Annotated in this window: 51 protein-coding genes, 1 tRNA gene and 1 other RNA gene (1 of these 53 cut by a window edge); 29 read left to right on the top strand and 24 right to left on the bottom strand. The window is 44.9% G+C overall.

The genetic code is table 11. From position 1 onward, the window contains the following. Window positions 1-3: 3 nt before the first annotated feature. The 3 genes from VIA_RS11585 (at window position 4) to fldA (ending at window position 1,659) form a co-directional block, all read left to right on the top strand. The gene (locus VIA_RS11585) at window positions 4-768 is read left to right on the top strand and encodes an alpha/beta fold hydrolase (protein WP_004413181.1); all 765 of its coding nucleotides are present in this window, start codon (window positions 4-6) and stop codon (window positions 766-768) included. 93 nt (window positions 769-861) lie between these two features. Beyond that, on the top strand, window positions 862-1,083 hold the full coding sequence (locus tag VIA_RS11580; RefSeq protein ID WP_004413180.1) for a DUF2788 domain-containing protein: 222 nt from the start codon (window positions 862-864) through the stop codon (window positions 1,081-1,083). A 42-nt stretch (window positions 1,084-1,125) separates the two neighbouring features. After that, on the top strand, window positions 1,126-1,659 hold the full coding sequence (gene fldA / locus VIA_RS11575; RefSeq protein ID WP_004413179.1) for a flavodoxin FldA: 534 nt from the start codon (window positions 1,126-1,128) through the stop codon (window positions 1,657-1,659). Between the two features lie 62 nt (window positions 1,660-1,721). Here the strand turns inward: fldA and VIA_RS11570 are convergent, their stop codons facing one another. Continuing rightward, window positions 1,722-2,222, bottom strand: coding sequence for a DUF4442 domain-containing protein (locus tag VIA_RS11570; RefSeq protein ID WP_004413178.1), 501 nt, complete (start codon window positions 2,220-2,222; stop codon window positions 1,722-1,724). A gap of 202 nt (window positions 2,223-2,424) precedes the next feature. On the opposite strand from VIA_RS11570, the gene fcrX reads away from it, so the two are divergent. Next, on the top strand, window positions 2,425-2,874 hold the full coding sequence (gene fcrX / locus VIA_RS11565) for a ferric iron uptake transcriptional regulator FcrX (RefSeq protein WP_004413177.1): 450 nt from the start codon (window positions 2,425-2,427) through the stop codon (window positions 2,872-2,874). A gap of 102 nt (window positions 2,875-2,976) precedes the next feature. Here fcrX and glnS read toward each other — a convergent pair whose 3' ends face one another. Further along, window positions 2,977-4,647, bottom strand: a complete 1,671-nt coding sequence (gene glnS, locus VIA_RS11560; protein WP_004413176.1) for a glutamine--tRNA ligase — start codon at window positions 4,645-4,647, stop codon at window positions 2,977-2,979. A gap of 247 nt (window positions 4,648-4,894) precedes the next feature. Further along, entirely contained in the window at window positions 4,895-6,466 is a 1,572-nt protein-coding gene (gene nagE / locus VIA_RS11555; RefSeq protein WP_004418620.1) for an N-acetylglucosamine-specific PTS transporter subunit IIBC, read from the bottom strand. A 482-nt stretch (window positions 6,467-6,948) separates the two neighbouring features. On the opposite strand from nagE, the gene nagA reads away from it, so the two are divergent. The 5 genes from nagA (at window position 6,949) to VIA_RS11530 (ending at window position 14,551) form a co-directional block, all read left to right on the top strand. Next, the gene (gene nagA, locus VIA_RS11550; protein WP_004413174.1) at window positions 6,949-8,085 is read left to right on the top strand and encodes an N-acetylglucosamine-6-phosphate deacetylase; all 1,137 of its coding nucleotides are present in this window, start codon (window positions 6,949-6,951) and stop codon (window positions 8,083-8,085) included. Between the two features lie 2 nt (window positions 8,086-8,087). Further along, entirely contained in the window at window positions 8,088-9,302 is a 1,215-nt protein-coding gene (nagC, locus tag VIA_RS11545; protein WP_004413173.1) for a DNA-binding transcriptional regulator NagC, read from the top strand. An 85-nt stretch (window positions 9,303-9,387) separates the two neighbouring features. Beyond that, window positions 9,388-10,977 carry a cation:proton antiporter family protein gene (locus tag VIA_RS11540; protein WP_004418622.1) on the top strand — a complete coding sequence of 530 codons (1,590 nt, stop codon included), beginning with the start codon at window positions 9,388-9,390 and terminating at the stop codon, window positions 10,975-10,977. Between the two features lie 222 nt (window positions 10,978-11,199). After that, window positions 11,200-12,864: an asparagine synthase B gene (asnB, locus tag VIA_RS11535; protein WP_004413171.1), complete on the top strand. Its 1,665-nt coding sequence runs from the start codon at window positions 11,200-11,202 to the stop codon at window positions 12,862-12,864. A gap of 295 nt (window positions 12,865-13,159) precedes the next feature. After that, entirely contained in the window at window positions 13,160-14,551 is a 1,392-nt protein-coding gene (locus tag VIA_RS11530; RefSeq protein ID WP_004413170.1) for a peptide MFS transporter, read from the top strand. A gap of 96 nt (window positions 14,552-14,647) precedes the next feature. Here VIA_RS11530 and VIA_RS11525 read toward each other — a convergent pair whose 3' ends face one another. Next, window positions 14,648-17,299 (bottom strand): beta-N-acetylhexosaminidase, encoded by a 2,652-nt coding sequence (locus tag VIA_RS11525; protein ID WP_004413169.1) that lies wholly within the window; start codon window positions 17,297-17,299, stop codon window positions 14,648-14,650. A gap of 406 nt (window positions 17,300-17,705) precedes the next feature. Between VIA_RS11525 and VIA_RS11520 the strand changes: the two genes are divergently transcribed. Next, window positions 17,706-18,575, top strand: a complete 870-nt coding sequence (locus tag VIA_RS11520) for a TraB/GumN family protein (protein WP_004413168.1) — start codon at window positions 17,706-17,708, stop codon at window positions 18,573-18,575. Window positions 18,576-18,687: 112 nt separating this feature from the next. Next, window positions 18,688-19,110 carry a hypothetical protein gene (locus VIA_RS11515; RefSeq protein WP_004418626.1) on the top strand — a complete coding sequence of 141 codons (423 nt, stop codon included), beginning with the start codon at window positions 18,688-18,690 and terminating at the stop codon, window positions 19,108-19,110. 387 nt (window positions 19,111-19,497) lie between these two features. Here VIA_RS11515 and VIA_RS11510 read toward each other — a convergent pair. Next, window positions 19,498-19,574 (bottom strand) — tRNA-Pro (locus VIA_RS11510). A 359-nt stretch (window positions 19,575-19,933) separates the two neighbouring features. Between VIA_RS11510 and VIA_RS21700 the strand changes: the two genes are divergently transcribed. The 3 genes from VIA_RS21700 (at window position 19,934) to rluF (ending at window position 21,944) form a co-directional block, all read left to right on the top strand. After that, window positions 19,934-20,074 (top strand): DUF3149 domain-containing protein, encoded by a 141-nt coding sequence (locus VIA_RS21700; protein ID WP_004413167.1) that lies wholly within the window; start codon window positions 19,934-19,936, stop codon window positions 20,072-20,074. 144 nt (window positions 20,075-20,218) lie between these two features. Then, entirely contained in the window at window positions 20,219-20,800 is a 582-nt protein-coding gene (smrA, locus tag VIA_RS11500) for a DNA endonuclease SmrA (protein ID WP_004413166.1), read from the top strand. Window positions 20,801-20,909: 109 nt separating this feature from the next. Then, window positions 20,910-21,944 carry a 23S rRNA pseudouridine(2604) synthase RluF gene (rluF, locus tag VIA_RS11495; protein WP_004413165.1) on the top strand — a complete coding sequence of 345 codons (1,035 nt, stop codon included), beginning with the start codon at window positions 20,910-20,912 and terminating at the stop codon, window positions 21,942-21,944. Window positions 21,945-22,170: 226 nt separating this feature from the next. Here the strand turns inward: rluF and upp are convergent, their stop codons facing one another. Next, complete coding sequence (gene upp / locus VIA_RS11490) at window positions 22,171-22,797, bottom strand: uracil phosphoribosyltransferase (protein ID WP_004418628.1); 627 nt, start codon at window positions 22,795-22,797, stop codon at window positions 22,171-22,173. A gap of 177 nt (window positions 22,798-22,974) precedes the next feature. Between upp and purM the strand changes: the two genes are divergently transcribed. The 5 genes from purM to VIA_RS11465 all read left to right on the top strand — a co-directional run bounded on the left by purM (window position 22,975) and on the right by VIA_RS11465 (window position 25,950). Continuing rightward, a complete protein-coding gene (gene purM / locus VIA_RS11485) occupies window positions 22,975-24,015 on the top strand; it encodes a phosphoribosylformylglycinamidine cyclo-ligase (RefSeq protein WP_004413163.1) in 1,041 nt (346 codons plus the stop codon). 2 nt (window positions 24,016-24,017) lie between these two features. Further along, complete coding sequence (gene purN, locus VIA_RS11480) at window positions 24,018-24,659, top strand: phosphoribosylglycinamide formyltransferase (RefSeq protein WP_004413162.1); 642 nt, start codon at window positions 24,018-24,020, stop codon at window positions 24,657-24,659. A 120-nt stretch (window positions 24,660-24,779) separates the two neighbouring features. Continuing rightward, window positions 24,780-25,430 carry a tellurite resistance TerB family protein gene (locus tag VIA_RS11475; protein ID WP_004413161.1) on the top strand — a complete coding sequence of 217 codons (651 nt, stop codon included), beginning with the start codon at window positions 24,780-24,782 and terminating at the stop codon, window positions 25,428-25,430. A gap of 122 nt (window positions 25,431-25,552) precedes the next feature. Then, window positions 25,553-25,759, top strand: coding sequence for a YaeP family protein (locus tag VIA_RS11470; protein ID WP_004413160.1), 207 nt, complete (start codon window positions 25,553-25,555; stop codon window positions 25,757-25,759). After that, entirely contained in the window at window positions 25,759-25,950 is a 192-nt protein-coding gene (locus VIA_RS11465) for a DUF4250 domain-containing protein (RefSeq protein ID WP_004413159.1), read from the top strand. Before VIA_RS11470 ends, VIA_RS11465 begins: the two co-directional genes overlap by 1 nt. Window positions 25,951-26,022: 72 nt before the next feature. Here VIA_RS11465 and VIA_RS11460 read toward each other — a convergent pair whose 3' ends face one another. Then, window positions 26,023-26,373 carry a DUF3622 domain-containing protein gene (locus VIA_RS11460; protein ID WP_004413158.1) on the bottom strand — a complete coding sequence of 117 codons (351 nt, stop codon included), beginning with the start codon at window positions 26,371-26,373 and terminating at the stop codon, window positions 26,023-26,025. Between the two features lie 341 nt (window positions 26,374-26,714). After that, window positions 26,715-30,644, bottom strand: coding sequence for a phosphoribosylformylglycinamidine synthase (purL, locus tag VIA_RS11455; protein ID WP_004413157.1), 3,930 nt, complete (start codon window positions 30,642-30,644; stop codon window positions 26,715-26,717). 317 nt (window positions 30,645-30,961) lie between these two features. Here purL and mltF point away from each other — a divergent pair, with 317 nt between their 5' ends. Both mltF and VIA_RS22365 read left to right on the top strand, forming a co-directional pair. Continuing rightward, a complete protein-coding gene (gene mltF / locus VIA_RS11450) occupies window positions 30,962-32,485 on the top strand; it encodes a membrane-bound lytic murein transglycosylase MltF (protein ID WP_004418630.1) in 1,524 nt (507 codons plus the stop codon). A gap of 213 nt (window positions 32,486-32,698) precedes the next feature. Continuing rightward, a complete protein-coding gene (locus VIA_RS22365) occupies window positions 32,699-32,836 on the top strand; it encodes a hypothetical protein (RefSeq protein WP_004413154.1) in 138 nt (45 codons plus the stop codon). Between the two features lie 43 nt (window positions 32,837-32,879). Here the strand turns inward: VIA_RS22365 and tadA are convergent, their stop codons facing one another. The 6 genes from tadA to VIA_RS11420 form a co-directional block, all read right to left on the bottom strand. Then, window positions 32,880-33,416: a tRNA adenosine(34) deaminase TadA gene (gene tadA, locus VIA_RS11445; protein ID WP_004413153.1), complete on the bottom strand. Its 537-nt coding sequence runs from the start codon at window positions 33,414-33,416 to the stop codon at window positions 32,880-32,882. A 223-nt stretch (window positions 33,417-33,639) separates the two neighbouring features. Next, entirely contained in the window at window positions 33,640-35,199 is a 1,560-nt protein-coding gene (locus VIA_RS11440) for an AbgT family transporter (RefSeq protein WP_004413152.1), read from the bottom strand. A gap of 274 nt (window positions 35,200-35,473) precedes the next feature. Next, window positions 35,474-35,896, bottom strand: a complete 423-nt coding sequence (locus VIA_RS11435) for a type IV pilus modification PilV family protein (protein WP_004418633.1) — start codon at window positions 35,894-35,896, stop codon at window positions 35,474-35,476. Further along, complete coding sequence (locus VIA_RS11430) at window positions 35,886-37,130, bottom strand: hypothetical protein (RefSeq protein WP_004413150.1); 1,245 nt, start codon at window positions 37,128-37,130, stop codon at window positions 35,886-35,888. The genes VIA_RS11435 and VIA_RS11430 overlap by 11 nt, the downstream gene beginning before the upstream one ends. Continuing rightward, a complete protein-coding gene (locus VIA_RS11425) occupies window positions 37,127-37,777 on the bottom strand; it encodes a hypothetical protein (RefSeq protein ID WP_004413149.1) in 651 nt (216 codons plus the stop codon). The genes VIA_RS11430 and VIA_RS11425 overlap by 4 nt, the downstream gene beginning before the upstream one ends. Beyond that, window positions 37,758-38,264 (bottom strand): GspH/FimT family pseudopilin, encoded by a 507-nt coding sequence (locus tag VIA_RS11420; protein WP_004413148.1) that lies wholly within the window; start codon window positions 38,262-38,264, stop codon window positions 37,758-37,760. The genes VIA_RS11425 and VIA_RS11420 overlap by 20 nt, the downstream gene beginning before the upstream one ends. A 101-nt stretch (window positions 38,265-38,365) precedes the next feature. Here VIA_RS11420 and VIA_RS22580 point away from each other — a divergent pair, with 101 nt between their 5' ends. Continuing rightward, entirely contained in the window at window positions 38,366-38,797 is a 432-nt protein-coding gene (locus VIA_RS22580; protein ID WP_004418635.1) for a type IV pilin protein, read from the top strand. A gap of 46 nt (window positions 38,798-38,843) precedes the next feature. Here the strand turns inward: VIA_RS22580 and dnaJ are convergent, their stop codons facing one another. The 4 genes from dnaJ to grpE all read right to left on the bottom strand — a co-directional run bounded on the left by dnaJ (window position 38,844) and on the right by grpE (window position 45,011). After that, window positions 38,844-39,989 (bottom strand): molecular chaperone DnaJ, encoded by a 1,146-nt coding sequence (gene dnaJ / locus VIA_RS11410; RefSeq protein WP_004413147.1) that lies wholly within the window; start codon window positions 39,987-39,989, stop codon window positions 38,844-38,846. Window positions 39,990-40,175: 186 nt separating this feature from the next. Beyond that, window positions 40,176-42,089: a molecular chaperone DnaK gene (gene dnaK, locus VIA_RS11405; RefSeq protein ID WP_004413146.1), complete on the bottom strand. Its 1,914-nt coding sequence runs from the start codon at window positions 42,087-42,089 to the stop codon at window positions 40,176-40,178. 769 nt (window positions 42,090-42,858) lie between these two features. Next, window positions 42,859-44,130, bottom strand: a complete 1,272-nt coding sequence (locus tag VIA_RS11400; protein ID WP_040896875.1) for a dicarboxylate/amino acid:cation symporter — start codon at window positions 44,128-44,130, stop codon at window positions 42,859-42,861. Between the two features lie 284 nt (window positions 44,131-44,414). Then, window positions 44,415-45,011 carry a nucleotide exchange factor GrpE gene (gene grpE / locus VIA_RS11395; RefSeq protein WP_004413144.1) on the bottom strand — a complete coding sequence of 199 codons (597 nt, stop codon included), beginning with the start codon at window positions 45,009-45,011 and terminating at the stop codon, window positions 44,415-44,417. A 144-nt stretch (window positions 45,012-45,155) separates the two neighbouring features. Here grpE and nadK point away from each other — a divergent pair, with 144 nt between their 5' ends. Next, window positions 45,156-46,040, top strand: a complete 885-nt coding sequence (gene nadK, locus VIA_RS11390; protein WP_004413143.1) for an NAD(+) kinase — start codon at window positions 45,156-45,158, stop codon at window positions 46,038-46,040. A gap of 79 nt (window positions 46,041-46,119) precedes the next feature. Here the strand turns inward: nadK and VIA_RS11385 are convergent, their stop codons facing one another. Then, the gene (locus tag VIA_RS11385; protein WP_004418637.1) at window positions 46,120-46,410 is read right to left on the bottom strand and encodes a GIY-YIG nuclease family protein; all 291 of its coding nucleotides are present in this window, start codon (window positions 46,408-46,410) and stop codon (window positions 46,120-46,122) included. Between the two features lie 1,233 nt (window positions 46,411-47,643). On the opposite strand from VIA_RS11385, the gene recN reads away from it, so the two are divergent. Beyond that, window positions 47,644-49,308, top strand: coding sequence for a DNA repair protein RecN (gene recN / locus VIA_RS11380; protein WP_004413142.1), 1,665 nt, complete (start codon window positions 47,644-47,646; stop codon window positions 49,306-49,308). A 175-nt stretch (window positions 49,309-49,483) separates the two neighbouring features. Then, window positions 49,484-49,843 carry an outer membrane protein assembly factor BamE gene (gene bamE / locus VIA_RS11375; RefSeq protein ID WP_004413141.1) on the top strand — a complete coding sequence of 120 codons (360 nt, stop codon included), beginning with the start codon at window positions 49,484-49,486 and terminating at the stop codon, window positions 49,841-49,843. 283 nt (window positions 49,844-50,126) lie between these two features. Here the strand turns inward: bamE and VIA_RS11370 are convergent, their stop codons facing one another. Together VIA_RS11370 and VIA_RS11365 are read right to left on the bottom strand one after the other, a co-directional pair. Beyond that, a complete protein-coding gene (locus VIA_RS11370) occupies window positions 50,127-50,480 on the bottom strand; it encodes an RnfH family protein (protein WP_004413140.1) in 354 nt (117 codons plus the stop codon). Next, window positions 50,470-50,913, bottom strand: coding sequence for an SRPBCC family protein (locus VIA_RS11365; RefSeq protein ID WP_004413139.1), 444 nt, complete (start codon window positions 50,911-50,913; stop codon window positions 50,470-50,472). Before VIA_RS11365 ends, VIA_RS11370 begins: the two co-directional genes overlap by 11 nt. Before the next feature lie 118 nt (window positions 50,914-51,031). Here VIA_RS11365 and smpB point away from each other — a divergent pair, with 118 nt between their 5' ends. Beyond that, window positions 51,032-51,517 (top strand): SsrA-binding protein SmpB, encoded by a 486-nt coding sequence (smpB, locus tag VIA_RS11360; RefSeq protein ID WP_004413138.1) that lies wholly within the window; start codon window positions 51,032-51,034, stop codon window positions 51,515-51,517. A 66-nt stretch (window positions 51,518-51,583) separates the two neighbouring features. After that, window positions 51,584-51,950, top strand: a transfer-messenger RNA (tmRNA) gene (ssrA, locus tag VIA_RS21695). A 106-nt stretch (window positions 51,951-52,056) separates the two neighbouring features. On the opposite strand, the gene VIA_RS11355 is transcribed toward ssrA, so the two are convergent. Further along, entirely contained in the window at window positions 52,057-53,259 is a 1,203-nt protein-coding gene (locus VIA_RS11355; RefSeq protein WP_004413137.1) for a type II restriction endonuclease, read from the bottom strand. Between the two features lie 177 nt (window positions 53,260-53,436). Here VIA_RS11355 and dcm point away from each other — a divergent pair, with 177 nt between their 5' ends. Then, complete coding sequence (gene dcm / locus VIA_RS11350; RefSeq protein ID WP_004413136.1) at window positions 53,437-55,191, top strand: DNA (cytosine-5-)-methyltransferase; 1,755 nt, start codon at window positions 53,437-53,439, stop codon at window positions 55,189-55,191. A 165-nt stretch (window positions 55,192-55,356) separates the two neighbouring features. On the opposite strand, the gene VIA_RS11345 is transcribed toward dcm, so the two are convergent. Further along, window positions 55,357-56,166, bottom strand: coding sequence for a M15 family metallopeptidase (locus VIA_RS11345; protein WP_004413135.1), 810 nt, complete (start codon window positions 56,164-56,166; stop codon window positions 55,357-55,359). Window positions 56,167-56,235: 69 nt separating this feature from the next. Between VIA_RS11345 and VIA_RS11340 the strand changes: the two genes are divergently transcribed. Further along, window positions 56,236-56,652 (top strand): VOC family protein, encoded by a 417-nt coding sequence (locus tag VIA_RS11340; protein WP_004413134.1) that lies wholly within the window; start codon window positions 56,236-56,238, stop codon window positions 56,650-56,652. Here VIA_RS11340 and lhgO read toward each other — a convergent pair. Continuing rightward, a protein-coding gene (gene lhgO, locus VIA_RS11335) for an L-2-hydroxyglutarate oxidase (protein ID WP_004413133.1) crosses the window boundary here: on the bottom strand, window positions 56,647-57,671 show its 3' portion. It continues 193 nt past the right edge of the window; the window shows 1,025 of its 1,218 coding nt (coding positions 194-1,218); the start codon falls outside the window, past its right edge; it ends in the stop codon at window positions 56,647-56,649. The genes VIA_RS11340 and lhgO overlap by 6 nt on opposite strands.

The raw sequence follows: 57,671 nt of genomic DNA, 5'->3' as shown, positions 1-57,671 counted from the left end.
AAAATGTCACATCTGCTCAACTACAAAGTCGAAGGTGAGGGTCACACCATTGTTCTGATCCACGGATTGTTTGGAAACTTAGATAACCTAGGTCTACTTGCACGTGATCTAAGAAATGATCATCAGGTGGTTAGCATCGACCTGCGCAACCATGGCTTATCTCTACATACTGAAGAGCACAATTACGCGCTAATGGCTCAAGATGTGCTTGATGTTGTGAAGCACTTGGAGCTGTCCAACTACATTGTCGTTGGTCACTCAATGGGTGGTAAAGTGGCAATGAAACTCGCCGACATTGATAGAGGTAATATTGCCAAACTACTGGTGCTTGATATGGCGCCGGTAAAATATAGCCAAAGTCGCCATGACAATGTTTTTGATGGCCTAAAAGCGGTTGAAGCTCAACAGCCAGCAAACAGAAAGCAAGCACTCGACATCCTTGCCCAGCATATTGAGCTCGAAGGAGTACGGCAGTTCCTAGGTAAATCATTGTTTAACAATGGCGAACACCTAGCTTGGCGCTTTAACGTCACTAGCCTTTGGAATAACTACTGGGATATTTTAGGCTGGGAGCCTATCAGCTCGATTGACACTCCAACGTTGTTTCTAAAAGGTGGTGATTCTGATTATCTAACCGCAGAACACCAAGCCGCCGTTCAAAGTCAATTTAAGAATGCGAAAGCCCATGTTATTGCCAATACTGGGCACTGGTTACATGCAGAAAAGCCTGCAGAAGTGCTACGCGCGATTCGTAAATTCATTGCCTAAAACAGAATGAGAGCTCTGTTACGCTCTGGCCGTTAACTTTATCTGTTAACAGTGGTATAGTTCCGCGCAAGTAATTTGGCATAAAGGGAACCCATGCTTTACGACTACATGAACATGCTCGAGTCAATTGGTCTCGATCTACTTTTTGCGTCTATCTTTTTCTTAATTGGTATGGCGATAAAAGATGTCTTAAAAGCGGGTAATGTCCCCCCTTTCGGTCGTCGCATTGTATGGTTAGTCCTATTCCTTGGCTGTGCTGGCTTTATTGCTAAAGGCATTATTCAGCTCAGCTGGGAAGGTGGTGGTATCGGCTAATTGGTCGGCACTACAACAGAAAATAGTAAAGGTAACGAATCTATGGCAAGTGTAGGCATCTTCTTTGGTAGCGACACAGGTAACACTGAAGCTGTTGCAAAGATGATTCAAAAGCAACTAGGTAAACAACTAGTTCACGTTCAAGACATCGCAAAAAGCAGCAAAGAAGACATCGACAACTTCGATCTTCTGCTTCTAGGTATCCCAACGTGGTACTACGGCGAAGCACAATGTGACTGGGATGATTTCTTCCCAGAACTTGAGCAGATCGATTTCTCAACTAAGCTAGTCGCTATCTTTGGTTGTGGTGACCAAGAAGATTACGCAGAATACTTCTGTGATGCGATGGGCACAGTTCGTGACATCGTTGAAGCGAAAGGTGGTACTATCCTTGGTCACACTTCAACTGACGGCTACGAATTTGAAGCTTCAAAAGGTCTTGTTGAAGGCGACGATAGCCTGTTTGTTGGTCTGTGTATTGATGAAGATCGTCAACCAGAACTAACAGAAGAGCGCGTTAACAACTGGTGTAAGCAGATCCACGAAGAGATGTGCTTAGCTGAGCTAGAAGACTAATACCTTCTACCTCGCCAATTTAAAAACCTCCCAATGGGAGGTTTTTTTGTATCTATTTATGACTAAGCAAGTTGCTCTTCACTCTCTTCGCGGTATTTAGGCTTTTTACGTACATAAAGCTTTCGCTGAACCTCTGATACCACAGCTCCGTTTTTATCCTTTACGTATGTAATGAACTCCGGGAAGCACTTATCCCCGTTCGACGTCTGGTTGAGGATTTCTTGCAACTGATCCTGACTGACACAAAAATCGGCATAAAGGTCGCTCTGGCCAGGTTTGATAAAGTTGATACTCGCCTCTTTATCCCACACATAATATTCCTCACCTAGAATCCCCATCAACATCAATGAATAAACAGGATCAGTGAGAGAAAAGATACTGCCACCATACTGAGTGCGATTGGCATTTTTGTTCCACCAACGAAGCTTTAACCTCATCTTCACCTCGCGGAAATCGTCACTGATCGATAATATTTTAATTCCGGCTCCCCAAAAAGGCGGCCAACTATTAAGTGCAAACTTCACCACATTAGGCTTATATATTTTGGCTAATGATTTATTCATTCTCAGTCCCTAAGTACAAGCTCCTTTATTTTGTTAACTAATTGTAACTGGTCGGATGTCACATATCAGTGACATCACACCACTTTATAAAAAAATAGTAGTAACCCCTTGAAGTTCGTGGTTTATTGTTATTGTGTAGTACCCTATAATGATAGGAATATTGGATTCTGTTAATTACTGCAGCTCATCAACAGGAAAGTATATGTCAGACAATAACCAAGCGCTAAAGGATGCTGGTCTTAAAGTTACCCTTCCAAGACTGAAGATTTTAGAAGTACTACAGCAACCTGACTGCCAACATATCAGTGCTGAAGAACTGTATAAGAAACTGATCGATTTAGGTGAAGAAATCGGCCTAGCGACAGTGTATCGTGTATTAAACCAATTTGATGATGCAGGTATCGTGACCCGCCACCACTTTGAAGGTGGAAAGTCAGTGTTTGAATTATCGACTCAGCACCACCACGACCATCTTGTTTGTTTGGATTGTGGAGAAGTTATTGAGTTCTCTGATGATGTCATTGAAGAACGTCAAAAAGAAATCGCTGAAAAATATAACGTAACGCTAACTAACCACAGCCTTTACCTCTACGGTAAGTGTGGTGACGGTAGCTGTAAAGATAACCCTGACGCTCACAAGCCGAAGAAGTAATCTTAGAAAGCGCTCAAGCTCAATGAGCGCTTTTATTTTATCTACCCTATAGATACAAAAATGCCAGTCATGTGACTGGCATTTTCTATTTAGAGAGGTCGCTTACTTAGCTTCTATTTTAGCCCAAGTATCACGTAACCCTACAGTGCGGTTAAAGACTAAAGCATCCGCTTTCGACTCTTTCGCATCCGCGCAGAAGTAACCCATACGCTCAAACTGGAAACCAGCTTCCGCTTCTGCACTTGCTAGGCTTGGTTCAACAAAACCATTAAGCTTCACAAGAGAGTCTGGGTTAATTGTCTCAGCAAAGTTGTCTGCTGCAGCTGGGTTAGGCACTGTAAATAGACGGTCGTACAGGCGAATTTCAGCTGGTAGACCTTTATCCGCCGACACCCAGTGAATCACGCCTTTCACTTTACGGCCATCTTCTGGGTTCTTACCTAGCGTATCCGCATCGTAGCTACAGAAGATCGTCGTGATATTGCCTTCTGCATCTTTCTCAATGCGTTCAGCTTTGATCACGTAAGCACCGCGTAGACGAACTTCTTTACCTAGAACTAGACGCTTGTACTTTTTATTCGCTTCTTCGCGGAAGTCTTCACGCTCAATCCACACTTCACGAGTAAATGGAACTTCACGCTCACCCATTTCAGGTTTGTTCGGGTGGTTTGCCACAGTTAATGACTCAACCTTCCCTTCCTCGAAGTTCTCAATGACGATCTTAACTGGGTCAAGTACCGCCATTGCACGTGGAGCGTTCTCATTCAAGTCATCACGAATACAAGACTCTAGCGAGCCCATTTCAATCATGTTGTCTTGCTTAGTCACACCAATACGCTTACAGAATTCACGAATAGACGCAGAGGTAAAGCCACGACGACGTAGGCCAGAGATAGTCGGCATACGAGGGTCATCCCAACCATCAACCAATTTCTCAGTGACGAGTTGGTTTAGCTTACGCTTAGACATTACCGTGTACTCAAGGTTCAGACGGCTGAACTCGTACTGACGAGGCTGACAATCAATCGTGATGTTGTCTAGAACCCAGTCGTATAGACGGCGGTTGTCTTGGAACTCAAGCGTACAAATTGAGTGCGTAATGCCTTCTAGAGCATCGGAAATACAGTGCGTGAAATCGTACATTGGGTAAATGCACCACTTATCACCAGTTTGGTGATGCTCTGCAAAACGGACGCGGTATAGAACTGGATCGCGCAGCACGATGAAAGAAGACGCAAGGTCAATCTTCGCACGTAGGCACGCTTTGCCTTCTTCGAAGCCACCGTCACGCATTTTTTCAAATAGCGCTAGGTTCTCTTCTGGCGTACGATCACGGTATGGGCTTGGCTTACCTGGTTGGGTAAGTGTGCCACGGTACTCGCGGATCTGCTCAGGACTTAGCTCTTCAACGTACGCTAAGCCTTTGTTAATTAATTCCACTGCGTAGCCATATAGCTTGTCGAAGTAGTTTGATGAGTAACATACATCACCGCTCCACTCGAAGCCTAACCAGCTCACATCATTCTTAATCGACTCAACGTATTCAACGTCTTCTTTTTCTGGGTTAGTGTCATCAAAACGAAGGTTACACTGACCCTGGTAGTCCTGAGCAATACCGAAGTTCAAGCAAATTGACTTAGCGTGACCGATATGCAGATAACCGTTAGGCTCTGGCGGGAAACGAGTATGCACGCTTGTGTGTGTACCATCCGCTAAATCTTTATCAATGATTTGGCGAATGAAATTCGATGGACGAGCCTCAGCTTCACTCATCTATAGCACCTCAATTGTTGTAGTATTGTTCAGATAATTCTTTACTTTGACGGTATCAGTAGCCGTCAAGTACATAACGTCTAATGATCCACAATTATGATGGATTACACAACAATATCTCGACTGAAAACACTTTTTTTTTCATTGTCTGGTTAAGAAGCTAGCATTGTTCATCAAACCTGAAGCAATAAACGTAAAAAAGCCTCCCGAAGGAGGCTTTCATCACTTACTTATTAACTTGTCGTTACTAAGGAAGTTTTACATCAGATAGGTCTTCGTTAGCACCGATTGCTTTCATTTCGCCAGCAACGATTTCAGCTAGAGGACCAAGGATAACTTGAAGGTTGTTCTCACCTAGTTTAACTACACCCTTCGCACCAAGCTTCTTAAGTACTACTTCGTCAGCTACAGAGCGGTCTTTTAGAGTAAGACGTAGACGAGTGATACAAGCATCGATTGACGTTAGGTTGTCGTGACCACCTAGAGCTTTTAGGTATTGACGAGCAAGGTCACCTTTTGGAGCATCGCCCGCTGGCGCTGCTGCAGCTTCATCATCATCTTCACGACCTGGCGACTTCAAGTTGAATGCGCGGATTGCGAAGCTGAAAGTGAAGAAGTATAGAGCACCGAAAGCTAGACCGATTAGCAGTAGAGTTACCGGCTTAGTTGCTAGACCCCAGTTTAGGATGAAGTCGATTAGACCTGCAGAGAAGCCGAAGCCGTGCAGAGTACCAAACATGTTAGCAACTACTAGAGATAGACCAGTGAATACCGCGTGCATTGCGTATAGCGCTGGCGCTAGGAATACGAACATGAATTCTAGTGGCTCTGTGATACCTGTTAGGAATGAACAGAAGCCTACTGAGAATAGTGCACCACCAACTTGGCTGCGTTTTTCAGCTGGAGCTGCTAGGTACATTGCTAGAGCTGCACCAGGTAGACCGAACATCATTACAGGGAAGAAGCCGTTCATGAATACGCCAGCAGACTTGTCGCCGCCGAAGTAACGGTGTAAGTCACCAGATTTAACTGTTTCAGTTACTTCTTTAACAGTTGCTGTGATTTCTGGAGTTACAGAGTTAGCGAATTCGAATGTGTGTGATTGACCAGCAACAAGAGTCTTAGCTAGAGCTGGGTCTACACAAAGCTGTTGTAGAGCAGGAAGAGCTTGACCAGCAGCTTGAGCACCAGTAACTAGAACTTCTTGACACGTACCCATACCGAACCAGAAGTACGAGTTAAGAACGTGGTGAAGACCTACAGGGATTAGTGCACGGTTAAGAGTACCGTAAACAAACTGACCAACAGCGCCAGAAGTCGATACAGCGTGTGCTAGTGCGTCAAGACCACCTTGAATGCTTGGCCATACAACACCAGAAACAGCACCTGCCACTAGCGCGAATAGACCAGCCATGATTGGTACTAGACGTTTGCCAGAGAAGAATGCCAACCACTCAGGAAGACGTGTAGCATGGAAAGCGTTGTAAGAGTGACCAGCAATGATACCAGCGATGATACCACCAAAGAATGACATGTTAACGTCAGCGTTGATTGTTGTTGCTGTTGCTGTTAGTACGAAGTACGCTACCGCACCCGCTAGGCCAGCAGCACCTTGACCGTCTTTAGAAAGACCAATCGCGATACCTAGACCGAATAGAAGAGGCAGTTGACCGAAGATAGCACCACCAGCTTGCGCCATGAATGGGATATCAAGAAGGTCACCTTGACCTAAACGTAGTAAGAGCGCCGCAACTGGAAGCGTTGCGATAGGAAGCATAAGAGCTTTACCTAACTTTTGCGCATATCCAAGAATATTCACCTTAAGTTCCCCCTATAGGATTTTGTATTTTGGTCGAGCTACTTTTTTTAGTCGCTCAATTTAGTCCTGTTCAGTTTATGATATTAATTTTGCTCCGCAAATTAAAACCTCATCATTTGTGATCCTAATCACCAGAAACTGGCAATATCCAAGGTTTTTGCTAGCGAGATCATAAAACTTATTTTACAATCCAAAAAAATAGCATTCATTAGAGTGAAATCGAGTTACTCTTATCCAATAGAAATAGGCTGCGAGACTTGCTATCTCTAGCATCTTGCGAGGTTTTCGCTAAGGCATTGTTCTCAAGCAAGCTCAGTAACGGCCAAGGCTAACATCGATTTTAGACGACTCATTTTTTCGTTTGCTAAAGATATTTTGCGACCTAATTGAAGGCTACAAATAAAGTAATTGTTTTCACGGAGCTTACTTCATTTAGGCGCCTAAAAAGTATTAAGAATCTAACCTATAAGGATTAGCTAACCATGTATGCGCTAACTAACTGTAAAATCTTTACCGGCAGCGACGTCCTCGTTGAACATGCTGTTATCATTAACAACAACCTTATTGATGCTGTATGTCCAATTTCGGAGCTTCCTGAAGGCATTGAGACTCGTGACCTAAATGGCGCTAACCTTAGCCCTGGCTTCATCGACTTACAGTTAAATGGTTGTGGTGGCGTAATGCTGAACGATGAAATCACAGCAGAAACCATGCAGATCATGCACGAAGCTAACCTAAAATCGGGCTGTACAAGCTTCCTACCAACGCTGATCACCTCATCTGATCAAGATATGCGTCAAGCAGTTGCTGCTGCACGTGACTACCACGCGAAGTACCAAAACCAGTCGTTAGGTCTGCACCTTGAAGGTCCATACCTTAACGTTGCAAAAAAAGGCATTCACAGTGTTGATTTCATCCGTCCTTCGGATGACAGCATGATCGACTTCATGTGCGAAAACGCTGACGTGATTGCAAAAGTAACACTAGCACCTGAGCACAACGAAGCTGCACACATTGAACGCCTCAAGCAAGCTGGTATCGTTGCGTCTATTGGTCATACCAACGCAACTTACGCGGAAGCGCGTCGCGGCTTTGATGCTGGTATCACTTTCGCCACTCATCTATTCAATGCAATGACCCCTATGGTTGGTCGTGAGCCAGGTGTTGTTGGCGCGATCTACGATACGCCAGACGTATACGCCGGCATCATTGCTGACGGTTTCCACGTTGACTACGCAAACATTCGTATCGCTCACAAAATTAAGGGCGAAAAATTAGTATTAGTGACCGATGCCACAGCTCCTGCAGGCGCTGACATGGATTACTTTATTTTTGTTGGTAAGAAAGTATATTACCGAGATGGTAAGTGTGTTGATGAAAATGGCACACTAGGCGGCTCAGCACTTACAATGATCGAAGCAGTTCAAAATACTGTTGAGCACGTCGGAATCGCTCTGGACGAAGCACTACGCATGGCTACTTTGTACCCAGCAAAAGCAATCGGTGTTGAAGAGCAGCTAGGCCGAGTGAAGAAAGGCATGGTTGCAAACCTCACTGTATTTGATCGTGACTTCAATGTTCAGGCGACGGTTGTTAACGGACAATACGAGCAAAATTAAGAATGAATGGCGGACAAATAGGTAACGTAGATTTAGTAAAACAACTAAATAGTGCAGCAGTTTACAGACTCATCGACCAACAAGGCCCTATTTCTAGGATCCAAGTTGCCGACGTCAGTCAACTGGCACCCGCAAGTGTTACAAAAATCACCCGCCAACTTTTAGAGCGCGGCCTAATTAAAGAGGTCGCGCAGCAAGCATCTACTGGTGGTCGTCGCGCAATATCTCTCACAACAGAGGTTGAACCGTTCCACTCTGTAGCCATTCGTCTTGGCCGCGACTACATTCAGTTCAGTCTTTACGACTTAGGTGGCAAAGAGCTCGCTTCAGCTTACTGCGAGTTCTTCTACACCACTCAAGAAGAGCTAACTGAAGGCTTGCTAACGCAGCTTAAGCAATTTATTCAAACTCACCAAAACTCTATCAATCAGCTTATTGCCATTGGTGTAACGCTTCCTGGCCTGGTTAACCCAGAGACGGGAGTGGTTGAGTACATGCCAAACATACCCATCGACAACCTCGCAATATCAGAAATCATCCATAATTCATTCCATGTGCAATGTTTTGTGGGTAACGATGTGCGTGGCATGGCGTTGGCAGAGCACTACTTTGGCGCAAGCCAAGATTGCCAAGATTCTATCTTAGTCAGCGTCCACCGCGGCACGGGTGCAGGTATTATCGTCAATGGTCAGGTTTTCTTAGGCTACAACCGTAACGTTGGTGAGATCGGTCATATTCAAATTGATCCACTAGGTGAGCAGTGCCAATGTGGTAACTTCGGTTGTTTGGAAACGGTAGCAGCAAACCCTGCGATCGTTGAGCGCGTTAATAAACTTATCAAGCAAGGCTATGAATCTAGCCTAACAACGCTTGATACAATTAACATTTCTGATGTCTGCGAGCATGCAAACCTTGGCGATGAACTTGCAAAACAGAGCTTAGTCCGTGTTGGTAACAAGCTAGGTAAAGCAATCGCGATTACCATTAACCTGTTTAACCCGCAAAAAGTCATCATCGCTGGCGATATTACCCAATGTGAAGAGATAGTCTTCCCTGCCATTCGTCGTAATGTCGAAAATCAATCCTTAACAACTTTCCATAATGACTTGCCAATTGTCGCGTCAAAGATTGATAAGCAGCCTACCCTGGGTGCCTTTGCGATGATTAAGCGTGCAATGCTTAATGGCGTCTTGTTACAAAAATTGTTAGAAGATTAATCTTCTCCCCCTGTAAGCAACTAATTGAGTTAGAATAACGGGCTACGACATGTAGCCCGTTTTTTTAGGAAGAAATAACACAAATATGGAACTCATCTTAATTTCAGCGGCTTTTTTAGCTGGTTTTATTGCACTCAAATGCAACCTTCCCCCGTTAGTCGGATTCTTGCTTGCCGGTTTTGGTTTACACGCAATGGGCTATCAGAGTGACGATACTATCGTGACTTTAGCCGACCTTGGTGTCACATTACTTCTGTTCACTATCGGTCTGAAATTAGACATCAAGACCCTGCTTTCAAAAGAGATCTGGGCTGGTGCAACGATTCATAACTTGTTATCGACGGCTATTTTTAGCCTCGCCCTATTCTGTTTTAAATTCTTAGGTGTCAGCTCTTTAGCAGCGATGTCTATTGAACAAATCGTTCTGCTTGGCTTTGCTCTCTCTTTCTCTAGTACCGTTTTCGCGGTGAAGTCATTGCAAGAAAAAGGTGAGATGAACGCCACTTACGGTACCATTGCCATTGGTATCTTGGTTATGCAGGATATCTTTGCTGTTGTTTTCTTAACTGCGTCAACGGGTAAAATCCCAGAGTGGTATGCCATTGGTCTCTTTGCCCTTCCGCTACTAAGACCACTCTTTTTCAAAATGCTTGATTGGGTTGGCCATGGTGAGATGCTAGTACTACTGGGGGTTTTCTTTGCCCTAGTCGCTGGCGCTGGCTTATTTGAACTTGTTGGCATGAAACCGGACTTAGGTGCACTTATTCTCGGTATGATGCTCGCCGCGCATAAAAAAGCCTCCGAGCTCTCTAAATCGCTATTCAATTTGAAGGAACTTTTCCTCGTTTGCTTCTTTCTTAACATTGGTCTTTCAGCCAGCCCAACGTTATCGGGGTTTGCTTTAGCAATTTTGTTCCTATTGCTACTACCTCTAAAAGGAGTGCTCTACTTCCTAGTACTCAATGCATTTAAGTTCCGTGTCCGTACTTCGCTACTCGCATCACTAAGCTTGTTTAACTTCAGTGAGTTTGGTCTGATTGTTGGTGGGCTAGCGTTTAAAATGGGTTGGATGAGCGGTGACATTCTTGTCGCACTTGCCATTGCAGTGTCTATTTCGTTTGTACTCGCTGCTCCAATTAATCACCATGGGCATGCCTTGTATCAACGCTCCGGCCGATGGCTACGCGAGCACGCAGCAGAAAAGCTCAATACTCGCGATCAGCTTATTAATCCAGGCCATGCTCAAGTACTCATCCTCGGTATGGGACGTATCGGTACTGGCGCTTACGATGAACTTAGAAATCGCTACGGTAAAATCAGCTTAGGCATTGAGGTTCGTGAAGATGCGGCTCATCAACACAAAGCTCACGGACGAAATGTCATTTCCGGCGATGCAACCGACCCAGATTTTTGGGAACGTATTTTAGATACCGCGAATGTAAAGTTGGTTTTACTAGCAATGCCACATCACCAAGGTAATCAAGTCGCATTAGAGCAGCTTCAGCGTCGTAACTTTAAAGGGCAAATTGCGGCTATTGCAGAATACCCCGATCAGCTTGAGTCGCTTATTGATGGTGGCGTCGATGCTGCATTCAACATCTATAGTGAAGCTGGTAGTGGTTTTGCACGCCATGTGTGTGACCAACTACAACCCAAGTTTAACCAAGTAAACTAACGTCAACACCGCTTCACTAAGCCGCTCATTTCGAGCGGCTTTTTTATCACTTGTTCAAATAAACAACAAAACCTAGATTTCATACACCAAAATGCACATTTAATTAGATTTCATTCACCATTATGTCGTTATGATTATTTTTTTAATCAAACACGGTTGATTTTTTTAATCAAAATGGCAAATTGAAGTTAGAAAGTTAATATGAATTTAAAGGGAAGTTGTATGTGTTCGATTTTTGGTATTTTAGACATCAAAAGTGATGCTGAGACGCTACGTCCAATTGCACTAGAAATGTCTAAAAAACTGCGTCATCGCGGTCCAGACTGGTCTGGAATTTATTCTTCAGAAAAAGCAATTCTTGCGCATGAGCGTTTAGCGATTGTTGGTTTAAATAGTGGTGCTCAACCGCTATATAGCCCAGACAAAAAACACATCCTTGCAGTGAATGGTGAGATCTACAACCACAAAGAGATCCGCGCACGTTACGAAGGTAAATACGACTTCCAAACAGACTCCGACTGTGAAGTAATCTTAGCGCTATACCAAGATATGGGCGCAGACCTGCTTGAAGAGCTGAACGGCATCTTCGCATTTGTTCTTTACGATGAAGAAAAAGACCAGTACCTCGTAGGGCGCGACCATATCGGTATTATCCCGCTGTACCAAGGTCATGATGAACACGGTAACTACTACGTCGCTTCTGAAATGAAAGCCTTGGTGCCTGTATGTAAAACGGTTAGCGAATTCGCACCGGGCAGCTACTACAGCTCTACAGACTCAGAGACTCAACGTTACTACATCCGCGACTGGAACGAATACGCTGCGGTACAAGGTAACTCAACAAGTAAAGAAGAACTGACTGAAGCACTAGAAGCGGCGGTTAAGCGCCAGCTAATGACTGACGTACCTTACGGTGTACTCCTTTCAGGCGGTCTAGATTCATCGATCACTTCTGCGGTTGCTAAACGCTTTGCTGCAATGCGTATTGAAGATGATGAAAAATCTGAAGCATGGTGGCCACAACTTCACTCATTTGCTGTCGGCCTTGAAGGTGCGCCAGACTTGAAGGCAGCACGAGAAGTCGCTGACCAAATCGGTACCGTTCACCACGAGATGACCTACACCATTCAAGAAGGTCTCGATGCGATTCGTGACGTTATCTACCATATCGAAACGTATGACGTCACCACTATCCGTGCCTCTACGCCTATGTTCCTAATGGGACGTAAAATCAAAGCTATGGGTATCAAGATGGTTCTGTCAGGCGAAGGCGCAGATGAAATCTTTGGCGGTTACCTCTACTTCCACAAAGCGCCAAACGCAAAAGAGTTCCACGAAGAGACAGTACGTAAACTGCTTGCTCTGAACATGTTTGACTGTGCTCGTGCGAACAAATCGCTTGCTGCATGGGGTGTTGAAGGTCGTGTACCTTTCCTAGATAAAGAGTTTATCGACGTTGCAATGCGCCTAAACCCAGAAGACAAGATGTGTGGCAACGGTAAGATGGAGAAACATATCCTACGTGAGTGTTTCGAACACTACCTACCAGAGGCAATCGCATGGCGCCAGAAAGAGCAGTTCTCTGACGGCGTTGGCTACAGCTGGATTGACACACTTAAAGAAGTTGCTGAAGCTAAGGTCACTGACCAACAGATGGAAACAGCAGCATTCCGCTTCCCATACAACACTCCAACAACCAAAGAGGGTTACGTATATCGTGAGATCTTTGAAGAGTTGTTCCCACTACCATCAGCGGCAGAGTGTGTTCCAGGTGGTCCGTCAGTAGCATGTTCATCTGCTAAAGCGATTGAATGGGATGAGTCATTTAAGAATATGGCAGACCCATCAGGTCGTGCAGTGCAAAGTGTCCACAACGACGCTTACTAACCACAACTCATTTCTATTCTAAAGGCACCCAAGCGGTGTCTTTTTTTATCACTCTACCAACAACAAATTCACCACACCAATACCGACAACAATTTTGCAAACAAAGCTCAATTTTGGAAACTAAGTTTGTAGCACGGACAATATGTAATCCTCACAACAATTAATTCCTTACAAGTCATAAGGTTAGAGTTTTAATCTCACAATATCGACGATTATTGCCGATTGCAGTCTATGTACCCAAAGAGTATATGTAGGAGCCAATAAAAAACGATAATAGCTAAGATTAATAAAACTTATGACAAACCAACATCACCAATTTTTTGGCCATCCACGTGGCCTATTCCTACTGTTCGGTACCGAACTTTGGGAGCGATTCTCTTACTACGCAATGCGCGCTATCTTAGTACTCTATTTAACAGATGCGACGATGAACGGCGGCTTAGGCTGGTCGACTAAAGATGCTCTTGATCTATATGGCATCTATACTGGACTAGTTTATATTACCCCAATGATCGGCGGCTACCTTGCTGATAACTACCTTGGTCAACGCCGTTCTATTTTGATTGGTGGCGCTTTAATGGCCATCGGCCAATTTACCCTAGCACTTCCAGCAGACATGATTGGGCTTAGTGTTACCCACAGTTTCTATCTTGGCCTTGCTTTGCTTATCATCGGTAACGGTCTCTTTAAACCCAATATTTCCACTATGGTTGGTGACTTGTATGAAGAAGGTGACAACCGTCGTGACGGTGCCTTTACCATCTTCTACATGGGCATTAACTTAGGTGCGTTAATCGCAGGTGTCGCATCAGGATCCGTCACTAACTCATTTGGTTGGAAAGCTGGCTTCCTAGTTGCTGGCCTAGGCATGATCATCAGCCTAGTGATGCAGATGACGCTGGCAAAGTCATGGCTTGGTGATATCGGTGTTGTTCCAGCAGCAGCACGTGATCTCGAGAAAAAGAAATCAGCAACGAAGCAACCACTGACTAAACAAGAGGTCGATCGCCTTAAAGTGATTTTGGTAATGGGTCTGTTTGTGATCGTATTCTGGGCGGGCTTTGAGCAAGCTGGCGGTCTGATGAATATCTACACTCAGCAGTACACTGATCGTATGATCGGCGGTTTTGAAGTTCCGGCTGCTTGGTTCCAGTCACTTAATCCATTCTTCATTATTACCCTAGCGCCTCTACTTGCTGCGCTTTGGGTGAAGCTCGGACCTAAAGAGCCAAACTCACCAGTTAAGTTCGCGCTTGCACTGTTCTTCTTAGCACTTGGTTTCCTATGTATGGTGGGTGCCGTTATGGAACAAGGCGGCGACACTGCAGTGAAAACATCAATGCTGTGGCTTGTCGGTGCGTTCTTCTTCCACACTCTGGGTGAGCTGTGCCTATCACCAATCGGTCTATCTCTTGTGACCAAACTTGCTCCACTTCGCCTTGCTTCTCTGATGATGGGTGCATGGTTCGGCTTTAACGCGATTGCTAACTATGTAGCAGGTCTGATCGGCTCTCACGTAGGTGAGCTGGGCGCACTACCAATCTTTGGTGGTATCGCGATTGCAGCAACGGTTTCTGGTGTCATCCTACTGATGTTCTCTAATACACTGGTTCGTTGGATGCATGGCGCAGAAAGCCCAATGAGCAATGCTGAGCAAGTTGAAGAGCAACAAGCGCAAGTCGCTTAACAGCATCTTACTCGCGATAAGAAATAAAAACGCCCGACCATCACTGGCCGGGCGTTTTTCCCTTTCCTTTCTGTCTAGATTGGAAGGGAGGGGGAATTATTTCACGCTAGTCACTCGACTCGCTTTCTCGCCAGTCACCGATACTGAACGGATGAATACTTCACCTTCTACTGCTGGACGCGCACTGTCTGCGTAAGTCAGCCAGTTTTCACCATCTAGAGAGTATTGCAGCTCAACACCTGGGAACTGAACGTTCATTGTAAGCGTTCCATTTTCCACTTTCGCACCTGGAACAGGTAGGCGGTAGTCAATACCCGCTTTCTCTAGCTTAGCCAGTTCACGCTGACCAAGTACGTTCGCAAAGCGATTGTAATCTTGGTTTAGTGCTGCTTTATCTACTAGGTTAGAGTTTTGCGAGTACTCAACGCCCACTTTGTAGTTGTTCTCCCAATCAGCACGGTGCCATGCACGCTCAGCCGCCGCTAGTACGCGAGGGAATACCATGTACTCGTATTGCTCGTCATTACGTACTGTTTCAGACCAAAGCTGTGCTGATAGGCCGTAGAAAGGTTTCGCTTCAATTTCGCCTTTGCCAGTGAAGCCGTTGCCATCGCGGTCTAAAGAGGTTTCTGCGTTCTGAGGCATGTTCTCTGGTGCAAAGCCAAACATCTTACGAGTATCCGTTGCACGCGTTGCCCAGTAGTAACCACGCTCTTTCGGGTCAACTTCGTATGGCATGTCCATGTAGACGTAGTCTGGGTTAGAAACGATCACGTCGTAACCTTTCTTAGACCAATCGTACACTGATGACGTACCACCCCAGTACAGAACGTCCCAGAAGTTAACGCGAGTGTTTTCTGTTGCGAACGCTTTCTCACCTTCACTGTACTTCAGACCATCTTGCCAAGCTTGGAAGTTTGGAATGCCCTTCTCAGCAACAATCTTCGACACTTCTTCAGCGAAGTGGCTTGGTAGGTGAGCAAAGTCGCTTACTGTACCGTCTGTAATTAGCGTCTGACATTTTGGCGATTGTGCGAATGGCTTATCTTGCTTAGACAGGTCAATCGTACCTTTCCAGCTTACTTTGTCTTGTGCGTTAACGTCTTGGAAACCAGCGCCTAGCTTGATGTTCTTCGCTTCGTCGCCACCAAAGTGCCATGTTGTTAGCGGCGCGCCTGCCTCAGTATGCATTGCCGCCACTTCAGAAATCACTTTATCAACAAAGCGAGTTGACGATTCCATACAAGGGTTGATGAAGCTCTGCTTGTTGTAGAACTGAACCGTGGTGACGTTTGATTGATCTTGTGGATCCATCAGACGGTATTCGTTCGCTTCTGCTTCTTTGCCTTGCTCCATTAGACGGTCGTAACGTGCTTCCATTGATACCACTGCTGCACGAGCGTGTGCTGGCATGTCGATTTCAGGAATCACTTCGATGTTGCGTGCTTTCGCGTACTTTAGGATGTCCACGTAGTCTGCTTTGCTGAAGTAGCCAGAACCAAAGTTATCTGTCGTTGAACCTGAGCCAAGCTGAGGCAGTAAACAGCTTTTCTCTTCCAAATCGAAACAACGGTTAGCACCCACTTCTGTCAGCTCAGGCAGACCCGGGATTTCCAAACGCCAACCTTCATCATCGGTTAGGTGAAGGTGAAGTTTGTTCATCTTGTACGCCGCCATTTGGTCTAGCGTCGCAAGGATTGCGTCTTTAGAGTGGAAGTTACGCGCAACATCCACCATTACCCCACGGTAGTCAAAGCGAGGCGCATCTTGAATAGACAGCAGTGGTAGAGAATCAGCATTTTGGCTATCTACCAGGCCAAAGATAGATTGTACCGCGTAGAAAGCACCCGCTTGGTCGAACGCCTTAATCGCAATACCGTTGCCTTTGATGCTCATTTCATAAGCACCAGATTTCGCTAATTCACCGGTGAAGTCTGCAGGAACAACTGTGATGCTAACAGGAACATCACCGCGAACATCCACACCTACCACTTCTGCACGATCTTGGATTGCTGTAAATTGAATCGCATCGAATGCGTCTTTAGGTAGCGCAATACCACCAGAAATATCGACTGTACCTTTACCCGCTTCAACAAACATTGGCGTTGGCAGCAGCGTGGTTGATACGTCTTGTTTTGCTAAATCTTCGTTCTTCTCGAAACGAGACACAGCGTTGGCAAATACGTTGTTGTCATCCGGTGTACGTTTTAGATTGTCACCTTCAAGGCCAGTAACGAAAGAGGCCACGTCTTCAGTGTTTAGTGAAGCGATCATCTTAGGCTCTGCGTTTGGCGCCGCAACGAATGCACCTGGCATGAAGTCTGTTTCAAATAGCTGCCAGTATTCGCTTACCAAAGGAAGCGATACTTCTTCACCTGCAGCGAAACCATCAAACTTATCGGTTGGTTCTAGTTTATGTAGATCACCCGTTACACGTGAGATTTTGAACTGCTCGTTATCAACATCCAAAATCAGGCGAATGCTGTGGAAGTAAATAGCCCAATCTTTTGAGTCAACCGCTTCACCTTGGTTAACGAGTGTCATGTTGACCTTGTTACATGAAGCCCACTCAGCACCCAGATCCTGACACGCAAGACCATCGTTGGCACCATGGTTAGTGAGTACTTCATATTGAACATCTAAGTTTGCTGCAAGTGAGTTAACGACATTTTGTTCAGTAGACTGAAACGATGCGCAACCCGCTAACGTTGCCAATACTGAAGTCGCGATGAGAGTTTGTTTAAACATCTTACTTACCCTTAAAAAGTGGAGCGAAGCCTGAAAAGTTCGGCGTCAAAATCAAGATGCAATCACAATAGCCTGAGTTATTTTTTATCGTAAAATTAATCATCATCGAAAGTGATCCGATTCAAACTTTATAAAACCTAAAAACTTTAAATTCTTTATAAACATAGAGTTACAAGTAACGTTAATTTCGACGGACTTTTTTTGACGAGATTACTGAGAAGTAAATCACAGCTTTCCGCCTCAAAGGGATGCAATTAGTGAATAGTGATCACATCTCTCGATCAGTTGTCATAAACTGAAACGAGTAACTAGAATTCGAACTGTGATCTATCACTCACAATTCTCTCGTCAAAATACGTTGATATTTTTGGATTCAACAATTTTTCAGTAAGGCAGCTCATACCTGATGCGCAAACTACTTCTCCCACTTATTGCTTTAATCTACTCGACCGCCACCCTTGCAGAACCACTGTTTTGGCAAGCGACCAAGGGCAAGTTGAATTACTACATTCTTGGTTCTGTACATGTCGGTGATGACGGAATGTTCCCTTTAAGTAAACAGATCATGAACGTCTTACAGACCAGTGATGGCTTAATCATTGAAACGGATGTGCGAAAGACTCAAGGGATAACCTACCCACCAGCCACATTACTAAGCAAAGATGTCCTGACACCAAAGCAACAAGATGAGTTGAAAGGAATTGCCAATCTGTTAGAAATGAATGCCCCTCAGCTGCTTAACTCCCCACCTTGGGCAACAGCGCTTGCGGTTCAGATGAAACAAATCGAGTATTTAGGCTATAAAGCGGCGTATGGGGTCGATGCACACCTGACCTATAAGGCTACCGTTCAAGATATTCCTGTCATTAGTCTTGAGTCTCTCCAGTTTCAAATTGATCTTTTAACGGGCCAAAAAGAATCTGGAAAAGAACTACTTTTAAGTGCCATTGAGGAATTTGATCATTCTGAAGAAATGACTCACTGCTTAATTAAAACTTGGAAGGCGGGAGATATAGAGAAATTGAACGAATTTGCCAAGCTAACCGAAATGTCGGAAGAGTTTGAAACTGCCTTCCTCACTGAGCGAAACCTAAACTGGGCCCAACAGCTTGCTAGCCCAAGTTGGTCAAAAGAAAAAAAAGGAACATTCCTTATGGTTGTCGGGAGCCTACATCTGGTCGGTGACAATAATGTTCTCACGCTACTTCAAGAAGGTGGATTTAAAGTGACTCAGCTGTCGAAGAGCAAACCGGCACTATGTGAGTTTGAGTATTAGCTTATAGAGCACAATTTCAGGAACAAGAGAATTACAGAGTCTTAACACTCCATTATACGAGTGCGATGCTAGAATTGGACTTCCCCATACACAAACAACGGTTTCAGCAAGTATGAAGTTAAGTTACGTACTCGTCGCTTTGCCATTTTTATTGCTTGGCTCACCTGCCAGCTACGCTCAGAATACATGTACGATAGAGAGCTTTCAAAGTGTCGACATCCAGCCAAACACCACTGCAGCGAAGATCGATAGAAAGAATGATCAAATTCAGATAAAGAGAAAGCCGCCAATGAGGTGCGCCACCCTCACTTTCACAACATCCACCACTCGCAACAGAGTCGGTCATCAAATGGCAAATCACTTCGAGGCGACTTTTCTCGATAATACAGTCAGCACATCACACTCGATTTCATTTGACGAAGACGATCTCAAAGCAGGTTACTTTCGTGTTGGACCAAATACCCCAGCTGAGGCCTATGTCTGTTTTAGCACCGCAGATACTCCCATTGCCGATATCAGCTGTGATGTACAGTAAGTGCTAAGCTTTAAAACAACGAAAGCCTGCTATAAAAGCAGGCTTTCTTAATATGGTCAGTGGAGAGATATTCTTTGAACACTAGGCGAACCCACCTCGGTTCGCTTCTCTACACCATGAATGCAAAAAGGGCTCTACATTTCTGTAGAGCCCTTCTTTAAATATGGTCGGTGAAGAGCCAGGTTCTAATTTCAGACGAACCCCATTTTGGTTCAAATCCCATTATCTGCACTTCAAAACGACGAAAGCCTGCTATATAAGCAGGCTTTCTTAATGTGGTGAGTGAAGAGACATTCTTTGAACACTAGGCGAACCCACCTCGGTTCGCTTCTCTACACCATGAATGCAAAAAGGGCTCTACATTTCTGTAGAGCCCTTCTTTAAATATGGTCGGTGAAGAGGGATTCGAACCCCCGACCCTCTGGTCCCAAACCAGATGCGCTACCAAGCTGCGCTATTCACCGAGATGTTGACTTGGAACTGACATGACGAGAGGGTCGCCCTCTGGTCCGCTATTCCTAAACCTCGAGATGCGTTACCAAGTACGCTGCTCATCGAGATGTTTAACTGAGGATTAATCCCCGTCAACGGAAGCGTATATTACGGATTCTGGATTTTAACGCAAGCCATTTTCATTAACTTTTTCAAATTTATAGTTCGTTTGTATAAAACGCCACCGACCGAGTATAAAGTGTGAGCACAAACACACCGCCAAAAACAAATCCGCAACCTAATAACAACATTTGATCCAGATCAGTGTTGCATATTTAACCACGCATTACCTTAAACCTTGTCTTCACACATATAACTAGAGGAAGTGACTATGGACTTTTGGCTTGATCTCCTATTTGGTAATGCAGTAGGTCTATCTTCAATGATGGTAATCTTTGCAGCCTTTGGTCTTATGCTGTTTTACGGCGGTTACTTCGTCTACAAAGTGATGAACGACAAATCTCCTCACTAGAATCGCTTAGCCCTATTCATTGAATAGACGTTCGCTATGCACCGAAGTAGATACCTTGTCTGCTTCGGTTTTTTATTTTTTCTGATCACCTACGCTTCATCATTGGTATAATAGTCACATTGATTACCACTCTGAGATGTCGTTATGTCTCAAGACGATGATTTTGCCCTCTTTCAACAAATGATGGGCGACGTAAAACCTCTTCAACAAGATACCACTGAGCTTAAAAAGCAGCATCAGGTCTCTGATTCTCAGCTTGCTAAACGCGAAGCCGCGATCTGGCTTACTGAAGATGACCCAGAATACCTGTCTATCGATCACGCAGAGATGATAAAGCCTGACGATATCATTGAGTTTAAACGTGATGGGGTACAAGACGGTGTCTACAAAAAGCTACGCCTTGCCAAGTATCCTATTCAAGCTAGATTAGATTTGCACAAACGCACACTTGAGCAAGCTCGCGATGAAGTGGTGAAGTTCCTAAAGCAATGTATGCGCATGGATATTCGCACTGTTGTGATTGTTCATGGCAAAGGCGAACGCTCAAATCCACCAGCACTGATGAAAAGCTTCGTTGCTCAATGGCTGATGCAAATTAAAGAAGTGCAATGTGTTCACAGTGCCCAACGCTTCCATGGCGGGACAGGAGCAGTTTATGTATTACTGCGAAAAAGTGCCGAGAAAAAAATAGAAACTCGCGAACGCCATCAAAAACGACTGGGTTAACGTCTACCACAGTGCTAGAATGCGCGCCCTCTATGTGCTGATGTTTTAATCTAGTTGGTATTGGTCAGCACACCTTTTAACCGCCGTTGTGAAACGTTAGGAGAACAACATGTCACAAGATAACGCAAAACGCCTCAATAAGTTTATTAGCGAAACGGGTTTTTGCTCGCGCCGCGAAGCTGACCGCCTCATCGAACAAGGTCGTGTCACCATTAATGGTCAAGTGCCTGAAATGGGGACCAAAGTCCAACTAGGCGATGATGTCCGTGTTGATGATAAGCCTATCGCTGCTGCTACTGATAAACCAGTTTACATTGCTTTAAATAAGCCTACTGGCATTACCTGTACTACCGAACGTGATATTCCGGGTAACATCGTGGATTTCGTTGGTCACAAGAAACGTATTTTTCCAATTGGTCGTCTAGACAAACCTTCTGATGGTCTTATTTTCCTGACTAACGACGGTGATATCGTCAATAAAATCCTTCGTGCAGGTAACAGTCACGAGAAAGAGTACGTGGTCCGTGTTGATAAGCCGATCAGCGATGACTTCATTAAAAAGATGTCTTCAGGTGTTAACATTCTCGACACCATCACTCTGCCTTGTACAGTGACCAAAGAAACCAAATACTCTTTCCGCATCGTCCTGACTCAGGGCCTAAACCGTCAAATCCGTCGTATGTGTGAAGCCCTAGGCTATGAAGTATTTAAACTTCGTCGCGTACGTATTATGAACATCTCTCTAGATGGCATTCCTAACGGTCAATGGCGTTACCTAAGCGATAGCGAAGTGACTGAAATTCTTGCTATGTGTGAAGACTCAAGCGGCACAGAAGAAGCGTCTAAGATGGATAACAAAGGCAAGCGTATTCGTCGCGCGACCGATGCTAAGCTGTTTGATAGCCGCGAAGAAAACCAAGAATCAAAAGCACGACGCAACCAAAAGCAGCGTACCTTCAAAGGCCGCAACGCTGACGAGTTCCGCCACGCGCCTAACTCCAAGAAAGGTCGCCATGGTGATAAGCAAAGTGAGTTTAAAGGCAAGCCGAGTGGCAAAGGTAAGTCCTTCCATAAGCCTGCGTCTGATAACGGTCAGCGTCCAAGCAAGCCGAAATCCGGCGGTACATTAAGCTTAAAGAAATAGAAGATTCTACAAAAGGGCTGGCGTAATACGTCAGCCCTTTTCATTTCTACGCGTCATCCTCGAGAGTCAGGGACGAACGAGTTGAGGATCTCTCAAATTGAGCGGCCAATCAAAACAGATTCCCTACTCTCTCCTTCGTCGCTCTATGGAATGACAGAGTGGAATACTCATTCCAACAAAAAGGGAGCCAATCGGCTCCCTTTTTAAATCATTATATATCGACGGCTTATAGCGTACCGAAGATCTTATCACCTGCATCGCCTAGACCAGGAACGATGTAGCCTTTGTCATTTAGCTTCTCATCGATTGCCGCAGTGTAAAGCTCTACATCTGGGTGTGCTTTTTCTAGAGCTTCAATACCTTCTGGCGCAGCAACAAGAACAAGAACTTTGATTGCTTTACAACCTTTCTCTTTTAGAAGATCGATCGTTGCGATCATTGAACCGCCAGTTGCAAGCATTGGGTCAACAACAAGCGCAATACGCTCGTCCATGTTAGACGCTAGCTTGTTGAAGTATGGTACTGGCTCAAGAGTCTCTTCGTCACGGTAGATACCAACAACACTGATACGTGCACTTGGCATGTGCTCAAGAACGCCATCCATCATACCTAAACCTGCACGTAGGATAGGCACTACAGTTACTTTCTTACCTTTGATTTGGTCCACTTCCACTGGACCGTTCCAACCTTCAATGGTTACTTTCTCTGTTTCAAAGTCTGCTGTTGCTTCGTAAGTCAGTAGGCTACCTACTTCTGTCGCTAGCTCACGGAAGCGCTTTGTGCTGATCTCACCTTCTCGCATTAGACCAAGTTTGTGCTTCACTAGAGGGTGTTTCACTTCAACAACTTTCATTTCCATCTCCGGATTTCAGGTAAAATTTAATCAAACCTCCAGATTATAAACGATTTCGTTCTCAATTTCTGCCTAATGATGGCACAAAAAAACTTGCGCAAACGTTTGCTATATAGGTTTATCCACTGTTAGAATAGCGCCGTTTTCATATCCAACTTAAAAACCGAGGACTTCCCTGTGAGTGCTGATAACACATCTCTTAGCTACAAAGACGCTGGCGTTGATATCGATGCAGGCAACGCGCTTGTTGACCGTATTAAAGGTGCTGTAAAACGTACACGTCGCCCAGAAGTAATGGGTGGTATTGGTGGTTTTGGCGCATTATGTGAACTGCCAACTAAATATAAGCAGCCAGTATTGGTTTCTGGTACAGACGGTGTGGGCACAAAACTTCGTCTTGCTTTGGATATGAAAAAGCACGACACCATTGGTGTTGACCTAGTTGCAATGTGTGTGAACGATCTTATTGTTCAAGGTGCTGAGCCACTCTTCTTCCTAGACTACTACGCAACAGGCAAACTCGATGTTGATACCGCTGCAGACGTAGTATCTGGTATTGCTGACGGCTGTGTGCAAGCAGGCTGTGCACTAATCGGTGGTGAAACTGCTGAAATGCCGGGCATGTACGAAGGTGAAGACTACGACGTTGCAGGCTTCTGTGTTGGCGTTGTAGAAAAAGCCGACGTGATTGACGGCACTAAAGTCGCTGCGGGTGATGCACTTATCGCAGTCGGTTCAAGTGGTCCTCACTCAAATGGTTACTCACTGATCCGTAAGATCCTTGAAGTCTCTGGCGCAGACAAAAATGAAGAGCTAGCAGGTCGCACAATCGGTGAGCACCTACTAGAACCAACTAAAATTTACATCAAATCAGCACTTAAAATGATTGAGAAGCATGACATCCACGCGATTTCTCACATCACTGGTGGTGGTTTCTGGGAAAACATCCCACGCGTACTTCCTGAAGGTACTAAAGCCGTTGTTGATGGAAATAGCTGGGAATGGCCAATCATCTTCAAATGGCTACAAGAGAAAGGCAACGTAACGACTCACGAAATGTACCGCACATTTAACTGTGGTGTCGGCCTTGTTGTTGCTCTGCCTAAAGACCAAGCAGACGCAGCGGTTGAGCTATTAAAAGCTGAAGGTGAAAACGCTTGGGTCATCGGTGAGATCGCAAACGCAGCAGCTGGCGAAGAACAAGTAGAGATCAAATAAGCATGAAAAGTATCGTCGTTTTAGTTTCAGGAAACGGTTCTAACCTGCAGGCAATCATTGATGCATGTGACAAGGACATTACTGCTGGTCGTGTTACCGCGGTATTTTCCAACAAAGCCAATGTCTATGCTTTAGAACGCGCTGAGAAAGCCGGTGCTGCGGCACACTTCCTTGACCCTAAAGCGTTCGATACCCGTGATGCTTTTGACCATGAGTTGATGAAGCAGATCGATGAATATAAGCCAGACGTCATCGTACTTGCTGGTTACATGCGCATTCTAAGTGGTGAATTCGTTCGCCACTACATGGGCCGAATGATCAACATTCACCCTTCTCTGCTACCTAAGTACCCTGGTCTTAACACTTATCAACGTGCTATCCACGCAGGTGACGAAGAACATGGTACTAGTGTCCATTTCGTTACCGAGCAACTTGATGGTGGTCCTGTTATTTTACAGGCTAAAGTGCCTATTTTCGACGAAGATACTGTCGAGATTCTAACTGAACGCGTTCAAACTCAAGAACACAAGATCTACCCAATGGTTGTAAAATGGTTGGTTGAAGAACGTTTAGTAATGAAAGATGAGAAAGAAGCTTACCTTGATGGCGATCTTCTTGGTATGCACGGTTACGCTGAAGAATAATATACCCACTAGCACTATTTAAAAGGCGAGCTCACAGCTCGCCTTTTTTATTTTGCGCGATTATTAATCCCCTATTCATCTTTGCCCCATTAAGCTGTCAAAAAATGATGGAGGTAATCTATGGATCTTAAAAGCCTACTTAATCAAGCACTCAACTCAGATATCGTCCAACAAGGACAAGCTAAAGTTAAAAACAGTTCGAGCTCAAGTAGCTTAAAATCCCTTGGTGCGGGCGCAGTCGGAGGCGGCTTAGTTAGCCTACTAATGGGATCTAAGAAGAGTAAAAAAATCGGCAAGAAGTTAGGTAAAAATGCCCTCAAAGTGGGTGGCGTAGCTGTGCTTGGTGCGTTGGCTTATAAAGTCTATAACGACTATCAAAGTAAGCAAGTATCCACTGGTACAACTGAAAACTTCGATGCGCAAGACGATTACCATAGTGAACTGATTCTAAAAGCGATGATTGCCGCCGCCAAAGCTGATGGCCATGTGGACCAACAAGAGATGGCGCATATTGAGTCGACACTTGAACAATCTGGCGCTGATAACACGCTACAGCAACTGGTGCATGTGGAATTAAATAAACCGCTCGACCCCGCTGAAGTCGCTAGATTAGCCCACTCACCACAGCAGGCATCTGAAGTTTACTTAGCCTCTCTAATTGTTATCGACGAACAAAACTTTATGGAAAAAGCCTACTTACAAGAACTCGCGAAACAACTTCGTCTAGATAGCGAAGTGACCTATCAACTAGAGCAACAACTGCAAAATTAATTTCACTGTATAAATCTCAAGCACTACTCTACAAGGCTTGAGCTAGAACAAGCTTAAGCTTTGAGTTTACCAAACTGAGTGTGTATATTTGAGAGCAGTTATCATTTATTGGAGTTGAAGCTATGCAAGTATATGGCTGTTGTGAATTGGTTCGTGAGCTGTACGCTCAAATCGGCAGTGGTGACCAAGCGTATGTTCCACAAGCAATTTCATGCGCAGTAAGAGCATTGAATGATATTGCGGCGGATGAGTCTCTACCTAAAGAAGTGCGTGATAAAGCCGCCTTTGCTGCTGCAAACCTACTTATTTCCGACTTCGAGGATAAGTAATGAATTTGGCGAACTTTGAAAGCATGGATCCAATTATGTTGATGAGTATCGTCAACATGAAGCTACGTGATGATTTTGGCGGTGATTTGGACAAACTGGCTACTTACTTCGATATCGATAAAAGCGCGTTAGAAGCAAAACTCGCCACTGCAGGTTTTGACTTTTTGCCAGATGCAGGCCAGTTTCGTTAATTAGCCCATCGAACATCAGATTCAAAAAAACCGCCCTATTAGGCGGTTTTTTATTGACTGACGATTGATGGATTACTCTTCGTCGAAGAAATCTTCTTCATCATCGATTTCAGCTTGTGCTGCAGCAACCAACTTCGCTTCTTCGTAACGCGCTTTCTTGTCAGCGGCTTCTTGCGCTTGACGCTCTTCACGTTCAATACGGACTTTACGCGCTTCACCTTTACGCTCATTACGAACAGCTTGGTTCTGTACAAAGCTAGCTAGCTCTTTTTCAGCCCACTCTTGAGCCTGAACTTCAGTTTCAAAGCCAGTTTCACGCTTTGATACTGATGTTTTACGTGATGTCACTTGGCGAGTGATCTCTGCACACCAGCCGTTACGTTTTTCAGTAACGCGAATAGCAAATTTTTGGTTTTTAGACATTTCTTAATTTCCTAAGGGATTAATCAGGGATTCGGTCAACTTGATAACTCCATCTAAGTTGAGCTGTTTAACACCATCCCTTGGCAAGGGCGGTATTAAAACTTAAAAGCCACCATTTGGCTAATGGTTTCTTTCAAAGAATCACGATTATTCATAGTGTCATTCTCAACAGCGAGGTACGAACGAGTTAGGGGGCTATTTAAGCGAGTGGAAACTCACAGAGAGTCCCTACTCCTTCCTTCGTCAGTCTATGGAATGACGGTGGTCAATCAAATAAAAAGCGCAGACCGTTCGATCTGCGCTTTAACTATGCTGCTAGGCAAAAACTAACGTCGTCTCAATTAACCGACATTCTTACGTGCGTTTTGGAACATACGCATCCAAGCACCGTTTTCACCCCAGCCTTCAGGAGACCATGAGTTAGCCACTGTGCGGAATACACGCTCAGGGTGCGGCATCATGATTGTCACGCGGCCATCCGTTGTCGTGAGACCTGTGATAGCGTTTGGCGAACCATTCGGGTTATTCGGGTATTGCTGCGTTGGGTTACCGTGGTTGTCAACGTAACGTACCGCAACAGTGCCTGACGCTTCAATCGCTGCTAGGTGGTCAGCATCACGTACTTCTACGCGACCTTCACCGTGAGATACTGCGATTGGCATACGAGAGCCTTCCATACCATTGAAGAATACAGAGTCAGACTTCTGAACTTCGACTAAGCTGAAGCGAGCTTCAAAACGCTCTGATTCGTTGCGTACGAAACGCGGCCAGTACTCAGCTCCCGGAATTAGCTCTTTCAGGTTCGATAACATCTGACAACCGTTACACACACCTAGAGAGAAAGTATCTTCACGCTTAAAGAAGCCTTCAAACTGGTTACGAGCACCTTCGTTGAACAAGATAGACTTCGCCCAACCTTCACCTGCACCAAGTACGTCACCGTAAGAGAAACCACCACACGCTACGAGGCCTTGGTACTCTTCTAGCACTGCTTGACCGGTTAGAATATCACTCATGTGGATGTCAGTTGCTTCAAAACCTGCACGGTCAAAGGCTGCTGCCATTTCAACGTGAGAGTTAACGCCCTGTTCACGTAGGATCGCCATCTTAGGCTTCGCACCTGTCGCGATGTATGGCGCGGCAATGTCTTCGTTCACATCGAAACTTAGCTTAACGTTCAGACCTGGGTCAGAGTTGTCTTTCTTCGCTTCATGCTCTTGGTTTGCACATGCTGTGTTATCACGCAGTGATTGCATCTTATGCGTTGTTTCAGCCCAAATAGTACGCAGTTCAGTACGGTTACGCTCAAGAACCACTGTTTCACCAGAAGTGATTCGTAGCTCATCAGAAGCTTCCACAGAACCGATCACATGTGAGCATGCTTCTAAGCCGTTTGCTGCTAGAGTTGAAAGTACCGCATCAAGGTCGTCATTCTTAACCTGAAGTACTGCGCCTAACTCTTCATTAAATAGTGCAGCAAGTGCATCTTCGCCAAGGTCAGCAATATCAGCTTTCACACCACAGTGACCTGCGAATGCCATCTCAGCAAGCGTCACGAATAGACCGCCGTCGCCTTTATCGTGGTAAGCGATAACTTGATCTTTCGCTACTAGAGCTTGAACGCCCTCGTAGAAACCTTTTAACTGTGCTGCATTGTCTACGTCTGCTGGTTTATCACCAAGCTGCTTGTAAACCTGAGCCAATGCCGTTGCGCCTAGACGGTTCTTACCGTTACCTAGGTCGATAAGTACTAATGAAGTATCACCTAGTCCTTCCAAGGTCTCAGGAGTGCGAAGTTGAGGAGTAATTGTCTTACGCACATCTTCAACGCGAGCAAACGCAGTAATTACTAGAGAAAGTGGCGACGTTACTTCTTTCTGCTCGCCATTTTCTTCCCACTTAGTCTTCATCGACATTGAGTCTTTACCCACCGGGATAGTTAGACCAAGCGCAGGACATAGCTCTTCACCGACCGCTTTCACCGCTTCGTAAAGACCGGCATCTTCACCTGGGTGACCGGCTGGAGACATCCAGTTCGCCGACAGTTTAATGTGTTTGATATCGCCGATGTTGGTTGCTGCGATGTTGGTGATTGCTTCACCCACCGCTAGACGAGCCGATGCACCGAAGTCTAATAGAGCCACTGGCGTGCGCTCACCCATTGACATAGCTTCACCGTGGTAAGTGTCGTAGCTTGCTGCCGTTACTGCGCAGTTAGCAACAGGCACCTGCCATGGACCAACCATTTGGTCACGAGCAACTAGACCTGTAACCGTGCGGTCACCAATCGTGATAAGGAATGTTTTCTCAGCAACCGTTGGAAGACGTAGAACACGCTCAGCCGCTTCGTTTAGCTCGATGCCGTCACGGTCAATTGCTGGATTGTTCGCTTTTAGCGTTATCGCATCACGGTGCATCTTAGGCGTCTTACCAAGAAGAACGTCCATAGGCATGTCGATAGGCGTGTTGTCGAAGTGTGAATCTTCAAGTTTCAGTTCACGCTCTTCTGTTGCCACACCTACTACTGCGTATGGTGCGCGTTCACGCTTACAGATAGCATCGAATACTTCCATATTCTCTGGCGCAACTGCCATTACGTAGCGTTCTTGAGATTCGTTACACCAGATCTCAAGTGGGCTCATACCTGGTTCGTCGTTTGGTACGTCACGCAGTTGGAAGATACCGCCACGCTCACCATCATCGACAAGCTCTGGCAGTGCGTTAGAGATACCGCCCGCGCCCACATCGTGGATGAATGCGATTGGGTTTGCATCACCTAACTGCCAACAACGGTCGATCACTTCCTGACAGCGACGCTCCATCTCTGGGTTCTCACGCTGTACAGATGCAAAGTCTAGGTCTTCTGCTGATTGGCCAGATGCCATTGAAGAAGCAGCGCCGCCACCAAGGCCGATGTTCATCGCTGGACCACCTAGTACAATTAAGCTTGCACCAACTGGGATCTCTTTCTTCTGAACGTGCTCGTCACGGATGTTACCCATACCACCAGCAATCATGATTGGCTTATGGTAACCACGAACTTCTTCGCCTGCGTGAGAGTTTACTTTCTCTTCGTAAGTACGGAAGTAACCCAGTAGGTTTGGACGACCAAACTCGTTGTTAAACGCCGCGCCGCCTAACGGGCCTTCTAGCATGATGTCTAGAGCGTTAACAATGCGGCCTGGCTTACCGAAATCTGTTTCCCATGGCTGTTCAAAGCCAGGAATACGTAAGTTAGACGTTGTAAAACCAACTAGGCCAGCTTTTGGTTTACCACCAATACCTGTCGCGCCTTCGTCACGGATTTCACCACCAGAACCTGTAGAAGCGCCCGGCCAAGGAGAAATAGCCGTTGGGTGGTTGTGCGTTTCCACCTTCATTAAGATGTGCGCTTTTTCTTGGTTATAACCGTACTGGCGAGTTTCTGGATTCGGGAAGAAACGACCCACTTCAGAACCGACCATCACAGCTGCGTTATCTTTGTACGCAGACAGCACGTTTTCTGGCGTCGTTTCAAATGTGTTCTTGATCATCTTGAACAGCGACTTCTCTTGCTTAACGCCATCGATAGTCCAGTCTGCGTTGAAGATCTTGTGACGACAGTGCTCTGAGTTCGCCTGAGCAAACATCATCAGCTCGATGTCGGTTGGGTTACGATCTAGCTTGTTTACGAAGCTATCGTACAAATATTCGATTTCATCATCGGCAAGTGCAAGACCTAGGGTAACGTTTGCTTTTTCAAGCGCAGCGCGACCACCGGCAAGTAGGTCAACGTCTGCGACCGGTGCAGGCTCTGCCACTTGGAAAAGTGCCGCTGCTGAGTCGAAGTCAGTGAAGATAACTTCCATCATGCGGTCATGAAGAATCGCTTTAAGCTCAACCAGTTGAAGTTCAGAAAGGTCAGATGATGTTTCGATGTAGTAAGCTGTACCGCGCTCTAGACGAGCAACTTTAGCTAGGCCACAGTTATTCGCGATGTCGGTAGACTTAGAAGACCATGGTGAGATAGTACCAGGGCGAGGCGTCGCAAGTAGAAGCAGACCTCTTGGCTCATGCTCTTCACCATTCTCATCAAAGGAAAGTGTTGGACCGTAAGTCAGTAGTTTTTCTAGTTTATCAACTTCAGACGTATCTAGGTCTGCGGTTAGATCAGCAAAGTGCGTAAACTCAGCGTAGATACCTGTTACAGGTAGGCCTAGTTCACGACAAAGCTCTAGAAGCTTATTAACACGAAATTCAGATAGAGCTGGGGAGCCACGAAAAATTCTCATGTACTTAGGTCTCTTATGCAATTGATTAAGGTGATATTGGAATAAATTCAGTGGGTTAGACTGTTTTACTTCGAAGCTATTCCCGAAGATTTTCGAACCTATGCCGATTCCACCTCTTCATTGCGAGCGCATTATATAGCAATTGTTTTTGTGATGTAACACCAAAAGCAACCGTTTGCGTCATTTTTTTCGTCAATTTTGAAATTCGACAGAAAACGCTATTTATTGTTCTCTATTACTAAGAGTTACTGTGATTGTCTTGCCTTGTTATACCACTTTGATATAAATGCCCTACTGGATGTATGAGATTGCCGTGAATGAAGAAGCATTACCTAACCCAACTAAAATCACTCTGTTTATTATTTGCCAGCGCCTTGGTGCTATCTGGCTGCCAAATCGAATCAGAACCTAAGAGTGATCTAGATTTAATTAAAGAACGTGGCGTATTGCGCGTGGGGACGTTGAACAACCAACTCTCTTACTATATCGGCCCCGATGGACCTGCCGGTCTGGATTATGAACTGGCGCGTGAATTTGCCAATGAGCTTGGCGTGCAACTTGAAATGAAACCAGCCTATCGTATTTCTAGCCTGTATCCTGCACTAGAAAAAGGCGAGATCGATATCATCGCCGCAGGATTGAGCCAATCTCCTGAGCGTTTAAAATCATTTCGACCGGGTCCGGCTTACTACTACGTCAGCCAACAAGTGATTTATAAGAAAGGAAACTGGCGTCCTCGCAATCTAGAACAATTATTGGATAGACAAGCAAAACTGATCGAAGAGAACGACGGCAAAGATGTCTTGAGTATTGTTAGTGACTCTCACTTCAACCAAACGTTGACTGCGATTAAAGCAGACCACCCAGACTTTTCTTACCACATAGACCCGAACGCCGATGTAAACGATCTCCTCAAGAAAGTTTCTAAAGGCGAACTGCGTTTTACCTTGGCAGACTCTGTTGAGTTATCACTGTCTCAGCGTATTTACCCAGACGTCGCGTTAGCATTCGAGTTAACAGAAGATCAGCCGATTTCATGGTTTTTAAGCAGATCACAAGATGAGAGCTTATACGGCTTACTGATTGAGTTCTTTGGCAGCATTAAACAATCTGGACACTTAGCCTCACTGGAAGAAAAGTACATCGGTCACGTGGGTAGTTTTGACTATGTCGACACTCGCGCCTTCATTCGTGCATTGGATTCAAAACTTCCGAAATGGTCACCACTATTTAAAAAGTATTCCGATGAATTTGACTGGCGCTTAGTCGCCGCGTTGGGTTATCAAGAATCCCATTGGAACCCGACAGCAAAATCGCCAACGGGTGTGCGCGGCATGATGATGCTTACACTACCGACAGCGAAGAGCGTAGGCGTTACCGATCGACTCGATCCTGAACAGTCTGTCCGCGGTGGTGTTGAGTACTTACGTAGAATGGTGTCACGTATTCCTGACTCAATCGAAGAGCATGAAAAAATTTGGTTTGCACTAGCGTCTTATAACGTTGGTTACGGTCATATGATGGACGCTCGCCGCTTGACGAAAAAACAAGGCGGTAACCCAGATGCTTGGTCTGACGTAAAAGATCGCTTGCCGCTACTTCGTCAGAAGAAATACTACAGCCAAACTCGCTATGGCTTTGCTCGAGGTGATGAAGCACGAAACTATGTTGAAAACATTCGCCGCTACTACCAGAGTATTATCGGTCATGTTGAACAACAAACAGCAAACAATGACGATGTTAACATCGATGATCTGAAGGTAATTCAGATAGCTGACATGGCCGTTTCTGGCGCCTCTGCCGCATCATCGGCGGAACAAACTATCAGCGAAGAACAATAGACTCATCTAAACTAAGTGCGCAGCTTTGAACAAAGATTGCGCACTTGAATTCTTTTGATCTAACCCAAACATAATATCGTGTCCAAGATCACTTGCGAAGTTTCTTAAAACAGTAACAATTGCAGTGTATAAATCCCGTGTTGTCGGAATATCAATGACCTTTGCGCTATTCCGTATCTGATTTGATTTTAACTCTAAGTAGGAGGTTGTTTTATGGCTAGACGTAAAATGCAGTCAAAACGCCTTAATAAGACTGTTGCCGCAAACCGCCGCAAGCGTATGCTCAGCAACAACAAAAAAAAGGTGATTGCACGTCACCGCGCATTTATGCAACTAATCACAGAAGCATAATCCTGAGAGCAAACATCTACTCATAAGATGTTTGCTTAAAAACCTACCCTTCTTTTTCCTGCCCTGATTTAATTTCAAGTATTTGCATCGCCTTACGTTCTTTCTTCTTCTCTTTGCGTCGACGCTTAAAGAAAGCTTGAAGTTGAACTCGGCATTCATCCTCTAATAACCCTTTTTCAACATCCGCATAGTGATACGCCGCTTGATGTTCAAACAAGTTAAGTACTGTTCCCGCCGCCCCGGCCTTCAAGTCTGGTGCCCCAAACACAATACGTTTCACTCGACTGTGTAGCAGCGCTCCGGCACACATAGGACAAGGCTCTAGCGTCACGTAGAGTGTCGTATCGAGCAGTCGATAATTCTCTAGAACCTCACCCGCCTTTCGGATGGTCTGCATTTCCGCGTGGGCGGTTGCATCGTGCTGACCGATAGACTCATTCCAACCTTCCGCAATGATTTCACCATCTTTAACCAACACAGCGCCAACTGGCACTTCACCTTGTGTTTCAGCGTGTGCCGCCAGCTCCATCGCTCGACGCATAAATCGTTCATCTTGAGGGGTAAATTGAGATTCTGACAAAGAAAACTCCGGTTATATGAGTAGACGACTAGAGATAGTAAATTCTACCTCTATGAAAGGGGAAGTAAAAGCCGGACGCAGAACCAAACAAAGCTATCTGGTTTAGATTTTCCCGCGGCCAAAAAAGAAAGCGCCAGTCTTTCGACCAGCGCTTTTGAGTTTCGAATACCTAAATAGTTGGTGTAGCGCAGTTAACAACGCTACAGCGCAAATATGACGGTCTTTACATCGTGTATGTGTAAGGCGCTTGGATACCTAGAGGAATGCCTAGCATCCAGTAAGCGACTAGGAAGATTGACCAACCGATTAGCATTGCAATCGAGAATGGCATCATCAGTGATGCTAGTGTACCGATACCTGTCGACTTCACGTAACGCTGACAGTAAACAACCACAAGTGGGAAGAATACCATTAGAGGAGAAATGATGTTCGATACAGAGTCACCAACACGGTAAGCCGCTTGCGATAGCTCAGGAGAGATACCAACTGCCATTAACATTGGAACTAGGATTGGACCGATAAGTGCCCATTTTGCTGATGCAGAACCAATGAGCAGGTTTACAGAAGCCGTTAGCAGAATCATACCGATGATCGTTGCTTCACCTGGTAGGTTCATTGCTTTCAGACCCTCAGCACCGTATAGCGCTAGCATGGTACCGATGTTTGACTGCGCGAATGCAGATAGGAACTGTGCACAGAAGAACGACATAACAATGTATGCGCCCATTGTAGACATTGTATCTGCCATCGCTTTGATGATGTCGTTACTTGTCTTAAATGTGCCAGAAACTTTACCGTAAACGTAACCTGGGATGATGAATAGAATGAAGATCAATGGAACGATCGACTTCATAATTGGCGCAGAGAACGCGGTAATTTCACCTTCAGGAGAACGCAGTGCTGAGTTCTCAGGAATAATCGCTGCGATCAGAACAGCAATACCCGCCATCATCGCCCAACCAGCGTAACGGAACGCTTTAGATTCAAGTTCAGTGAATGAACCTAGGTCTGGTGCTTTTTCTGCATCTTCGTCAACTGGCGTGTTCGCTAGGCGTGGTTCAATGATCTTCTCTGTTACATACCAACCGATAGCAACGATGATGATTGAAGATAGACCAGTAAAGAAGATGTTTGCTAGTGGGTTAACCACGTACTCAGGGTCAAGTACTTGCGCCGCTGTCTGAGTAAAGCCCGCTAGTAGAGGGTCGATACCTGAAGGGATAAAGTTTGCAGAGAAACCACCCGATACACCCGCAAACGCAGCAGCAATACCCGCTAGAGGGTGACGGCCAGCAGCGTGGAAGATGATACCACCTAGAGGGATAACCAGTACGTAGCCTGCATCTGCAGCTGTGTGTGACACGATAGCCACAAGAATTAGCATTGGAGTCAGAAGCTTCGCTGGAGTGAAGTTAAGCATCTTCTTAAGGCCAGTAGTGATAAAGCCTGAAGAGTCAGCAACACCAACACCTAGCATCGCAACAAGTACGATACCTAGTGGTGCAAAGCCTGTGAAAGTCGTTACCATGTTCGCAAGGAAGCTTGCTAGAGATTCGCCAGTCAAAAGGTTGTTGATTGCAAGCGCTTCACCCGAACGTGGGTTAATAAGATCAAACGAAATGTTTGAAAGTAGAGCAGATGCTGCCCAAGTAATAACAAGTGCCCAGAAGAACAAAATTGCAGGATCAGGAATTTTATTACCTGCTCGTTCAATAAAGTTTAAGAAGCGATCCATCCCACTCGGCTTTTCGGATGGTGCCTTATTTACTGCTTGGTTACTCATGGTAACTCCATATGTGATGTTGTTGCCGTAGACCTTTGTGCATTTATTATGTTGGTCTATTTTCCACTAAGCATTCTATTAAATCCGCTTACAGAAAGCACAAGGTTCTATAGTTTTTTCCATATTTGGAGACATATTTTGCAAAAACACCATTAGCGTGCAACAAATAATCCACATGTTTATCATCAATAAATAAACAATATTCCAACTAATTTTAAATATATAACATGGCGTTTTAAAAGATACTTAATCACTCAGACAAAAATGCACCTAATCACATATCAAATTCGCTATAACTAGATAGCATCGATTTCACCGTTACTAACTGAGTAACACCAACTCGATCTGTCCATTCAACCGTTACTGCGACACTTTTCAGTGATGCTGAAAGAGATACAGCAGGGGCCGCTATCGACCAACGCAATACGTACGGAGAATAGCTTGTCATATCACTGCCACTGGTTAGTGATGAAAACTCTGCGACAGAGAGACCAGAAGCCGCAGGTGATGCTCCCCTAGTACGAAACCACTCTAACTTCTGTTCCGCTAGATTTAGCGCTTGGTGGCTATTGAGAGCAAAATCCGCCCGCTGTTCCACGTACGACTGCATTTTGATCAAGCCTAGCGAAGCCACACCAATCAACAAAAAAGCGATCAGCACCTCCAATAAACTAAAACCACCTTGTTTATTCAACACTCCAACTCCCGGCGATCCAAGACAGTACCTTAGGAGGATTACTTAAGCTATTTGCTGACAAGTAGTCGATGCTATAAGAACCGTTTAGAACCACTTCTCCCCCTTCTGAATCGAAAATCATTCCTCCCTTAGGCTCGAAAGCCCCATGATCAAAATAAACGGTTGTTGGGCCAAGATAGCTTTCAATTGCCGCTTTGAAAGAGACGCCACTCCAGTAGCTAGCGATATTCGTTGGAGAAAACTCAACCGTGGTCATATCCACCATATGATAGATAGAGCCTTCAAAGACCATCGAACCCTGTGCAGAAAACAGGCCATTTTCCACCACAAGGGAGTAAGCACCATGGGTAACAATAGGCGAATCAATAATGCAATGCCCCTCTATCCATAGCTTTTTCTTACCCGTGTTAAAGTGGGTTTGAATGACATCGGCACAGTCATGCCCGTCAACGACCGTTGCTAGCGATACCACATCGTAATAACTTTTCACTTCGGCAAGGTTGCTTGGCGTTTTTTCCATGCCAAAGTAATTTCTAAATGGCTCAAGTGCATCGTCCTTTTTATAGTCTTGCTTAAATTGGCTCGCGTGCACTGAGGTGTTGCCGCTGATTGAGCTAGAGGTCATATGTGTATTGGCGCATTCACCACTAAAGCCGCTATATGGTGCTCCCGCTGCAGGAACTAGGGTTGTGAGCTTATCTGACGATGTGGTCGCCTCGTAACTCACTTGGCTTTTATATCTCACAGCAATGCAGTCATAGGTTCCTGCCGAGTTTTTTGTTCTTGGCACATCTGGCACAATCTCAACACTGCCTCTGATCCTGAGATCAGCAGTGGCTTGAATCGCACCCAACCCGGTTTTAGCCGCATATAAAAAATGCTTGGTGATGGCGTGACTGTCACTCTTAGCATGAATAACATAACGCTCTGAACCTACTGGATAGCTGTAGAGCTCGGTTAGACTCAACTCCGCCTTACAAATATCGTCAAGTACTGTATTCGCTGCAGAGGAGAGCGTATTTAACTGGCTAGGAGCAGATGAAATATAGGCATAAAGACACTCAACACCGCCCTCAACTTGCCAGTGAGTTTGACGATCTTTAAGCTCATTTTGCGCACGTTTGATTTGATAAAAAACAGACTTGTAAGAACCCAATGTCAACATCAACGCCGAGGCTAGCAGTATCGATACCACCATCAAGGTCACTACCCCACGCTGATATTCACCTCTCATTGCCAATTTCTCTGTATCAGTTCAATGCGGGTTTGATACTCAACGCTCGGATCTAAGAGCAAATGCCCAACCACGAACACGCTAACCCACTGACTCGATGCGCTATTGCCTGACACAAGCTTCGCCTCAGCTTCAAATCGAGAGATGGAGATCTGTTTAGGATCAAACAAGTTAAAGCAATAGCCACCACTGCCGGATAAACTCGCCGCAGAGACAGTCAATGGTAACGGTGAATGCTTTTCACACACCTTGAGCATGTCACCTTGTGTAGAAACTGGCGAAGCTTCCCTTTTATACACCACACTGCGAAAGGCATGATTGCCGGCGGAAGCGACGCGATAAACATAACCCAATGAATTCGAACTAGGCTGTAGGTGTATACTCCGTTGCGCTCCGGATAACAGCAGTGAACTTGAACCTAGCCCATCAAAGCCGGCCCGCTGTACATCCTCTTTCAGCTGTTGCAGCACACTCGATATGTTCTGAGCTAGTAAGAGTGTTTTCGCTCTTTCGATCGCCAATTTCTGTCCCGTAATATAGATACTACCGACCACACCAATTGCCATAACTCCAATCAAACAAGAAACTAGCAGCTCAACAAAAGATCCTCCTACTTGCTTAGAACGACTAACAGCTCGGATAGCCAAACCATGCCCCTCCTTCACCACAAATGACGATTCGGCTTGCCGCGTAAGCACTCTTAAGCCTCAACACCTTGCTTGATTGCCCCGCGATATAAAACCGAAGGTGGCCGTCTTTTACTTTTCCGCGTGTGCCATCGAACTTAATTTGATCAGAGGTATAGCCAGAGAATAGAACGATATGACGATAGGCTTCACCATTTAAGATCAGCAGTTGATTCCCTGCGTTAGGAATCACTGAATCGGTCAAAATGAGCCTCCACTCCCCTGCTGGACTTGGGTTAGTCGCGAGAGAAATATGTGACCAAAGACTTTGATTTCTCCATACCGCCTCTGATTTAGCCTGAATCAGATAATTGTGCAGTTCACTAGCAAATCGTTTGATTTGGGTTTCCTTCACCATCGAAGAAAAATTGGGAGCAGCGGCTGTCAGCACGACACCAAATATTATTAATGTGATGACTAACTCAAGGAGTGTGAACCCGCGAGACATTTCCCAGTTTCCTATGTAAAGCCATGTGAGGCACTTTTCCGTCTTGAATATATGCTATCAGCTAACAAAAATAGGCGGAAAATCAAAAGGAAGCGTTGGGAATGATTCGAGAAAATAACTGTAAATTGCGTAACAAAAAAGTAAGAGGAATGACTCTGATCGAACTAATGTTAGTTGTGGCCATTATCGCAATCTTGGCAAGCATCGCCTACCCAAGCTACCAACGCCACTTACTAAAAGCACATCGGATAACCGTATTGGGCGACTTAGCAAAAATACAACTTGAACTAGAAAGAAACTATAACGGTAGCTATGCCTCTGCTGCACAAGCGGTTCTACCGGGAGGCGTGTGTCATTTTTGTACGCGAGACCAGAGACAATTCGAGCTCTCTGTCTCATCTGCGTTAACAAGCTATACCATTACGGCCACCGCAAAAGGGAGCCAAACCGGTGACAAATGTAAGGGAAGTAGCTATAGCAAACTGACGCTCAATAGCATCGGCCTGCATACTCCAAATAATTGCTGGCAATAAAAAAGCCTGCACAGTGGCAGGCTTTTCAATCAAATCTAATAACCAATTAGCTGGTTAGGTCATCAAAGAATTTCTTAACACCGTTAAAGAAACCTTCAGATTTTGGCTTATGCTTAGTCGCCGCTTCACCGCCACAAGACTCTTCAAACTCTTTCAGTAGTTCTTTCTGACGTGAACTCAAGTTAACTGGCGTCTCAACGACTAGCTTAACGATTAGGTCACCAATACCGCCGCCGCGAACACCCTTCACGCCTTTGCCGCGCATGCGGAACATACGGCTTGTTTGAGTCTCTGAAGGTACCTTCAGGTTTACTCGGCCATCAAGCGTAGGAACTTCAACTTCACCACCAAGCGCAGCCATTGCAAAGCTCACTGGCACTTCGCAATAAAGGTTGTTGCCGTCACGCTCAAAGATGTGGTGATCTTTTACATGTACTTGTACATATAGATCGCCTGCTGGTGCGCCATGTTCACCTGCTTCACCTTCGCCAGATAGACGAATGCGGTCGCCAGTATCCACGCCTGCTGGGATCTTAACGTTAAGTGTTTTGGTTTTCTGTTTACGACCTTGCCCATGACATGACTTACATGGGTTCTTAATGATCTTACCTTTACCGTGACACGTTGGACACGTTTGCTGAACGGCGAAGAAACCTTGACGCATTTGCACTTGGCCGTGGCCATGACAGGTGCCACAAGTCTCTGCTGAAGAGCCTTTCTCTGCGCCGCTACCGTCACATATCTCACACTCAACCAGTGTCGGTACTTCAATTTCTTTAGAAACACCACGAACTGCTTCTTCTAGCGTCAGTTCCATATTGTAACGTAGGTCAGCACCACGCTGTGCACGATGACCACCGCCACCACGGCGACCACCACCAAAAATATCACCGAATACATCACCGAAGATATCGCCGAAGTCAGCACCGCCGCCACCGAAGCCGCCACCGCCGCCCATGCCACCTTGTTCAAAGGCTGCGTGGCCGTACTGGTCGTAAGCTGCACGTTTCTGAGCGTCAGTAAGAATTTCGTACGCTACTTTTACTTCTTTAAACTTTTCTGCAGCGCTGTCATCACCCTGATTGCGGTCTGGGTGGAATTTCATCGCTAAGCGCTTGTACGCTTTCTTAATATCGCGCTCTGATGCATCGCGGCTTACGCCTAATACTTCGTAAAAATCACGTTTTGACATGTTCTTCGTCACCAATGTAGTACTGCAAACAGTGGGTTAGTCGACCACCGCTTGGTGTTTGTATCATTCTAGATAAAGGCTTTAAACAAAAGTGCTTATCTGGAAGGACAGTTAATTACAAACATACGGGCGTATGAGTTTCCCCAAACGCCCGCATCATAATTTAAGTTAAATCAGATTCAAGAATTACTTCTTGTCTTCTTTTACTTCTTCGAATTCAGCGTCAACAACATCGTCGTCTTGCTTAGGCTGTTCACCTGCTTCCGCGCCTGCTTGTTGTGCTTGAGCTTGCTGCTGAGCGATTTCCATTAGCTTCTGAGCTGCTGCCATAAGAGCTTGAACTTTAGCGTCGATCGCTTCTTTGTCTTCACCCTTACGAGCTTCTTCTAGCTCAGAGATAGCTGCTTCAATCTTCTCTTTCTCGTCAGCAGGAAGAGCTTCGCCCGCTTCTTCGATTTGCTTACGAGTACCGTGAATCATTTGGTCAGCTTGGTTACGTGCAGTTACTAACTCTTCGAACTTCTTGTCCGCTTCTTTGTTAGCTTCTGCTTCTTGTACCATTTTTTCGATTTCTTCGTCTGATAGACCGCCAGAAGCTTGGATAGTGATCTTCTGTTCTTTACCAGTCGCTTTATCTTTCGCAGATACGTTTAGGATACCGTCAGCATCTAGGTCGAAAGTTACTTCGATTTGTGGCATACCACGTGGTGCTGGCTGAATACCTTCTAGGTTGAACTGACCAAGAGACTTGTTGTAAGTCGCTTGCTTACGCTCACCTTGTAGTACGTGGATAGTTACCGCGCTCTGGTTGTCTTCAGCTGTAGAGAACACTTGATCCGCTTTAGTAGGGATAGTTGTGTTCTTCTCGATTAGCTTAGTCATTACGCCGCCCATCGTTTCGATACCGAAAGATAGAGGAGTAACGTCTAGTAGAAGTACGTCTTTAACGTCACCAGCTAGTACACCACCTTGAACTGCAGCACCCATTGCTACTGCTTCATCAGGGTTCACGTCACGGCGAGCTTCTTTACCGAAGAACTCAGCAACTTTAGCTTGAACCATAGGCATACGAGTCTGACCACCTACTAGGATAACGTCAGTGATGTCGCCTACAGATAGGTCAGCGTCAGCTAGAGCAACTTTTAGTGGCTCAAGAGAACGTTGAACTAGGTCTTCAACTAGAGATTCTAGTTTCGCACGAGTCACTTTAACGTTCATGTGCTTAGGACCAGTTGCATCCGCAGTAACGTAAGGTAGGTTTACGTCAGTTTGTGAAGTAGAAGAAAGCTCGATTTTCGCTTTTTCTGCTGCTTCTTTAACACGCTGCATTGCTAGTGGATCAGTCTTAAGATCGATGCCTTGCTCTTTCTTAAACTCTTCTACTAGGTAGTTGATCATGCGGTTATCGAAATCTTCACCACCAAGGTGAGTATCACCGTTAGTTGCTAGTACTTCGAACGTCTTTTCGCCTTCAACTTCATCGATTTCGATGATTGAAATATCGAATGTACCACCACCAAGGTCGTATACAGCGATAGTGCGATCGCCACCTTGCTTGTCTAGGCCGTATGCTAGAGCAGCAGCCGTTGGTTCGTTGATGATACGTTTAACATCTAGACCTGCGATACGGCCAGCATCTTTAGTTGCTTGACGCTGAGCATCGTTGAAGTAAGCAGGTACAGTAACAACAGCGCCAGTTACTTCCTCACCTAGGAAGTCTTCAGCTGTTTTCTTCATTTTCTTCAAGATTTCAGCTGAAACTTGAGGAGCTGCCATTTTTTGGCCTTGTGCTTCTACCCAAGCGTCACCGTTGTCAGCCTTAACGATTTTGTAAGGCATGATTTCGATATCGCGCTGAACTTCTTCGTCTTCAAAGCGACGACCAATAAGACGCTTAATTGCAAATAGCGTATTTGTTGGGTTTGTAACCGCTTGACGTTTAGCTGGTTGGCCTACTAGCGTTTCACCGTCTGTGTATGCAACAACAGATGCCGTTGTACGCTCACCTTCTGCGTTTTCGATTACGCGTGGTTTGTCGCCGTCTAGTACAGCAACACATGAGTTAGTAGTACCTAAATCAATACCAATGATTTTACCCATCAGGCTATCTCCGAATAATTTTCTATTTTCGTTTTGCTATATCCCCTATGTGGGGGATGGAGAATCGGGTTTCAACCCTTGCTCACAAACAAAAATATGGATGTTTGCTTCTCGTATGCCACATAGATAAGGGCGGCAAATGGCTTTTCAAGGGAAAGATTGAAAAAAAATGAAAAAAGATTGTCGGGAAATGCGACTAAATTTCACTTAGATGCATTTCAACCTCACTCTCGAAGTTATCTGTCATCCTCAAGAGTGAGGGACGAACGAGTTGGGGATCTCAAACAGCAAAATAATTAACTTTTAGAGATTCCCTACTCACTCATTCTTCGCTCTATGGAATGACCCTTTACTAAGCCAGTTCAAGACTCGCTACTTCAGCCGTAGGAGACTTAGGTTAAATTTAAACGTCATCCTCAAGAGTGAGGCACGAACGAGTTGGGGATCTCAAACAGCAAAATAACTAACCTTTAGAGATTCCCTACTCGCTCATTCTTCGCTCTATGGAATGACCCTTTACTACGCCAGTTCAAGACTCGCTACTTCAGCCGTAGGAGACTTAGGTTAAATTTAAACGTCATCCTCAAGAGTGAGGCACGAACGAGTTGGGGATCTCAAACAGCAATATGACTAACCTTTAGAGATTCCCTACTCGCTCATTCTTCGCTCTATAGAATGACAATAATTGCATCGTCAGTGCTCATATCCACAGTAGAAAAACAAAAAGCGAACCCGAGGGTCCGCTTTTAATATTTGGGAACGTTGAAGATTAAGCTTCTACTGGCTTCGCTGCTACTTCCACTTCTTCTTTACCAATTTCGCCTTCAGACTTAGCAACGATAGTGTTTACCGCTGTGTCACCAACTACGTTAGAAGAAGTACAGAACATATCGTTGATACGGTCTACCGCTGCGATGATTGCAAGACCTTCTGGTGGAAGACCTAGTTGGTGAAGTAGAACACCAACCATTACCACACCACCACCTGGTACACCACCTGCGCCAATTGATAGCAGAAGGATTGTTAGACCTAGAGTGAATACATCTGCCGTGTTGATCGGCTGACCAAATGCGTTCGCTACGAAGATAGTTGCTAATGCGATGTAGATAGATACACCAGACATGTTCATTGTTGCACCTAGTGGTACACCAAAGCCTGCCACTGACTTAGATACTTTTAGCTTCTCTGTCAGAGTACGCATTGTTACAGGGATAGTCGCGTTCGAGCTTGCTGTTGATAGAGAGAATAGGATCTGCTCACGCGTTGCACGTAGGAACGTCTTTGGAGAAGTACCTGTCGCAACACCTACCGCCATTGGGTAGAAGAAAAAAATCCAGAACACTAGCATTGAAACAACCAGCGCTACGTAGCCTGCAACAGACATTAGCGTGTTAGCGTCAAGAGTTGCACCTAGTTGAATCATCAGCGCGAATACACCAAATGGCGCGAGGCTCATCACTAGACCAACAAGCTTCATCATGATTTCGTTAGCCATCTTGAAAGTACGGATAGCTGGACCGCCACGTGAATCAAGTGCTTGAATAGCAAGACCTGTCAAGATTGCCATAAAGATGATTTGCAGCATGTCACCGTTCGCAAACGCCTGTACAGGGTTGCTTGGTACGATGTTCACTACCAATGAGAAGATATCAGGTGTTTCAGTTGTCGTTAGCTTAACCGTTTCTGAAATCGTACCCGCTAGGTTTGCGTCTGCACCTGGTTGGAAGATAAGACCAACAGTTAGGGCAGCGGTAATCGCGATGATGGTGTTAATAATGTATAGAGCAAAGGTTTTACCACCAAGGCGACCAAATGCAGTGATGTCTTTCAGATCTACGATGCCACATACGATAGATACGTAGACTAAAGGAACAACTAGCAGTTTAATCAAAGATACAAACATACCACCAGCGCCTTCCGCAGCACCTAACAGGTATGTATCGAAGATAGCGATCCCACTGAACAAGTACTGAATTGCGGTACCGATCAGAAGACCAGCAAACAAGCCTACAAATATCTTGCTTGAAAGCGATTTATCCATCATTCATCTCCAGAATGTTGTGTTTATTATTTATGGTTTTATAGTTTATTCCGCCAGTTTATTCGGCAGAGTTCGCACATAATACACACAAAGGTTACAAAATAAAGACTTTGTTTACGATAGTGTTACAACTTTCTCATTGGAAATAAATTTTATATTAAACTTATGTAGCGAAATTATTCCCTACATCAATCATTTATATTTCGAGTATTTACCTCTTCTAGCACACAAAAAAAAAGAGAGCCCCGCAGGACTCTCTTTTCAAAAATTAGATCTAAGTAGAATTATTTAGATACCATTACCATCGCCGGGCGAATAACGCGACCGTTCAGCTCATAGCCTTTCTGCATAACGAACATCACAGTGTTTGGTTCGTGATCAGGGCTTTCTTGAATTGACATTGCTTGGTGCAGTTCAGGGTTGAATGTTTCACCTTCAGGGTTAATCTCTTTCAAACCAAACTTAGAAACCGTATCAACAAACGTTTTGTATGTCAGTTCAACACCTTCAAGCAGTGGTTTTACTGCTTCATTCTCAGTGTCTGCCGCTTGAATAGCGCGCTCTAGGTTATCAATAACCGGTAGTAGCTCTTCCGAAAACTTGTTCAGAGCATACTTACGCGCTTTATCGATCTCTGATTCAGTACGACGACGCATGTTTTCTACTTCTGCCTTAGCACGTAGAACACCGTCTTGCTGATCTTTGATTTTTGCTTCACTTGATAAAAGAGCCGCTTCCAATTGAGCAATCTTTACGTCTTTCTCATCACCAGCTTCTTCAAGCTCAGCTTCCGCTTCTTGAGCCGCTGCTTCCACTTTCTCTGCTTCTTCGATGATTTGATCAAGCTCAGCTTCAGTAACTTTGTTTTCTTCGTTGCTCATGATATCTCCAGAATTCACATCTATTGGTACTCAACACATCACGTTTATCGTATTGAGATACACAAAAATTCGCATAAATAGCTAACTTGCCATTATTATGGGGATGAAGATTGACGATTCAAGCCTAATTGGTACGTAAAACCTATGAAAAAACCTTTTCAAGTGATCGCCATCATTGGAAAACCAAGAGATCAGCAAGCTATTGCGACTCATCGAGAGCTATATACTTGGCTGAGATCGGAAGGTTATAAGGTCTATATCGACGACCGCCTAAGCGAAATCTTAGATGATATTCCACAAGATGACTTTGCCAGTCTCATTCAACTGGGCCGCAGTGCCGATCTCGCTATCGTCGTTGGCGGTGACGGTAATATGTTGGGCGCAGCTCGCGTTCTTTCTCGCTTTGATATTTCAGTAATCGGGGTCAACCGCGGCAACCTTGGCTTCCTCACCGACCTCAATCCAGAAGACTTCCAAACGTCATTAAAGAAAGTGTTAGAAGGCGAGTTTTTTGAAGAAGAGCGTTTTTTGCTTGAAGCTGAAGTGCATCGCCACGGGCAAGTAAAAAGCCATAACGCAGCATTGAATGAAGCGGTTTTGCACCCAGGGCAAGTCGCTCATATGATTGAGTTCGAAGTTTATATCGATGATAGCTTCGCGTTTTCACTGCGTGCTGATGGTTTGATTGTTTCGACGCCAACTGGCTCTACCGCTTACTCGTTATCGGGTGGCGGCCCTATTTTGTCCCCGAGCCTCAATGCGATTTCACTGGTGCCGATGTTCCCGCACACTTTATCAAGTCGCCCGCTAGTGGTAGATAGCAAACGTCATATTAAACTGATTGTTTCGCCAGATAACCGCGGCACGCAAGAAGTGGGCTGTGACGGACAAGTCTCTTTACCAGTATCACCGGGTGATGAAGTGCATATTTACCAAAGCCCGAATGTCCTCAAGCTTATCCACCCGAAAGATTACAGCTACTATCACGTACTGCGTAACAAGCTCGGCTGGTCGAGTAAGCTGTTTTAAGTACTCAATGAATAATGACAGGATGAGCTCAGTTGTCCTGTCATTCCTGAGATGGAGGAACGACAGAGTCAGGAATCTCTCAAAGAGTGTCGTATAGGTCGGCCCAACTCCGATTCGTTTCCGCAATTAAATTATCTTTCCATTCTCGCTTCCATTTTTTCATTTGTTTCTCTCTCTTGATGGCGTCTGTGATATCAAGATAAAGTTCATAGTAGACCAAACGGTCGATGTTATACCGCTTACTAAATCCATCAACACTGCTATTTTTGTGCTGCCATATCCGCGCTTTTAAATTGCTCGTCACACCAATGTACAAACAGCTACCTGATTCGTTGGCCAATATGTATACCGCAGGTTGTTTCACTTCCATTCCTTCCACCTCAACATAGGCAATACCAATGATAGATGGGATGTCTGACGAATAAGTTTGAAAAAAGAACTAAGATGCCAACCCTTTGGAGATTCCCTACTCTCTCCTTCATCGCTCTATGGAATGACACTTCTAATGCACCGCCACTACACCATGACAAACAACGTCATCCTCAAGAGTGAGGTACGAACGAGTTGGGGATCTCTCAAAGCGAGTCGAAAACGATAATTGATTCCCTACTCGCTCCTTCATCGCTCTATGGAATGACACTTCTAATGCACCGCCACTACACCATGACAAACAACGTCACCCTCAAAAGTGAGGTACGACCGAGTTGCGGAGCTCTCAAAGCGAGTCGAAAACGATAAGAGGTTCCCTACTCGCTCCTTCGTCGCTCTATGGAATGGCACTTCTAATTCACCGCCACTACAACAAGATGAACAACGTCATCCTCAAGAGTGAGGTACGAACGAGTTGGGGATCTCTCAAAGCAAGTCGAAAACGATAAGAGATTCCCTACTCGCTCCTCCGTCGCTCTATGGAATGACACCTCTAATTCACCGCCACTACACCAAAACAAACAGCGTCATCCTCAAGAGTGAGGTACGAACGAGTTGGGGATCTCTCAAAGCGAGTCGAAAACGATAATTGATTCCCTACTCGCTCCTACGTCGCTCTATGGAATGACACTTCAAATTCACCGCCACTACACCAAAACAAACAACGTCACCCTCAAAAGTGAGGTACGACCGAGTTACGGAGCTCTCAAAGCGAGTCGAAAACGATAAGAGGTTCCCTACTCACTCCTCCGTCGCTCTATGGAATGACACTTCAAATTCACCGCCACTACACCAAAACAAACAGCGTCATCCTCAAGAGTGAGGTACGACCGAGTTGGGGATCTCTCAAAGCGAGTCGAAAACGATAAGAGGTTCCCTACTCACTCCTCCGTCGCTCTATGGAATGACACTTCAAATTCACCGCCACTACACCAAAACAAACAGCGTCATCCTCAAGAGTGAGGTACGAACGAGTTGGGGATCTCTCAAAGCGAGTCGAAAACGATAATTGATTCCCTACTCGCTCCTTCGTCGCTCTATGGAATGACAATACTTTCATCAAACAAGGTTTAGATCCTCTTCACAAAAATTTTCACCTGTCACTTTACTGTATAAAGAAACAGTATATACTGAGCTTATATACAGTATTGTTCATTTAAACAGGTACAACAAAATGCTGGCTCATCTAAGTGTTAATAATTTTGCAATTGTTAAGTCTCTACAGCTAGAGCTATCCAAAGGAATGACAACCATCACGGGTGAAACTGGCGCGGGTAAATCCATCGCCATAGACGCTCTTGGTTTATGTTTAGGCGGGCGAGCGGAAGCCAGCATGGTGCGCCAAGGAGAAGAGAAAACCGAAGTCAGTGCCGCTTTCTCTCTCGACAACAATATTAATGCCACTCGCTGGCTAGAAGACAACGATCTACTCGATGGTAGCGACTGTATTTTGCGCCGCATCATCAGCAAAGAAGGTCGCTCTCGCGCATTCATCAATGGCAGCCCTGTCCCCCTTTCTCAGCTTAAATCTTTAGGGCAGCTACTGATCAATATCCACGGTCAACATGCGCATCATCAATTGATGAAAAGCGAATACCAGATGGCAATGCTCGACCAATACGCCGGGCATTCTAATCTGCTTAAAAGCACTCGTAATGCTTACCAGTCATGGCGACAGGCAGATAACAATCTCAAGCAGCTAAAAGAAAACAGCGCGGCAAACTTAGCGCAAAAACAGCTTCTTGAATACCAAATCAAAGAGCTAAACGAGCTATCACTTGGAGAGGACGAATATGAAGAACTCGAACAAGAACATAAACGCCTATCCAACAGTGGCGAGCTTGCCTCTACCTGCCAACAAGCGATCGAACTTATTTACGAAGGTGAAGAAGTTAACGCGCTTGGTATTTTGCAAACAGCCAATCACTCCCTAATTCAGTTGGCAGAGCTCGATGAAAAACTCGCAGAGCTTCCGAACATGGTGGCAGAAGCGATTATTCAGCTTGAAGAAGCCAACAGTGAGCTGCGTAATTACCTTGATAATATCGATGTTGACCCTGCACGCATGGCGTATGTCGAAGAACGTTTCTCTAAGGTAATGTCGATGGCCAGAAAGCATCATGTTATGCCTGACGAGCTGTACCAGCACCATCAAGATTTGCTGAGCCAGATTGAAGCGCTCGATTGCTCAGATGAAAAACTTGAAGAGCTAGAACAGGAAGTTGAGGCAAAATACCAAAGCTTCTTAACCGCGGCAGAGAAACTGCATAAGTCTCGCCAGCGTTACGCTAAAGAGCTCAACAAGCTAATCACTGCAAGTATGCATGAACTGAGTATGGAAAAAGCTCAGTTTAGTATTGAAGTGAACAATGAAGGTACGCACCCTTCACCAGTGGGGATGGACTCCGTGTGCTTTGTGGTTTCAACCAACCCAGGTCAACCAATGCAGCCAATTGCGAAGGTGGCGTCAGGTGGTGAGCTGTCGCGTATATCTCTTGCAATACAAGTGATCACCGCGCAAAAAGTCGATACGCCAAGCCTTATCTTTGATGAGGTGGATGTGGGCATCAGTGGCCCAACAGCCGCAGTCGTCGGTAAAATGCTACGTAAGCTGGGTGAATCAACGCAAGTCATGTGTGTGACCCACTTACCGCAAGTTGCAGGCTGTGGTCACCAACAACTCTTCGTCGCGAAACAAACTAAAGCTGGCAAAACCGAAACTCAAATGCGCCGCCTAGATAACGAGCAACGTGTATCCGAGTTAGCCCGCTTACTCGGCGGTAGCCAAATCACCGACTCAACATTGGCCAATGCCAAAGAACTTCTGATCGCTGCATAATCATCACCACATCGAGTCAAAGTTCCTTTTGTTTAAGAATTTTGACTCGACTTTGCAACCAAACTCAAAAATCATGGTCTGAAACAATTCAAAACACGTTCAGCTTTTTACTTTAGCGCCTAGCTTGTTTATTATCGGCTGAGTTTAAGAATTTATCAGTTACAAGAATTTAAGTATGCAATTGAAAAAGTGGCTTATCGCAGTACCACTCGCAATGACAATGTTGACAGGCTGCTCCCTACTAGAAAAGCTGGTATATCGCATTGATATCAACCAAGGTAACTATGTTGAGCAATCTGCAGTAGAGCAGTTGAAGTTTGGCATGACCAAAGAACAGGTTCGTTATGTAATGGGCTCACCGATGCTGGTCGAAAATGGCTACCCAGATACGTGGTACTACATTTACCATCATACAGAAGGCCATAGCGACTCGATCCAGAAGAATCTGATCGTCAACTTCAATGGTAACGGCCAGTTGGTTGATATTACCGGAGACTTCCCACCAAGCTCTGATTTTTTCGAAAGTATTAACTGATCGAAAAAATATTATCTAATCGAGAAAAAATTAAGGGTTGATGTGTAAGCATCAACCCTTTTCATTTCAATAAATTAAGCTGTCATCCTCAAGAACGAAGAATGAGTGAGTTGGGGATCTCTTAAAGCAAGTCGAAGGCTTATGGAGATTGCCTGCTCATTCCTTCGTCAGTCTAGGAAATGACGGTATATAGCGTCGCTCTGCTCTCGAAGGGCACTGCCCAGTCTCGACTCTCGGAACGTAGTGTTCTCGCATCTCGTAGGGCGCAGCTCGCTCTCCTAGCCTAACCTTCCTTCCTTAACGGATTTTTCTTGCCGCCTGTCACAGGATCAGCCGTACCGGATGCTTTGGCTTGTTCGGCACGTTTACGACGAATCTCTTTCGGATCTGCCAAAAGAGGACGATAAATTTCAATACGATCTTTATCATTAACCGTCGTATTCAATTTAACATTGCGACTAAACACACCGACTTTGTTCTCTTTCAAGTCAATTTCTGGGTAGATCTCTAACACGCCTGATTGCGCGATGATCTCTTCTACCGTCATCTCTTTATTGACCACTAGCGTAAACACACGCTGCTCTTGAGGAAGCGCATAAACCACCTCAACATGAATCATGTCAGACTCAATACTCATAAACTGGGTACACCTGTTTTGCACGCTTAGTAAATGCATTGACCATGTTGCTAGTCAATTCATTGAAAACCTTACCAAATGCCATTTCGATCATCTTGCTTGAAAACTCAAATTCAAGTTTCAGCTCAACTTTGCAAGCTTGCTCATCGAGTGGCGTAAAGAACCAACCACCTTTGAGGGTTTTAAACGGCCCATCAACAAGGTTCATGATGATCGCCTCGCAATCAACCAACTCATTCGACGTGGTAAATGTTTTGCTAATCCCTGCTTTTGCTACATCAACTGAAGCGACCATAGCTCCTGCACTCGACTCAATCACACGCGAACCTGAGCAACCCGGCAGAAACTCTGGGTAGCTGGCTACATCATTCACTAGATTGAACATCTGCTCGGCACTAAATGACACCAGTGCAGAACGGCTGACTTGCTTCATATTGATTCCTCTTAACATCTGCTCGAACCTCAAGCATGATGCAATTTTACTTTTATTTGCACTCAGCGCAAATAAAGGGATTTCCTAACTTAGCTCCTAACCGTATAATGCAACCATTATGGCAAAGAAAAAATCAAAACAAAAAGCGGGTAGCAATACCATCGCTCTCAATAAGAAAGCTCGCCACGAATACTTCATTGATGATGAAATTGAAGCTGGGCTTGAGCTACAAGGCTGGGAAGTTAAGTCACTTCGTCAAGGCAAAGCAAATATCGCTGAAAGCTATGTTTTCATGCGTGACGGTGAAGCTTTTGTCAGTGGTATGACGATTACTCCTCTTAATCAAGCATCTACCCACGTCGTTGCTAACCCAACGCGCGTGCGCAAACTTCTTATGAGCCGTCGTGAACTTGACAACCTACTTGGTCGCATCAACCGTGAAGGTATGACATTAGCAGCATTATCACTGTACTGGTCACGCTCATGGGTAAAAATCAAAATTGGTGTAGCGAAAGGTAAAAAGCTGCACGACAAACGTACTGATCTTAAAGAAAAAGATTGGGCTCGTGAAAAAGCACGAGTTATGAAGAGCTCATTGCGTTAATCTTGAGCACTTAAACGCACAAGTATAGACAGGCTACGCTTTTCTGGTACTATGCGAAGAACACTTGGGGCTGATTTAGGATTCGACAGGAATTTTGAAGTCTGAGGTGCATGCCGTGGGGCGGTTGGCCACGTAAAAAGCCGCAAAAAAATAGTCGCAAACGACGAAAACTACGCACTAGCAGCTTAATAACCTGCTCAGAGCTCTCTCGCCCTAGCTTCCGCACGTAAGACGGGGACCAACGAGAGATCAAACCCAAACGCGCTAGCCCGGATTCTCCCGCCTGAGAGATGAACGGCGAATTTTAATTCAGGATAGCCTTTGGCTGGCGTGTCGGTTCGCAGGTCACTGGTGAAATTAAAGATCGACTAAGCATGTAGTACCAATGATGAATGGTTTTTGGACGCGGGTTCAACTCCCGCCAGCTCCACCAAACGTTTGGAAAGGCGCTAACTCTTTGAGTTAGCGCCTTTTTTGTATTTTGGAATTCGATTATTTGGCTGCTTGTACTAAAACGATACACTAGTTAGTGATGATCGTTAGTCAATATATAGCGCTTTTGTTGATTCAATAAAACTCTCTAGGCTAATCAATTCACCTCTAAAGTCTTTATGGAAACTTTTATGTAGACTCAAAGGTACGACCAATTTTACATTAGAGTCTGTCATTTCCTTAAATTGATTCTTAGAAACACCCTCTTGCAATGTAAAAAGATAAACTACTTGTATTCGATCTGCTTCATTTAACACTTGGCGCCAACGATCCTTACATGTTGTTTTTACCGCAAGCATTCTCAGCTTTTCATTAGGGTAGTTTTCATCGTGATAACTTTCACCTGAAGGAAAGAGAAAGTCAGGCTTCTTTTTATTTTCCGTTACGGCTTGTGTTTCAAAACTCGAAAGAGCATTCTCTAGAAAAATATGTTCTAGGTGAAGCTCTAACGACTTCCCAGACCTCGACTTTCTTCGATTGCTGACTGAATTAGCTAATGAAATAAACTCATCAACACTGCTGAACCCATTTTTAATGAGATCTAAGACATGAATCTCTTCCACCCTTCGAAATAAAGAGTATTCCGCTTCTCTTCTTTGCATTAGAGCATTATCTGGATTTTCTTCATTAAAAGTAATCACTTGACTCAGGTACTTGATTAACTCAGCCCCACTCGGAAAACTCTCATGCCACTTCATTGGAATAGGATAATCTATAGACTTCCAATCGTAACGGACGACTAAACCAGAAAGAATTTGCTTTGCTGGACTGAATATCGACTGTCCGGGTAGAACTTCACCAGTTAACTCCTCAAGCTCATCTTCTTCATCAATGCTCCTACAGACCCACACATCGACCAAATCACAATAACCAGTCTGACTCTTATGAAATGCTAAAACACATAGCGCTCCAGTATTCTCATGATCTTGCAGTGGTGAGAGACGCCCACCCCATTGTGTCACTCTCATTTCATTACGAGTCCCATCGAAAAATTTATTATTGTAGTAAATTGCTCGAACTTGCTTCGTTGGAAAGTTATGGGAGGATGTTATTGCTGTTAGATGATGATCTGGATTCTTTTCACGCGTATGATTTATAGAAGGAAAAAGTTCCACCATGTTATCTTTCGGGATATAAATTCCGGCCTGGTGGCCACCAGACGCTCCAGTATCATTTGCCGATAATCTTTTTATGTAGAAAGTCCAACTATCTGTGTCTTTGGATGTCAGCCATTGCTTCAATGAACTCATATAAATCCCACATTAAATTTCAGGTAACTTCATAAATCTTATCTAAAAAGTGCTCCTACGCATACTTGTAGAAAACCTTCATCAATACAATAATCAAATTACTACTGTATATATCGACACGTCTAATATAGAATGTGTTGATTGAGAGATTAAAAACCCCACAAAGCACCCAGAGAAATGGTAGATAAAGTAATTAAACTTGGTGATGAGCTGTACGAAAAACTACATAGCCAAGACCGACAAGAAAGTTCACAGTTATTGAAGTTGTTGATCGAGATATACGATCAGAAGAATCTCGCAATAAAGCTTAACGAACTCGGTTTTAAAACCGACCGAAAATCACTAAGTTTATGGAAAAAAGATCCATCTAGTTGCTCTCTGTCACTAACAGAAAATGAACGTAACTATATCGAACGGAACTTGCTACCAAATAAACCTGAACATTGGGACAATGAAAAGTTCACATTTATCGACCTATTTGCAGGTATTGGCGGCCTCAGAAGGGGTTTTGAAGACATTGGGGGAAAATGTCGTTTTACCTCCGAATGGGACGACAAAGCAAGACGTACATATCTAGCAAATCATTATGTTGATAAGGATGAGCTACCTTACTTTCTGGATGAATCAACTGAGAACCCCATGAAAAATCGTGATTTTATGGATATCACGAAGATCACTCTCAGTGGGGAAAGCTCTGTTTCTGAAAAGGAAAAGCTAAATCACATACGAAAGCACATACCAGAGCACGATGTTCTTCTGGCTGGCTTCCCTTGCCAACCATTTTCATTAGCCGGCGTATCAAAAAAGAATTCTTTAGGTAGGTCTCATGGATTCGATTGTGAGACCCAAGGAACCTTATTTTTTGATGTCGAAAAAATCATTGAAGCTAGAAAGCCGAAGTTCTTTGTTCTTGAGAATGTTAAGAACTTAAAAAGCCATGATAAAGGGAATACATTTGCTGTAATTATTCGAACCCTTGACCGACTTGGTTATTGGATTTCGGATATATCTGGCGAACACGAAGATATAGAACAAGCTATTGAAATAGTAAGAAAAAGAAAGCCAGATCCTGTGATCATCGATGGAGCAGCTTTCCTGCCACAACACCGTGAGCGTGTTGTACTAGTAGGTGTACGTAAAGACTTAACGATAGATAAAAGTAAACTATCTTTAAATAATATTCAGAAGCCTACTGAAAGGGTTCCATTGAAAGATATTCTGTGTGAACTATCAGATGAAGATAGCAGCAAGTACACCCTAACACCTAACTTGTGGAATTACCTATATAATTACGCTCTAAAGCATCAAACTCAGGGAAATGGTTTTGGCTTTGGGTTAGTAGACCCTAGCAATATAAATACTGTCACAAGAACACTATCCGCTCGATACCATAAAGATGGGTCTGAGATACTAATTAACGATAAAGGTCTTGAGACAGAGTACCTTGAACGATGTAAGTCAGGATGTATCGACAAAATTAAGGAACGTAACAATTATGTTGCGGATCGACTCGAAAACTACTTAGCCTCTTATCCTGAAGCTAGTGCAACAGAAATTAAGAGCTTCACTAAATCTTCGCAAGAAAAATACAATGAGGAACATGGTCGGTACGTTGATTCAGCTATGTTTGACCCTGAGTACAAAACGCCTAGGCGCCTAACCCCTCGAGAGTGTGCGCGTTTAATGGGTTTCGAAAAGCCATTAAGTTATCGTCAGGATGGAGATACTGATTTCAATATAGTTTGCGCTGATACAAGTGCTTATAAACAGTTTGGTAACTCAGTTATTGTTCCTGTATTCAAAGCTGTTGCTGAACTTATCAGTCCACTAATAGATGAGTCCATCAACGAAGACAGAGTAGAAGTCGAAATAACACACGACAATTCAACGTCTAATGATGATTCTGGAAACGATTTAAGAGCAACAGCTTAGGAAAAGGCTTTCACTGATAATTTTGGCCTCATACAAAATTCTGAATATTTTGAGCCAAACATGTTACCGAAAACTAACCATATACAATCGATGTTTAAGGCGCTAACTCTCTGAGTTAGCGCCTTTTTGTCTATGTTGTCCCCATAAGAAAGCATTAGAACTAAATCAAAAAGCCCTCACCGTCTCATAAGCACACATAGCCCTAGTTTTCTCTGCACCTTGCGCTTTGTTTTGCTCATAGCACGTTCGGTATGATTCGATATAACGGTTAAACAGCTTTGTCGCTTCTGGCTTAGGTTTAGAGACTAATTGGTTGACGAACTTCCTTGAGCCGATTTCAAAGTGCTGGGTATCGATAGGCGTGTTCCAATCTCCGCCCCAGATAAGAAATCCGTGATGAGCAAATAGATCGACTACTTCTTCCGCCATGCCTGTTCGGCTTAGCTCAGAGCGAGCACGAAACTGAGTTCGGTTGATGTATTGAGTTGCAGATTGCGTTGGCTTAACGGTAATGGTGCCGTTCTTACCAAATGCTAAGAAAGGGTTTTGCACTGGGTTAATATCGATCGCCACGCCATACGCATGCTTAGACCAACTTGTACCACCTGTCATTGGCCGAGCATTAAAAGCGCTGCTGTTGTTAGCATCCATCGAGGCATTATCGTCGCCTTTAAACTCACGCATTAGTCGCGCAGAGTGGAGCGGAAATTTGCGCTGATATAACTCAGCAAAAATACGCTCGACTGACGGGGCAACCACATCCAAAACAATCATACTACCCTGCTCTGTTTTGCCGGCGAAGTTAACGTAATCGAAATCGACCTTCATTAATCGCTCGCACCCAACTGGGGCACCTTGAGCCAAAACGCCCGTTTTAACCATCATGTCACATTGCCATTTGGACACTGGCGCACTGCCTGCATAACTGTTGGCAGCAAAAAGAGCGAGTAATACACCTAACGTAAAAGTCTTCATTTTTATTTCCTCTGCGTCATGCAGCAGGTCTTATACTGTATTTAATCAAACCCAATGGGATATTTAACGATGACGCGCCAAAGCCCAATCCAAATACTGGCTATCGACCACATCGTGTTAAGAACGTCTAAGCTACAGAAAATGCTCACCTTTTATCAAGACATTCTTGCTTGCCCAATAGAAAGAGAGCTGCCCGAACTTGGCCTAACTCAACTAAGAGCGGGTAATGCATTGATCGATATCGTGACGGTAGAGAGTGAGTTAGGACAACTAGGCGGCAAAGCGCCCGAGCAAAACGGACGCAACGTCGATCATTTCTGCCTACAAACAGCAGCGTTTGATGAACAACAACTGCGTGGTTATCTTGAAGCGCACAATATTGCCACTAATGACTTTGAAGAGAGGTACGGCGCACAAGGCTTTGGCCGCTCTATCTATATTGAAGATCCTGAAGGCAATATCGTCGAACTAAAACCCCAACTATAGCGTTTGCTTGTCTGCGATCTTATCGCAAATATAACCACCAATCGGAATAGCAGAAGTGGCGGCCGGTGAGGGCGCATTACAGACATGCAAAGAACGCGGGCTTTCAGCAAACAAAAAGTCATGTACTAAGCTGCCATCTTTAAGCACGGCTTGCGCTCTTATCCCTGCGGGGTACGGCTGTAAATCTTCAACCTCTATCTGCGGGCAGTATTTATTAACCAGCTTGAGATAGCCCGCTTTCGACCAAGAGTTTTTAAACTCCACTAACCCGGTCTTAAAGTGTTTGGCAGTGACCTTCCAAAAACCCGCGAAACGCAGCATCTCTAGGGTGTCTTTAAGATCAAAGTTAAATCGCCCATACCCTTCTCGCTTAAAGCCTTGCACTGCATTCGGCCCAACAGTCACGCTGCCATCAATCATGCGGGTTAAATGGACACCTAAGAACGGCAAATCTGGGTCTGGGATTGGGTAGATAAGGTGTTGCACCACTTGGTTATGCTTTGCTGGCAGTTGGAAGTATTCACCGCGATAAGGGATGATTTGAAAATCGGTCTCAAGCCCCATCATTCGCGTGATTCGATCGGCCATTAACCCAGAACACGAGACTAAGAACCGTCCGCTTAAGACAGTTGACTGAGATTGGCTTTGAACCTTAACTTCGACGCGGTCTGAATGCTCTGTAAGTCCAATCACTTCGCTACTTAGCTGTATCTCGCCACCCGCTTGTTGAAACTCCTGCGCCATAGCTTGAGTCACTTTACGATAATCGACAATACTGGTTGCAGAGACTGCAATTGCGCCGAGTCCGGTGATGTTCGGCTCCCTGCGTTTTAGCTCTTGCTGATCAATCAGTTCAACGTCAATTTCGTTGTCTTGGCAGCGTTTGAATAGTGCCTTCATACACTCGACTTCATCAGGTGTGGTCGCAACGAGTAACTTGCCGCAGTTCTCAACCGGTATAGTATGCCTACGACAAAACTTGGTGGTCGCCGCGACGCCCGCTTTACAAAACTCGGCTT

Origin of the sequence: Vibrio orientalis CIP 102891 = ATCC 33934, from assembly GCF_000176235.1 — a bacterium.
In the GTDB taxonomy this organism is placed as follows: domain Bacteria; phylum Pseudomonadota; class Gammaproteobacteria; order Enterobacterales; family Vibrionaceae; genus Vibrio; species Vibrio orientalis.
This window is presented reverse-complemented; position numbering and strand designations above follow the sequence as displayed.

Coding starts and splice junctions, on each gene's coding strand:
- VIA_RS11585 (WP_004413181.1), top strand. CDS start 4: ATGTCACATCTGCTCAACTACAAAGTCGAAGGTGAGGGTCACACCATT.
- VIA_RS11580 (WP_004413180.1), top strand. CDS start 862: ATGCTTTACGACTACATGAACATGCTCGAGTCAATTGGTCTCGATCTA.
- fldA (WP_004413179.1), top strand. CDS start 1,126: ATGGCAAGTGTAGGCATCTTCTTTGGTAGCGACACAGGTAACACTGAA.
- VIA_RS11570 (WP_004413178.1), bottom strand. CDS start 2,222: ATGAATAAATCATTAGCCAAAATATATAAGCCTAATGTGGTGAAGTTT.
- fcrX (WP_004413177.1), top strand. CDS start 2,425: ATGTCAGACAATAACCAAGCGCTAAAGGATGCTGGTCTTAAAGTTACC.
- glnS (WP_004413176.1), bottom strand. CDS start 4,647: ATGAGTGAAGCTGAGGCTCGTCCATCGAATTTCATTCGCCAAATCATT.
- nagA (WP_004413174.1), top strand. CDS start 6,949: ATGTATGCGCTAACTAACTGTAAAATCTTTACCGGCAGCGACGTCCTC.
- nagC (WP_004413173.1), top strand. CDS start 8,088: ATGAATGGCGGACAAATAGGTAACGTAGATTTAGTAAAACAACTAAAT.
- VIA_RS11540 (WP_004418622.1), top strand. CDS start 9,388: ATGGAACTCATCTTAATTTCAGCGGCTTTTTTAGCTGGTTTTATTGCA.
- asnB (WP_004413171.1), top strand. CDS start 11,200: ATGTGTTCGATTTTTGGTATTTTAGACATCAAAAGTGATGCTGAGACG.
- VIA_RS11530 (WP_004413170.1), top strand. CDS start 13,160: ATGACAAACCAACATCACCAATTTTTTGGCCATCCACGTGGCCTATTC.
- VIA_RS11525 (WP_004413169.1), bottom strand. CDS start 17,299: ATGTTTAAACAAACTCTCATCGCGACTTCAGTATTGGCAACGTTAGCG.
- VIA_RS11520 (WP_004413168.1), top strand. CDS start 17,706: ATGCGCAAACTACTTCTCCCACTTATTGCTTTAATCTACTCGACCGCC.
- VIA_RS11515 (WP_004418626.1), top strand. CDS start 18,688: ATGAAGTTAAGTTACGTACTCGTCGCTTTGCCATTTTTATTGCTTGGC.
- VIA_RS21700 (WP_004413167.1), top strand. CDS start 19,934: ATGGACTTTTGGCTTGATCTCCTATTTGGTAATGCAGTAGGTCTATCT.
- smrA (WP_004413166.1), top strand. CDS start 20,219: ATGTCTCAAGACGATGATTTTGCCCTCTTTCAACAAATGATGGGCGAC.
- rluF (WP_004413165.1), top strand. CDS start 20,910: ATGTCACAAGATAACGCAAAACGCCTCAATAAGTTTATTAGCGAAACG.
- upp (WP_004418628.1), bottom strand. CDS start 22,797: ATGAAAGTTGTTGAAGTGAAACACCCTCTAGTGAAGCACAAACTTGGT.
- purN (WP_004413162.1), top strand. CDS start 24,018: ATGAAAAGTATCGTCGTTTTAGTTTCAGGAAACGGTTCTAACCTGCAG.
- VIA_RS11475 (WP_004413161.1), top strand. CDS start 24,780: ATGGATCTTAAAAGCCTACTTAATCAAGCACTCAACTCAGATATCGTC.
- VIA_RS11470 (WP_004413160.1), top strand. CDS start 25,553: ATGCAAGTATATGGCTGTTGTGAATTGGTTCGTGAGCTGTACGCTCAA.
- VIA_RS11465 (WP_004413159.1), top strand. CDS start 25,759: ATGAATTTGGCGAACTTTGAAAGCATGGATCCAATTATGTTGATGAGT.
- VIA_RS11460 (WP_004413158.1), bottom strand. CDS start 26,373: ATGTCTAAAAACCAAAAATTTGCTATTCGCGTTACTGAAAAACGTAAC.
- purL (WP_004413157.1), bottom strand. CDS start 30,644: ATGAGAATTTTTCGTGGCTCCCCAGCTCTATCTGAATTTCGTGTTAAT.
- mltF (WP_004418630.1), top strand. CDS start 30,962: ATGAAGAAGCATTACCTAACCCAACTAAAATCACTCTGTTTATTATTT.
- VIA_RS22365 (WP_004413154.1), top strand. CDS start 32,699: ATGGCTAGACGTAAAATGCAGTCAAAACGCCTTAATAAGACTGTTGCC.
- VIA_RS11440 (WP_004413152.1), bottom strand. CDS start 35,199: ATGAGTAACCAAGCAGTAAATAAGGCACCATCCGAAAAGCCGAGTGGG.
- VIA_RS11430 (WP_004413150.1), bottom strand. CDS start 37,130: ATGAGAGGTGAATATCAGCGTGGGGTAGTGACCTTGATGGTGGTATCG.
- VIA_RS11420 (WP_004413148.1), bottom strand. CDS start 38,264: ATGTCTCGCGGGTTCACACTCCTTGAGTTAGTCATCACATTAATAATA.
- VIA_RS22580 (WP_004418635.1), top strand. CDS start 38,366: ATGATTCGAGAAAATAACTGTAAATTGCGTAACAAAAAAGTAAGAGGA.
- dnaJ (WP_004413147.1), bottom strand. CDS start 39,989: ATGTCAAAACGTGATTTTTACGAAGTATTAGGCGTAAGCCGCGATGCA.
- dnaK (WP_004413146.1), bottom strand. CDS start 42,089: ATGGGTAAAATCATTGGTATTGATTTAGGTACTACTAACTCATGTGTT.
- VIA_RS11400 (WP_040896875.1), bottom strand. CDS start 44,130: ATGGATAAATCGCTTTCAAGCAAGATATTTGTAGGCTTGTTTGCTGGT.
- grpE (WP_004413144.1), bottom strand. CDS start 45,011: ATGAGCAACGAAGAAAACAAAGTTACTGAAGCTGAGCTTGATCAAATC.
- nadK (WP_004413143.1), top strand. CDS start 45,156: ATGAAAAAACCTTTTCAAGTGATCGCCATCATTGGAAAACCAAGAGAT.
- VIA_RS11385 (WP_004418637.1), bottom strand. CDS start 46,410: ATGGAAGTGAAACAACCTGCGGTATACATATTGGCCAACGAATCAGGT.
- recN (WP_004413142.1), top strand. CDS start 47,644: ATGCTGGCTCATCTAAGTGTTAATAATTTTGCAATTGTTAAGTCTCTA.
- bamE (WP_004413141.1), top strand. CDS start 49,484: ATGCAATTGAAAAAGTGGCTTATCGCAGTACCACTCGCAATGACAATG.
- VIA_RS11370 (WP_004413140.1), bottom strand. CDS start 50,480: ATGAGTATTGAGTCTGACATGATTCATGTTGAGGTGGTTTATGCGCTT.
- VIA_RS11365 (WP_004413139.1), bottom strand. CDS start 50,913: ATGAAGCAAGTCAGCCGTTCTGCACTGGTGTCATTTAGTGCCGAGCAG.
- smpB (WP_004413138.1), top strand. CDS start 51,032: ATGGCAAAGAAAAAATCAAAACAAAAAGCGGGTAGCAATACCATCGCT.
- VIA_RS11355 (WP_004413137.1), bottom strand. CDS start 53,259: ATGAGTTCATTGAAGCAATGGCTGACATCCAAAGACACAGATAGTTGG.
- dcm (WP_004413136.1), top strand. CDS start 53,437: ATGGTAGATAAAGTAATTAAACTTGGTGATGAGCTGTACGAAAAACTA.
- VIA_RS11345 (WP_004413135.1), bottom strand. CDS start 56,166: ATGAAGACTTTTACGTTAGGTGTATTACTCGCTCTTTTTGCTGCCAAC.
- VIA_RS11340 (WP_004413134.1), top strand. CDS start 56,236: ATGACGCGCCAAAGCCCAATCCAAATACTGGCTATCGACCACATCGTG.